This is a genomic window from Bradyrhizobium sp. BTAi1 (assembly GCF_000015165.1).
Classification (GTDB): Bacteria; Pseudomonadota; Alphaproteobacteria; order Rhizobiales; family Xanthobacteraceae; genus Bradyrhizobium; species Bradyrhizobium denitrificans.
Genome location: NC_009485.1, coordinates 3,367,501 through 3,423,956, shown reverse-complemented (window position 1 = coordinate 3,423,956; position 56,456 = coordinate 3,367,501). Strand labels below are relative to the sequence as shown.

Annotated in this window: 52 protein-coding genes (2 of these 52 only partly in view); 18 read left to right on the top strand and 34 right to left on the bottom strand. The window is 65.1% G+C overall.

Annotated elements, in window-relative coordinates:
• Positions 1 to 560, bottom strand: partial view of a transketolase gene (locus BBTA_RS15290; RefSeq protein WP_012043391.1) — the 5' portion only. The gene continues 289 nt to the left of window position 1, outside the view; the window shows 560 of its 849 coding nt (coding positions 1-560); it begins with the start codon at positions 558 to 560; its stop codon lies off the left edge, out of view.
• Positions 561 to 574: 14 nt separating this feature from the next.
• Entirely contained in the window at positions 575 to 1,324 is a 750-nt protein-coding gene (locus tag BBTA_RS15285) for an SDR family NAD(P)-dependent oxidoreductase (RefSeq protein WP_012043390.1), read from the bottom strand.
• Positions 1,325 to 1,431: 107 nt separating this feature from the next.
• Between BBTA_RS15285 and BBTA_RS15280 the strand changes: the two genes are divergently transcribed.
• Together BBTA_RS15280 and dinB are read left to right on the top strand one after the other, a co-directional pair.
• The gene (locus tag BBTA_RS15280) at positions 1,432 to 2,313 is read left to right on the top strand and encodes a LysR substrate-binding domain-containing protein (protein ID WP_012043389.1); all 882 of its coding nucleotides are present in this window, start codon (positions 1,432 to 1,434) and stop codon (positions 2,311 to 2,313) included.
• A 132-nt stretch (positions 2,314 to 2,445) separates the two neighbouring features.
• Positions 2,446 to 3,549, top strand: a complete 1,104-nt coding sequence (dinB, locus tag BBTA_RS15275; RefSeq protein ID WP_041750659.1) for a DNA polymerase IV — start codon at positions 2,446 to 2,448, stop codon at positions 3,547 to 3,549.
• Positions 3,550 to 3,699: 150 nt separating this feature from the next.
• Here dinB and BBTA_RS15270 read toward each other — a convergent pair whose 3' ends face one another.
• A complete protein-coding gene (locus BBTA_RS15270; RefSeq protein WP_012043387.1) occupies positions 3,700 to 4,494 on the bottom strand; it encodes an SDR family oxidoreductase in 795 nt (264 codons plus the stop codon).
• A gap of 123 nt (positions 4,495 to 4,617) precedes the next feature.
• Between BBTA_RS15270 and BBTA_RS15265 the strand changes: the two genes are divergently transcribed.
• A complete protein-coding gene (locus BBTA_RS15265; protein WP_012043386.1) occupies positions 4,618 to 5,586 on the top strand; it encodes a GlxA family transcriptional regulator in 969 nt (322 codons plus the stop codon).
• 175 nt (positions 5,587 to 5,761) lie between these two features.
• On the opposite strand, the gene BBTA_RS15260 is transcribed toward BBTA_RS15265, so the two are convergent.
• Entirely contained in the window at positions 5,762 to 7,999 is a 2,238-nt protein-coding gene (locus BBTA_RS15260) for a molybdopterin cofactor-binding domain-containing protein (protein ID WP_012043385.1), read from the bottom strand.
• A 12-nt stretch (positions 8,000 to 8,011) separates the two neighbouring features.
• Positions 8,012 to 8,461, bottom strand: coding sequence for a (2Fe-2S)-binding protein (locus tag BBTA_RS15255; RefSeq protein ID WP_041750658.1), 450 nt, complete (start codon positions 8,459 to 8,461; stop codon positions 8,012 to 8,014).
• A gap of 248 nt (positions 8,462 to 8,709) precedes the next feature.
• On the opposite strand from BBTA_RS15255, the gene BBTA_RS15250 reads away from it, so the two are divergent.
• Positions 8,710 to 9,267: a MarR family winged helix-turn-helix transcriptional regulator gene (locus BBTA_RS15250; protein WP_244424428.1), complete on the top strand. Its 558-nt coding sequence runs from the start codon at positions 8,710 to 8,712 to the stop codon at positions 9,265 to 9,267.
• 77 nt (positions 9,268 to 9,344) lie between these two features.
• On the opposite strand, the gene BBTA_RS15245 is transcribed toward BBTA_RS15250, so the two are convergent.
• The 7 genes from BBTA_RS15245 to BBTA_RS15215 are packed head-to-tail and all read right to left on the bottom strand — an operon-like array spanning position 9,345 to position 16,725.
• Positions 9,345 to 10,982, bottom strand: coding sequence for an ATP-dependent acyl-CoA ligase (locus BBTA_RS15245; RefSeq protein WP_012043382.1), 1,638 nt, complete (start codon positions 10,980 to 10,982; stop codon positions 9,345 to 9,347).
• A 26-nt stretch (positions 10,983 to 11,008) separates the two neighbouring features.
• Positions 11,009 to 12,163, bottom strand: coding sequence for an ABC transporter substrate-binding protein (locus BBTA_RS15240; protein WP_012043381.1), 1,155 nt, complete (start codon positions 12,161 to 12,163; stop codon positions 11,009 to 11,011).
• Positions 12,164 to 12,222: 59 nt separating this feature from the next.
• Positions 12,223 to 13,005 (bottom strand): cyclase family protein, encoded by a 783-nt coding sequence (locus BBTA_RS15235; protein WP_012043380.1) that lies wholly within the window; start codon positions 13,003 to 13,005, stop codon positions 12,223 to 12,225.
• A 34-nt stretch (positions 13,006 to 13,039) separates the two neighbouring features.
• Positions 13,040 to 14,281 (bottom strand): SDR family NAD(P)-dependent oxidoreductase, encoded by a 1,242-nt coding sequence (locus BBTA_RS15230; protein WP_012043379.1) that lies wholly within the window; start codon positions 14,279 to 14,281, stop codon positions 13,040 to 13,042.
• Complete coding sequence (locus tag BBTA_RS15225) at positions 14,278 to 15,462, bottom strand: thiolase family protein (RefSeq protein ID WP_012043378.1); 1,185 nt, start codon at positions 15,460 to 15,462, stop codon at positions 14,278 to 14,280. The genes BBTA_RS15230 and BBTA_RS15225 overlap by 4 nt, the downstream gene beginning before the upstream one ends.
• A 17-nt stretch (positions 15,463 to 15,479) precedes the next feature.
• Positions 15,480 to 15,908: an organic hydroperoxide resistance protein gene (locus BBTA_RS15220; protein ID WP_085972613.1), complete on the bottom strand. Its 429-nt coding sequence runs from the start codon at positions 15,906 to 15,908 to the stop codon at positions 15,480 to 15,482.
• Entirely contained in the window at positions 15,895 to 16,725 is an 831-nt protein-coding gene (locus BBTA_RS15215) for an aspartate/glutamate racemase family protein (protein ID WP_012043376.1), read from the bottom strand. The genes BBTA_RS15220 and BBTA_RS15215 overlap by 14 nt, the downstream gene beginning before the upstream one ends.
• A gap of 592 nt (positions 16,726 to 17,317) precedes the next feature.
• On the opposite strand from BBTA_RS15215, the gene BBTA_RS15210 reads away from it, so the two are divergent.
• The 4 genes from BBTA_RS15210 to BBTA_RS15195 are packed head-to-tail and all read left to right on the top strand — an operon-like array spanning position 17,318 to position 22,028.
• The gene (locus tag BBTA_RS15210; RefSeq protein WP_041750656.1) at positions 17,318 to 18,466 is read left to right on the top strand and encodes an ABC transporter substrate-binding protein; all 1,149 of its coding nucleotides are present in this window, start codon (positions 17,318 to 17,320) and stop codon (positions 18,464 to 18,466) included.
• Positions 18,467 to 18,508: 42 nt separating this feature from the next.
• Positions 18,509 to 19,552 carry a branched-chain amino acid ABC transporter permease gene (locus BBTA_RS15205; RefSeq protein ID WP_012043374.1) on the top strand — a complete coding sequence of 348 codons (1,044 nt, stop codon included), beginning with the start codon at positions 18,509 to 18,511 and terminating at the stop codon, positions 19,550 to 19,552.
• Positions 19,549 to 21,318, top strand: coding sequence for an ATP-binding cassette domain-containing protein (locus tag BBTA_RS15200; protein WP_012043373.1), 1,770 nt, complete (start codon positions 19,549 to 19,551; stop codon positions 21,316 to 21,318). The genes BBTA_RS15205 and BBTA_RS15200 overlap by 4 nt, the downstream gene beginning before the upstream one ends.
• Positions 21,315 to 22,028, top strand: coding sequence for an ABC transporter ATP-binding protein (locus BBTA_RS15195; protein ID WP_085972612.1), 714 nt, complete (start codon positions 21,315 to 21,317; stop codon positions 22,026 to 22,028). Before BBTA_RS15200 ends, BBTA_RS15195 begins: the two co-directional genes overlap by 4 nt.
• 69 nt (positions 22,029 to 22,097) lie before the next feature.
• Here the strand turns inward: BBTA_RS15195 and BBTA_RS15190 are convergent, their stop codons facing one another.
• Genes BBTA_RS15190 through BBTA_RS15175 form a run of 4 tightly spaced genes read right to left on the bottom strand, consistent with a single transcriptional unit; the run spans position 22,098 to position 25,303 of the window.
• Complete coding sequence (locus tag BBTA_RS15190; protein WP_244424426.1) at positions 22,098 to 22,799, bottom strand: hypothetical protein; 702 nt, start codon at positions 22,797 to 22,799, stop codon at positions 22,098 to 22,100.
• An 11-nt stretch (positions 22,800 to 22,810) separates the two neighbouring features.
• A complete protein-coding gene (locus BBTA_RS15185) occupies positions 22,811 to 23,248 on the bottom strand; it encodes a thioesterase family protein (RefSeq protein WP_012043370.1) in 438 nt (145 codons plus the stop codon).
• Positions 23,248 to 24,156, bottom strand: a complete 909-nt coding sequence (locus BBTA_RS15180) for a fumarylacetoacetate hydrolase family protein (protein WP_012043369.1) — start codon at positions 24,154 to 24,156, stop codon at positions 23,248 to 23,250. Before BBTA_RS15180 ends, BBTA_RS15185 begins: the two co-directional genes overlap by 1 nt.
• Before the next feature lie 40 nt (positions 24,157 to 24,196).
• Entirely contained in the window at positions 24,197 to 25,303 is a 1,107-nt protein-coding gene (locus BBTA_RS15175; RefSeq protein WP_012043368.1) for a cupin domain-containing protein, read from the bottom strand.
• 268 nt (positions 25,304 to 25,571) lie between these two features.
• Between BBTA_RS15175 and BBTA_RS15170 the strand changes: the two genes are divergently transcribed.
• Genes BBTA_RS15170 through BBTA_RS15155 form a run of 4 tightly spaced genes read left to right on the top strand, consistent with a single transcriptional unit; the run spans position 25,572 to position 30,315 of the window.
• The gene (locus tag BBTA_RS15170) at positions 25,572 to 27,731 is read left to right on the top strand and encodes a thiamine pyrophosphate-dependent enzyme (RefSeq protein WP_012043367.1); all 2,160 of its coding nucleotides are present in this window, start codon (positions 25,572 to 25,574) and stop codon (positions 27,729 to 27,731) included.
• The gene (locus BBTA_RS15165; protein WP_012043366.1) at positions 27,728 to 29,287 is read left to right on the top strand and encodes an indolepyruvate oxidoreductase subunit beta family protein; all 1,560 of its coding nucleotides are present in this window, start codon (positions 27,728 to 27,730) and stop codon (positions 29,285 to 29,287) included. Before BBTA_RS15170 ends, BBTA_RS15165 begins: the two co-directional genes overlap by 4 nt.
• An 18-nt stretch (positions 29,288 to 29,305) precedes the next feature.
• On the top strand, positions 29,306 to 29,833 hold the full coding sequence (locus tag BBTA_RS15160; RefSeq protein WP_244424424.1) for a MarR family winged helix-turn-helix transcriptional regulator: 528 nt from the start codon (positions 29,306 to 29,308) through the stop codon (positions 29,831 to 29,833).
• The gene (locus tag BBTA_RS15155) at positions 29,833 to 30,315 is read left to right on the top strand and encodes a MarR family winged helix-turn-helix transcriptional regulator (RefSeq protein ID WP_012043364.1); all 483 of its coding nucleotides are present in this window, start codon (positions 29,833 to 29,835) and stop codon (positions 30,313 to 30,315) included. Before BBTA_RS15160 ends, BBTA_RS15155 begins: the two co-directional genes overlap by 1 nt.
• A 10-nt stretch (positions 30,316 to 30,325) precedes the next feature.
• On the opposite strand, the gene BBTA_RS15150 is transcribed toward BBTA_RS15155, so the two are convergent.
• The 15 genes from BBTA_RS15150 to BBTA_RS15080 all read right to left on the bottom strand — a co-directional run bounded on the left by BBTA_RS15150 (position 30,326) and on the right by BBTA_RS15080 (position 47,277).
• The gene (locus BBTA_RS15150) at positions 30,326 to 31,066 is read right to left on the bottom strand and encodes an SDR family NAD(P)-dependent oxidoreductase (RefSeq protein ID WP_041751446.1); all 741 of its coding nucleotides are present in this window, start codon (positions 31,064 to 31,066) and stop codon (positions 30,326 to 30,328) included.
• 5 nt (positions 31,067 to 31,071) lie between these two features.
• Positions 31,072 to 32,688: an ATP-dependent acyl-CoA ligase gene (locus tag BBTA_RS15145; protein ID WP_012043362.1), complete on the bottom strand. Its 1,617-nt coding sequence runs from the start codon at positions 32,686 to 32,688 to the stop codon at positions 31,072 to 31,074.
• Positions 32,689 to 32,695: 7 nt separating this feature from the next.
• Positions 32,696 to 33,172, bottom strand: coding sequence for an aromatic-ring-hydroxylating dioxygenase subunit beta (locus BBTA_RS15140; protein WP_012043361.1), 477 nt, complete (start codon positions 33,170 to 33,172; stop codon positions 32,696 to 32,698).
• Positions 33,169 to 34,509 carry an aromatic ring-hydroxylating dioxygenase subunit alpha gene (locus tag BBTA_RS15135; protein WP_012043360.1) on the bottom strand — a complete coding sequence of 447 codons (1,341 nt, stop codon included), beginning with the start codon at positions 34,507 to 34,509 and terminating at the stop codon, positions 33,169 to 33,171. Before BBTA_RS15135 ends, BBTA_RS15140 begins: the two co-directional genes overlap by 4 nt.
• A gap of 18 nt (positions 34,510 to 34,527) precedes the next feature.
• On the bottom strand, positions 34,528 to 35,478 hold the full coding sequence (locus tag BBTA_RS15130; RefSeq protein WP_012043359.1) for a PDR/VanB family oxidoreductase: 951 nt from the start codon (positions 35,476 to 35,478) through the stop codon (positions 34,528 to 34,530).
• 304 nt (positions 35,479 to 35,782) lie between these two features.
• Complete coding sequence (locus BBTA_RS15125) at positions 35,783 to 37,291, bottom strand: glycerol-3-phosphate dehydrogenase (protein WP_012043358.1); 1,509 nt, start codon at positions 37,289 to 37,291, stop codon at positions 35,783 to 35,785.
• On the bottom strand, positions 37,288 to 38,037 hold the full coding sequence (locus BBTA_RS15120; protein WP_012043357.1) for a class II aldolase/adducin family protein: 750 nt from the start codon (positions 38,035 to 38,037) through the stop codon (positions 37,288 to 37,290). The genes BBTA_RS15125 and BBTA_RS15120 overlap by 4 nt, the downstream gene beginning before the upstream one ends.
• Positions 38,038 to 38,055: 18 nt before the next feature.
• The gene (locus tag BBTA_RS15115; protein ID WP_041750652.1) at positions 38,056 to 39,105 is read right to left on the bottom strand and encodes a 2-hydroxyacid dehydrogenase; all 1,050 of its coding nucleotides are present in this window, start codon (positions 39,103 to 39,105) and stop codon (positions 38,056 to 38,058) included.
• Positions 39,098 to 40,678, bottom strand: a complete 1,581-nt coding sequence (locus BBTA_RS15110; RefSeq protein WP_012043355.1) for an FGGY-family carbohydrate kinase — start codon at positions 40,676 to 40,678, stop codon at positions 39,098 to 39,100. Before BBTA_RS15110 ends, BBTA_RS15115 begins: the two co-directional genes overlap by 8 nt.
• 2 nt (positions 40,679 to 40,680) lie before the next feature.
• A complete protein-coding gene (locus tag BBTA_RS15105) occupies positions 40,681 to 41,790 on the bottom strand; it encodes an ABC transporter ATP-binding protein (protein ID WP_012043354.1) in 1,110 nt (369 codons plus the stop codon).
• Positions 41,791 to 41,805: 15 nt separating this feature from the next.
• Complete coding sequence (locus tag BBTA_RS15100) at positions 41,806 to 42,909, bottom strand: ABC transporter ATP-binding protein (RefSeq protein ID WP_012043353.1); 1,104 nt, start codon at positions 42,907 to 42,909, stop codon at positions 41,806 to 41,808.
• Positions 42,910 to 42,916: 7 nt separating this feature from the next.
• Complete coding sequence (locus tag BBTA_RS15095) at positions 42,917 to 43,774, bottom strand: carbohydrate ABC transporter permease (RefSeq protein WP_012043352.1); 858 nt, start codon at positions 43,772 to 43,774, stop codon at positions 42,917 to 42,919.
• A gap of 12 nt (positions 43,775 to 43,786) precedes the next feature.
• Positions 43,787 to 44,713 carry a carbohydrate ABC transporter permease gene (locus tag BBTA_RS15090; RefSeq protein ID WP_172236313.1) on the bottom strand — a complete coding sequence of 309 codons (927 nt, stop codon included), beginning with the start codon at positions 44,711 to 44,713 and terminating at the stop codon, positions 43,787 to 43,789.
• A 105-nt stretch (positions 44,714 to 44,818) separates the two neighbouring features.
• Positions 44,819 to 46,258, bottom strand: a complete 1,440-nt coding sequence (locus BBTA_RS15085; protein WP_012043350.1) for an extracellular solute-binding protein — start codon at positions 46,256 to 46,258, stop codon at positions 44,819 to 44,821.
• Between the two features lie 29 nt (positions 46,259 to 46,287).
• A complete protein-coding gene (locus BBTA_RS15080; RefSeq protein WP_041750651.1) occupies positions 46,288 to 47,277 on the bottom strand; it encodes a sugar-binding transcriptional regulator in 990 nt (329 codons plus the stop codon).
• A gap of 179 nt (positions 47,278 to 47,456) precedes the next feature.
• Between BBTA_RS15080 and BBTA_RS15075 the strand changes: the two genes are divergently transcribed.
• From BBTA_RS15075 to BBTA_RS15065, 3 genes are read left to right on the top strand one after another with little or no spacing between them, the layout of a single operon-like run.
• Entirely contained in the window at positions 47,457 to 48,731 is a 1,275-nt protein-coding gene (locus BBTA_RS15075) for an FGGY-family carbohydrate kinase (RefSeq protein ID WP_012043348.1), read from the top strand.
• The gene (locus BBTA_RS15070) at positions 48,728 to 49,594 is read left to right on the top strand and encodes a TIGR01459 family HAD-type hydrolase (protein ID WP_012043347.1); all 867 of its coding nucleotides are present in this window, start codon (positions 48,728 to 48,730) and stop codon (positions 49,592 to 49,594) included. The genes BBTA_RS15075 and BBTA_RS15070 overlap by 4 nt, the downstream gene beginning before the upstream one ends.
• Before the next feature lie 14 nt (positions 49,595 to 49,608).
• Positions 49,609 to 50,634, top strand: coding sequence for a class II aldolase/adducin family protein (locus tag BBTA_RS15065; protein ID WP_012043346.1), 1,026 nt, complete (start codon positions 49,609 to 49,611; stop codon positions 50,632 to 50,634).
• A gap of 25 nt (positions 50,635 to 50,659) precedes the next feature.
• Here BBTA_RS15065 and BBTA_RS15060 read toward each other — a convergent pair whose 3' ends face one another.
• Complete coding sequence (locus BBTA_RS15060; RefSeq protein WP_012043345.1) at positions 50,660 to 52,039, bottom strand: ATP-binding protein; 1,380 nt, start codon at positions 52,037 to 52,039, stop codon at positions 50,660 to 50,662.
• Positions 52,036 to 52,761: a response regulator gene (locus BBTA_RS15055; RefSeq protein WP_012043344.1), complete on the bottom strand. Its 726-nt coding sequence runs from the start codon at positions 52,759 to 52,761 to the stop codon at positions 52,036 to 52,038. Before BBTA_RS15055 ends, BBTA_RS15060 begins: the two co-directional genes overlap by 4 nt.
• Before the next feature lie 164 nt (positions 52,762 to 52,925).
• On the opposite strand from BBTA_RS15055, the gene BBTA_RS15050 reads away from it, so the two are divergent.
• Together BBTA_RS15050 and BBTA_RS15045 are read left to right on the top strand one after the other, a co-directional pair.
• Positions 52,926 to 53,228 carry a hypothetical protein gene (locus BBTA_RS15050; protein WP_049795362.1) on the top strand — a complete coding sequence of 101 codons (303 nt, stop codon included), beginning with the start codon at positions 52,926 to 52,928 and terminating at the stop codon, positions 53,226 to 53,228.
• A 116-nt stretch (positions 53,229 to 53,344) separates the two neighbouring features.
• Entirely contained in the window at positions 53,345 to 54,232 is an 888-nt protein-coding gene (locus tag BBTA_RS15045) for a PHB depolymerase family esterase (protein WP_168167894.1), read from the top strand.
• Positions 54,233 to 54,266: 34 nt separating this feature from the next.
• On the opposite strand, the gene BBTA_RS15040 is transcribed toward BBTA_RS15045, so the two are convergent.
• The gene (locus BBTA_RS15040) at positions 54,267 to 54,665 is read right to left on the bottom strand and encodes a DOPA 4,5-dioxygenase family protein (protein ID WP_012043341.1); all 399 of its coding nucleotides are present in this window, start codon (positions 54,663 to 54,665) and stop codon (positions 54,267 to 54,269) included.
• Between the two features lie 220 nt (positions 54,666 to 54,885).
• Here BBTA_RS15040 and BBTA_RS15035 point away from each other — a divergent pair, with 220 nt between their 5' ends.
• A protein-coding gene (locus BBTA_RS15035) for a toll/interleukin-1 receptor domain-containing protein (protein WP_012043340.1) crosses the window boundary here: on the top strand, positions 54,886 to 56,456 show its 5' portion. 505 nt of this gene lie beyond the right edge of the window; the window shows 1,571 of its 2,076 coding nt (coding positions 1-1,571); it begins with the start codon at positions 54,886 to 54,888; its stop codon lies beyond the right edge, outside the window.

Below are 56,456 nucleotides of genomic sequence, written 5' to 3'. Positions count from 1 at the left end.
TGCTGATTGTTGACGTCGACGATCGCAATCAGGTTGTCGAGCTTGTAGTGGCTGGCGGACGAGATCGCCTCCCACACCGAGCCTTCGTCGAGCTCACCGTCGGAAAACAGGGTGTAGACGCGTGAGGTCGAGTTTTTGCGCTTCAGGCCGAGCCCCATGCCGACGGCGATGCTGAGCCCAAGACCCAGCGAGCCACCTGACATCTCCATGCCGGGCGTGTAGGACGCCATGCCGGACATCGGCAGCCGGCTGTCGTCGCTGCCATAGGTTTCGAGCTCGGCCTCGGGAACGATGCCGGCCTCGATCAGCGCGGCGTAGAGCGCGATCGCGTAATGGCCGTTGGACAGCAGGAAACGGTCCCGCTCCTCCCAATTGGGATCTTCGGGCCGATAGCGCATTGCGTGGAAATAGGCCGTTGCCAGCACGTCGGAGATGTCGAGCGCCTGCGCGATATAACCCTGCCCCTGCACCTCGCCCATGCGCAGCGCATGGCGGCGGATATTGTGGGCGCGCTGCGCCAAAGTCGGCGCGTTGACGAGCCGATGAGTTGCGGTATCCATTGTCTCAGACCTTGCTAGTGAATCAGCATGCCGCCATTGACGTCGATGACCGCGCCGGTGACGTAGGCGGACAGGTCAGACGCCAGGAAGGTGTAGATGCCGGCGACATCGTCGGCGGTGCCGAGGCGGTTCAGCGGAATGCCCTCGAGAATCTTGGCCTTCATGTCGTCGGTCAGCTTGCCGGCGGTGATGTCGGTGCCGATCAGGCCCGGCGTCACGCAATTGACGCGGATGCCGTCTGGGCCGAATTCGCGCGCCATGGCCTTGGCGAGGCCGAGCACGCCGGCCTTCGCCGCGGAGTAATGCGGGCCGCCGAAAATGCCGCCGCCGCGCTGCGCCGAGACCGACGACATGCAGGCGATCGAGCCCTGCTTGCGGCCGCGCATATGCGGGATCACCGCCTGCGACAGGAACAGCACGCCCTTGAGGTTGACGTCCTGGATACGCTCCCAGTCGTCCGGCGTGATGTCGAGCAGCTTGACCGGCTGGGTGATGCCGGCATTGTTGATGAGAATGTCGATGACGCCGAACTTGGCGATGACTTGTGCGACGGCGTCATTGCAGGAGCTCTTGTCGGCGACATTGCAGCCGAGCCCGAGATGCGCAGCGCCGAGCGTCGCGGCTGCATCGGCCGCCGCCGCGGCGTCGATGTCGAGAATGGCGACGCGCGCGCCTTCGGCAGCGAACCTCCGCGCGGTCGCGAGCCCGATGCCGCGCCTGGACGCTGCGCCCGAGATGATCGCCGTCTTGCCGCTGAGCAGCATCCTTGGTCCTCCCAAAGTGTCGTTGTGTTGGGCTGACCATGGCGGGCCGGACCGGCGGCGACAAACGCGCAGTTGTCATGGATAGATGAATCTGGTTCACTTATAGAATGCTGTCCAACGTCCCGATCTCGTCAATCAAGGCCTTCGAGGCCGCTGCGCGGACTGGTTCTTTTCGCGATGCAGCGAATGAACTTCATCTGACCCCGAGTGCGGTCAGCCACGCCATCCGCAAGCTGGAGGCGACCTTGCGCACGGTCTTGTTCGAACGCACGGCCCGCTCGGTGCGGCTGACGCCGGCTGGCGAGAACCTGATGCGCCATGCCGGTGCCGCGTTCGATCAGTTGCGCCGCGGCCTCGAAGAGGTCGCCGCGCGCGGTCCGCAATTGGTCCGCGTCCATTCAGCGCCGAGCTTCGCGGCGCAATGGCTGACGCCGCGTTTGGCGCGGTTTCTCGCCGCCCACCCCAAGCTCGAGGTGCGGCTGGCCGCCAATACCGACTATGCCCGGTTCAAGACCGACGATTTCGACATCGACATCGTCTATGGCCAGCCGCATGCCGAAGGCGTCGAGATCGTTCCTCTGGCGGAGGAGACGGTCACGCCGCTTTGCGCCCCGGCGCTGGCAGCAACGATCAAGCAGCCCGCCGATCTGCTGGAACGCACGCTGATCCGCTCCGACGTCAAGCAGGTTCAATGGCATCAGTGGTTCGCGGCCAACGGTCTCGAGTCCCCAGCTTTGCACGGCATGCGCTTCGACCGCAGCTTTCTCGCCCTTGCGACCGCCGCTGAAGGCCTCGGCGTCGCGCTCGAATCCACCTTGCTGGCCGAGCGCGAGCTGGCGTCGGGGCGACTCGTCGCGCCGCTGGCCGGCCGCGCGACCGACATCCGCTACATCGGGCATCGTCTGGTCGTGCCGCGCAGCGACTACCAACGCAGTGCCGTGCGCGCTTTCGCCGACTGGATCATATCCGAGCTGCATCGAGAGCGCTGAGAAGCTCGCAGGGGTGCCCCGCCTGCCTTCTGCTCATTTGGGACGGCCTGCTCCCAGAAGGCGTCGGCGCAAGCTGCAAGTTGCAAGCTGGAGTCCAGCAGACTCGCATGCCAGGATTTTGTACAATGCGGCATGCCAACGTCAGCCCCAGAACAGGATGCCCCTCCAGCGGTGATCCGCAAGATCATCCATATCGACATGGATGCGTTCTATGCGTCCGTCGAGCAGCGGGACAATCCAGAGCTTCGCGGCAAGCCGGTGGCGGTCGGCGGTTCACGCGAGCGAGGCGTGGTGGCTGCCGCAAGCTATGAAGCCCGGAAGTTTGGCGTCCGCTCGGCGATGCCGTCGGTGACCGCAAAGCGCCAATGTCCAGACCTGATTTTTGTGAAGCCCCGCTTCGAGGTCTACAAGGCCATCAGCCTGCAGGTCCGCGCGATTTTCGCCGAGCACACGCCGCTCATCGAGCCTTTGTCGCTTGACGAAGCCTATCTCGACGTCACCGAGAACCTGCAAGGCATTCCGCTGGCGCGGGACATCGCCTTACGGATCCGGGAGACGATCAAGACCGAGACCGGTCTCAATGCCTCGGCCGGCATTTCCTACAACAAGTTCCTGGCGAAGCTCGCCTCGGATCACCGCAAGCCCAACGGTCAATACGTCATCTCTCCGGAGATGGGACCTGCTTTCGTGGAGACCTTGCCAGTCGGGAAATTCCACGGCATCGGCCCGGCCACAGCGGCAAAACTCACCGCGCTCGGAATCCGGACCGGACTCGACATCCGCCGCCAGTCACTCGCTTTCCTGCAGCAGCATTTCGGCAAATCCGGCGCGTATTATTATTGGATCTCGCGGGGAATAGATGAGCGTCCGGTCCGGGCCGACCGCATCCGGAAATCGGTCGGCGCGGAGACCACGTTCGTCACCGACCTGACGGAGCTGGAGCCCATGACGGCGGAGTTGCGCCCGCTGATCGACAAGGTCTGGCGCCATTGCGAAAGCACCGGCAAAAGCGGGCGAACAGTAACGTTGAAGGTGAAATTCTCCGACTTCGAGATCATCACCCGCAGCCGGTCACTGTTGTCGCCGGTGACCGGTCGCACGGATCTGGAGCGATTGGCGGTCGGGCTGCTTCAGGCCGAGATGCCGCTGCCAAAGCCGGTGCGGCTGTTGGGGGTCGCACTCTCGTCGCTGCAGCATCTGGACGACGCAGAACCTCAACTGGATTTCGGGCTGTGAGCGGCTACGGCGTCGAAAGAGCCGCCTGTTTGCTAATGACGAGTCTGGTTTGGCCAAATCCAGCAGTCACCAAAACTCCCGCAGATTGAACGGCCGCGGGAGCTTCGGTCCGAACGGCGCGGCGAAAACTGCCGCGCCGGATCGATCGCATCAGCTGCGATAGCGCTCGGCAACCACGGCGCTCGACAAATGCGGCAGCATGGTCTGCCGCGCGGCCTCCCACGCCTCGAACTCGGCGCCATCCGCAAGCGAGGGCACCGTGGCGAACTCACCGCGATCCAGGCCACGCAGCGCGGCATCGACCAGATCGGCCGCCGACATCACCCATTCCTTCGGCAGATTGCTGGCCGGCAGACCGGCGATGTCCCAGAACTCGGTGCCCGTTGCGCCGGGCAGCACCACCTGCACATGCACGCCGGTGCCGGCGAGTTCCTTGCGCAGCGACTGGCTGAAGGCAAGCACGAAGGATTTGGTGCCGCCATAGACGCCATTCAGAATCTCGGGACCGATTGCCACGATCGACGCGATGTTGACGATGGTGCCCTGCTTGCGCGCAACGAATTGCGGGACCGCCGCGTAAGTGAGCCGCAGCGGCGCGGTGACGTTGATGGCGACCATCTTCTCCATCTCTTCAACTGAGGCGCTGGCGAGCGGCGCCGCACTGCCAAACCCGGCATTGTTGATGAGATGCGTGATGGAGGCGTCGGTCTTCAGGACGTTCTCGACCTGGCTCAGGCCGGCGCGGTCGGTGAGATCGGCGACGAGCGTCCGCACCTTCACGCCGTGCTGAGTGGTCAGCTTGTCGGCGAGCGCGGCGAGCCGATCCTTGTTCCTGGCGACAAGGATCAGGTCGTGGCCGCGCGCGGCGAAGCGCGCAGCGTAGATGGCGCCGATCCCGGACGACGCTCCGGTGATTAGGACGGTCCCTTTGGTCTGGTTGGTCATGGCCGACTTCCCTCGCTAGCGTCCCGCCGAAGCGGCTGGAACAGATGGACCAGACCTACCCCTGGATTTTATCGTCTCAAATGTCATATAAACGGCAAATCAGGACATAACAACGGTATCATCATGCGCCACATCGGCTTCATCATGGAAGATGGCTTTCAGATCATGGCGATGGCCGCCTCAAGTGCGTTCGAATTTGCCAACATCCAGAGCGGCGAGAAGCTCTATCGCGTCAGCGTCATGTCCGAGAAGGGTGGCCCGATCCGGTCGACCTTGGGCGTGCGGATCGACACCGAACCGCTGGGAGACTTTCCCGATACGCTGATGGTGGTGGGTGAATTGCGGCCGCGGCCGTCGAGCCCGGGCTTGCGCGCCTATATCGCCGAGGCTGGTCAGAAGTGCCGCCGCGTCGCAGGCGTCTGCACCGGAGCCTTCCTGCTCGCCGAAGCCGGGCTGCTCGATGGCCGCAGCGCGACGACGCATTGGGCATATGCCAGCGACCTTCAGCAGCGCTATCCCGCCGTCAGGGTCGATGACGATCGCATCTTTGTCTCCGACGGCAATGTCTGGACGTCGGCGGGCATGACCGCGGCCATCGACCTGGCGCTGGCGCTGATCGAGGAGGATCACGGCGCCGAATTGTCGCGCGCCGTCGCGCGTCGGCTCGTGGTCTATCACCGCCGGCCGGGCGGCCAGTCGCAATTTTCGGCGCTGCTGGATCTGGAGCCGCGCTCCGATCGCGTGCGGCGCGCGCTCACTTACGCAAAGGAAAATCTGCGTAATGCCTTGAACGTCGAGGAGTTGGCCGAGGCCGCAAGCCTGAGCCCGCGCCAGTTCAGCCGCATCTTCCGCGACGAGACAGGACAGTCGCCGGCCAAGGCGGTTGAGCGTCTCAGGCTCGAAGCTGCCAAAGCGATGCTGGAAGAAGGACGGCATTCCCTGGACGTCGTGGCACGCGACACCGGCTTTGCCGATCGCGACCGGATGCGCCGCGCCTTTCTGCGCTTTTTCGGCCAGCCACCACAAAGCTTGCGTCGGAGCCTGCGGTTGATCGAGGGCGAGCCTCAGGAGACGGCAGACAACATGTCCTGAATGGGCGCTTCTGCGCGCTATAGCAGTCGGCACCGGATGCCAAGCTCTTGCTCTATCCCGAGGCCGGCTGCGCTTTCCTGTTTAAGAAATCGACGACGTCGCCGAAATGGACAGGTTACTGACGCGCTGATTGCAGAGCATCCCGGCACGCCTGTGCCGGGATGCAAATCGCGTCTCAGACTCCGAGCTTTGCCTTGGCGAGCGGCAGGCTGCGCACATGCCGCCCGGTCAGTGCGGCGACCGCGTTGACGACTGCGGGCGCAATTCCGGGCAGGCCGGGCTCACCGACACCGCCCATCGGGGCGCCGCTCTCGACGATCTCGACATGCACCGACGGCATCGCGCTGCGCGACAGGATCGGATAGTCGTCGAAATTATGCTGCTGGCGCCGACCGTCCTTGTAGACGAGCTCCTCGAACAGCGCCGCAGACAGGCCGAGCGCCGCCGCCGATTCCACTTGCGACGTGATGATCGCAGGATTGACGATGCTGCCGGGATCGAACGCGATCCAGAGATTGTGGACACGCACCTCGCCTTTCTGCAGCGAGACCTCCGCGATGGTCGCGGTCTCCGAGCCGAACGGCGACGCCAGCGCCACGCCGCGGGCGCGCTTGCCGCCCTCCGCCTCGTAAGGTCCGCGCTTCCAGCCGCCGGACATCCTGGCGACGGTTTCCAACAGTTTCAGATGGCGCGGCTTGTTCTCTAGCAGCGCGAGGCGCAGCTGATACGGATCCTTGCCGCCAGCATCGGCGATCTCGTCCAGGAAGCCTTCATAGAAGTAGTCGTTCATGGAGTGGCCGACCGAGCGCCAGAAGGCGATCGTCACGGGATGGGCGAACTTCACATATTCCATGCTCCGATTGGCAATCGCGTAGGGCTTCTCGACGAGGCCCTCGACAGCGGAGCTGTCGACCTTGCCGCCGGCGGTGACGCCGAACCAGCGTCCTATCGGCCCCTCGCCCACGGTGCGCACCTTGATCGCAATGGGGATGCCGTCCTTGTCGAGCGCCGCCTTGAAGCGGCTGAAGCTCAGCGGACGCAACGCGTCCATCTTGAACTCCTCCTCTCGCGACCACAACACCTTCACCGGACGCTTGGTGGCCTTGGCCAGCAGGATTGCCTGCTGGAACGGATTGGACGAGCCGTAAGCGAAGTGGCGGCCGAAAAAGCCGCCGAGCATCGGTGAGTGCAGGATCACCCTGTCCGGGGCAACATCCCCGACTTTCGCAGCGATGCTCTGGAACAGCTCCGGCATCTGATTGGGCACAAACAGCTCGAGCGTCCCATCGGCATTGAAGCGCGCCATCGACGATGGCGGCTCGAGCTGGCCGTGCGCCAGATAAGGCGCGTCATATTCGGCTTCAACGATCTTCGCTGCATTGGCAAAGGCTGCCGCGACGTCGCCATCCTTCTCGGCGGACAGGCCGCTCGCGTCCGACGCTTTCAGCGCGGCCAGAATGCCCGTCGACGAATAGTCGGCGGCCACGGCGTCGAACCCCGTCGCCGGCGCCTTGGACCACGTCACCTCCAGCGTCTCGACCGCCTTGCGCGCGCGATACCAGCTGTCGGCGGTAACCGCGACGGCGCCCGGCAGTCTGTGCACGGCGTGGACGCCCGGCATCGCGGCCACCGCAGACTCGTTGCTGACGCGTTCCGGCTCGGTCCCGAGCACCGGCGCATGCTGGATCGCCGCGTACAGCATGCCGTCGAGCTTCTGATCGATCGCATAGACCGCCTTGCCGGTCGATTTGGCGCGGACATCGAGCCGCGCCATCGGCTGGCGGATATAGCGGAAGGTCGCGGGATCGCGCAGCGCCACGTTCTCGGCCGGCGTCAACGCAAGCGCCTGTTCGGCGAGCTCGCCATAAGTCACGCGGCGGTTTGATCCGGCATGGACGACGTAACCGTCGTCGGTGGTCAACGTATCCGCCGTCACGCTCAGCTTTGCGGCCGCAGCGCGGATCAGCATGTCGCGTGCGCTGGCGCCGAGCCTGCGCATCACCTCGTAGCTCGACCGCGTCGAGAAGCTGCCGCCGGTCAGGCGCAGGCCGTTGAGAATGGCGTAATCCGGACCAGGCGGCGCGCATTCGACCTCGAAACGGCTCGGATGTACATCGAGCTCTTCACCGACGATCTGGGCGAGCCCGGTGTTGATGCCCTGCCCGCCTTCGACGAATGGGCTGAGCAGCTTGACCGTGTTGTCCTGGCCGATGACGAGGAACGCCGGCACGCGGGTGCCCGGCTTCACAGCCGCGGCGGCCTGTGCGCGCGCACCGAACGCCGGCAGCAACGTCCCAAGGACGAAGGCGCCTGCGCCGAGCCCGAGCAGACGGCGGCGCGACAGGTTGGTCACACCCCGATCAGGGATCAGCGGCATCACCGCGGACAGGTCGATCTTGAGGAGAGCGTTCATGGTCGTGTCTCCTCAGGCATGAGCTACGCGACGGATCGCTGCGGCAACGCGATTATAAGTGCCGCAGCGGCACAGATTGGTCATGGCATCGGCGATGTCGGCCTCGGACGGATGCGGGGTCTGCTTCAACAGCGCGGTCGCCGCCATCACCTGCCCCGACTGGCAATAGCCGCATTGCGGCACCTGATCCGTGACCCACGCCTCGACCACCTTGCGACCGACAGCATCCTGATCGATCGCCTCGATGGTCCGGATGTCGGCTGAGCCGATGCTATCGAGTGGAACTTGGCAGGACCGTGTCGCCTGCCCGTCGATCATCACCGTACAGGCGCCGCATTGCGCAATGCCGCAGCCATATTTGGTGCCGGTAAGCCCCAAAGTATCCCTGAGCACCCAAAGCAACGGGGTGTCGGCCTCGGCCGCAATCTCGTAGTCGCGGCCGTTCACGTGAATTCTGGTCATGGCGATTGCACCTCGGTTTGAGCCGACAGGCTACAGGCGATCGGACGGTTGGCGGATGACAAAAATCCGGCAGTTCCGGACATCATGGCGCAATTGGGCGGCCAGATCGGAGCCGTTCGCGCGAGAGGCTGACCGCACTTCTGGTATTTCGAAATCTGCCGGCCACGCCGTCCGGGTCGAAGCGACCGCTTCCGTGCTGACCTCAATGGGCCGAGCCTTGAATTTACTTTTGGTACGAAGTAATTCAGATGGACACGAGCGAGGACTGTGACGACGTGAAACGGGCCGACAGGAAAGTCGATTTGGCACTTAAGGAGGCCCCGCCTGTTGCGTCCAGGACCGGCACCGATCAGGAGGCCGAGCACAGGGCACAGACACGGCTATGGTTGCGGCTGCTCGCCTGCACGACGCTGATCGAGGGAGAGTTGAGGCGTCGATTCCGCGAGGAATTCGATTTCACCATGCCGCGCTTCGACGTGCTGGCTCAGCTCGATCGCGAACCCAGCGGGCTCGTTCTGGGCGAATTGCCCAAGCGCTTGATGGTCTCTGCCGGCAACCTCACCCCGATCGTCGACCGTCTGGTCGAGGATGGCTACATCACCCGCACGCCTTCGAACCTGGATCGGCGCGTCCAGATCATATGCATGACGGTCGAGGGCCGCAAAGCATTCAGGCGCATGGCGAAGCGGCACGGTGCATGGCTCGCCGAGCTGCTGGCGCAATTTCCGCCGGAACGGCTCGACGGGCTGACCTTGGAGCTTGATGATCTGAAGGGAGCCGTCAAGCAAGCGACACGAAAGCCTTAGGTCGCCGCCGTGATCAGTTGGCGCGGCTGAGCTCGACGAAAAGCGCAAAGACTGTCGAGCAGCAGCGGGCAAGACAATCACTGCCGCCGAACACGAATCCCGGCCGCGTCGCGATCCCACGTGTCAGCGGTCACACCAGCCTCGCGCAACACGCCCTTCTTGATCTTGCCATTCTCCGTCAGCGGCATCTGCGCAACGATGCGCACATAGCGGGGCACCGCGAAATAGGCGATCATCGCCTCGCAATGCCTGATGACATCGACAGGCTCCAAGCTCTGTCCGGGCTCGAGCAGAATTGCGACGGCGACCTCATCCTCCCCCAGCTCCGATGGCAACGGGTAGACGGCGCAGGCCGCTACGGCAGGATGCGCCTGGATCGCCTGCTCGACCTCCCAGGACGATACGTTCTCCCCGCGCCGGCGGATCGAGTCCTTCATCCGATCGATGAAGCGAAAATGTCCGCTCGGCTCACGGACCACGCGGTCGCCGGAATGAAACCACAGGTTCCGCCATGCTTCGACGGTCTTCTCGGCCATGCCGTAATATCCGCTGGCAAAGGCGAATGGCTCCTTGGCGCGCAGAACGAGTTCGCCAGCCTCGCCGTCAGGCAGCTCCGTATCGTCCTCATCGACAATCCGGGCTTCGATCCCGTCCGCAAGATAGCCCATCGTCCCCGGACGATCGGATGGAATCGTTCCCGCAAATACGAAGTTCGTTTCCGTGGAGCCGTAGCCGTCGAGCAGGGGAACGCCGAACCGTTCGAAGAAGGATCGATGCACCTGCGCCGGCACACCGCCGCCAAGCGCGACGCGCAGGCCGTGCGTGGACTCCTCCTCCCGCTTCGGCTGCGCCAGCAGCATCGAGGCCATGGCGCCGAGCAGATAGCCCACGGTTGCCTGGTGCCGTCGCGCCGCCGCCCAATAACCCGAGGCGGAGAATTTCGGCTCCAGGACGTAGGTACATCCGTTCAGCATCGCCTGATAGAACGCATTCAACGCATTGGTGTGGAAGAGCGGCAGCGTCGTGAACAGCACATCGCCCTCGCGGAGGCCGAGCGCCCGCGCCGAATAGATACCCCACCAGAACATCTGGGCCTGCGGGCAGCAAACGCCCTTCGAAGGCCCGGTCGTGCCGGACGTGTAGAGGATGGCCACCGTGTCGGCCGGGCGTATCGCGCCAGCGCATGCACAGGCGCCGAGCGGCGGCAGCGGGACAGCTGACAGCGCGGTCTCCACGGCCGATCCGATGATCCAGATCGACGGCGGCAGTTGAACATCGGGCTCGATCGTCTCGATCGCCGCGAGATACGGAGCTTCGACGACCAGCAGCGCGGGGCGCGAGTTGCGAAGCACATGGGACAGTTGCAGACCTCGCAGCGCCGTATTGATCGGCACGACGATCGCACCAAGCCAGGCGCAGCCGAGATAGACCCGAAGAAACTCCGGCCGGTTCGAGCACATCAACGCGACGCGATCGCCCGGCTTGAGTCCGGCCTCGATCAGCGTCTGTGCCGATGCGGCGGCAATCTGGACCGTGTCCGCATAGGTCCAGCGCTCCTCCCCAGACACGAACAACACCCGCTCGCCGTAGTGTTCCGCCTGCCGTTGCAGAATCGCCGGAAGCACCCTTTCGGACGGCGAGAATCGCGCGACCGCGCGCGCCCAGCTCGGCAAGGCGTCACGCTCCGCGACGGGATCACATACGTCTGTCCGCACCTGCTACTCCGCTCAAGCGCCGACCATCATGGCAGCAATTTGTAGTGACCGTCTTCGATCTGGACCATGATGCGCGCTCGCGCATCGACACCATGCCGATCGGCCGGCGTGAAGGTGTAGACGCCCTGGGTCCCGACGACATCCTTGGTGGTGAACAGCGCTTCGCGGAGAGCGGAGCGGAATTCCGGCGATCCAGGCTTCGCACCCGTCGCCAACGCGCGCTTCGCAGCGTCGACGAACACCAGCCAGCCGTCGAACGAATAGGACGAAAATGAATCGGTCGGCGCTTCGCCATTGGCCTTGGCGAAGGCCGCGCGGAAGGCCAAGGCCACCTCTCGAATGGGATTGCCTGCCGCAAGCTGCTCGGCCGCCGTGACCGGTCCGGTCGGACAGATGATGCCGTTCGCCGCCTTGCCGGCCAGCCGCAGAAAATCGGCGCTGATCAGTCCGTGATTGCCGTAGAGCGGCCCCTTGTAGCCGCGCTCGGACAAGCCAATGACCGGCAGCGCGCCGGGGGTTCCCGTCCCGCCCAGCATGATGGCATCCGGCCGTGCCGCGAGCGCGCGCAACAGCTGCGCTGTGACGGACGAGTCGGAGCGCGCGTAGCGCTCATTGGCGACGACCTTGATGTCGGCCGCCTTCGCGCTGGCGGACAATGACTCGTACATGAGGTCGCCGAACGCGTCGGAGAAGCCGATGAAAGCGACGCTCTTCAGCCCGCGCGCCTTCATATGATCAACGATGCCTTGCACCAGCAATGGCGTCGGCTGCGGCGTCTGAACGACCCACGGCCCGCCGTCGCCGGACGGCACCGGGGCGATCGGAGACACCGCGATCATGGGCACCTTCATCTCGATCGCGGCCGTCGCCATCGCCAGCGTCTGCGGGGCTCCCGAGGTCCCGATCAGGATGTCGACCTTGTCCTGCTCGGCAAGCTTGCGGGCATTGCGCGTGGAGGCCGTCGGGTCGGACCCGTCGTCGAGCTGAATGACGCGGACCTTCTCACCGCCGATCTCTCCGACATAGGCCTGGCCGGCAGCGATCCCCTTGGCGTTCGGAATCCCGATCGATGACACCGGCCCGCTGAGGCCGGTGACGAAGCCGACAAGGATGTCCGCCTGCGCGGCCTGTGAAAGGCCGAGCAGCACAGCAAAAGAAGTCAACCAGCTCTTGATTAGCATGCGGCACCTGTTCCGGCGGTTTGCAATATTGTCATCACATCTAGAACTCACAGCCGGCTTCAGCTCGACGACACCAGCGCGATCACGCGCAACGGACTGCCTGACCCGTTCTGAATCTTCAGCGGCGACGCGATGATGACAGCTCCCTTGGCAGGAAGCTGATCGAGATTGCAGAGGCACTGCAGACCATAGCGGCCCGCGCCATGCAGGAAATGATGGGCCGGATACGGCGGATCGAAATGGCCCGCCTGGCCGGCATCCGTGCCGATGGTTTCGGTGCCGAAGCCGATGATGCCGCGCTGCTCAACCAGCCACTTCATCACCGCCGGGTTCGGGCCCGGCGTGTGCGCCCCGTCATCGCGCAGATTTGCATAGTCACGCCAGCCCTTCTTCGACCAGTCCGTCCGCAGCAGCACCCAGTTGCGCTCGGGAATGCGACCATGCTGGGCTTCCCAGGCCTCGACCACGGGGATCGTCAGGAGGAAATCGGGATCCTGCTTTGCTTGAGCCGAGCAGTCGATGACGCAGGCTGGAGCCAGCATGTCCTTCGGGGGCATCGTATCGACCGCGTTGTTCGGCAGGTCCTTGCCGGTGAACCAATGGATCGGCGCGTCGAAATGAGTTCCGGTGTGCTCGCAGAACGACACGTTGTTCCAATACCAGGCCGGGCCGCGGGCATCGTAACGCGACAGCTCCTGAATCCGAACCGGCGCCGCCGGGCTGAATTCCGGTGGCAGCACGATGACCGGAAAATCCGGACTGAGCGTAAATGTCAAATCGACGACGCGGACCGCGCCGGAAGAGATCGCGCCTGCTAGCTCCAGGAGGTTCGAGCTCTGCATGGTCATGGTTCCCGGCTTGGTTGGGCTTGCGAGATCATCGGTCGAGCTCACGCTCGAGCGCCTTCGGATTGGCGGCGAGCCGCTGCCGGATTTCTTCTGCAACGTCTCCGACATAGACGTCCTCGAGGCCGCTCTTGAGCGCGGCCACGATCGCCTGCGCAATGGCGCGGGGCGCGACCTTCGGCGGCGGCACCATCTGGAACCACTCGGTATCGACAGGGCCCGTGAACAGGTTCGTCAGCTTGACGCCGCCGGGACGCAACTCTGCACGCAGGCAATGGGACAGCGACAGGCAGGCGGCTTGTGAGGCCGAATAGGCGCCGTAAGCAGGCCAGTTGGCCAAGGCATAGACCGACAAGACGTTGACCCAGGCGGCACTGCTGTTGACGCCATCCGCGCCCCGCATCCGCATCGCGGGCCCGAATCCCTGCGCCAGATTCAGGAAGCCGAGATAGGCGTGGTCGATCTCCTCGCGGGCAATGGCGGTGCCCTTGCGGTCGAGCACGCCGCCGGGCCTGATATATTCGGTCGTGTTGATGAGGATGTCGACCTTGCCGCCGATATCCGCGGCGAGATCGGCGACCGACTTCTCATCGGAGGCGTCCAGCGCGACGATCTCGATTCCATCCAGCTTGCGGAGGTGTTGTTCGCCAGCAAACGGGCGCCACGGCTCGGCAACGCCGACAAACACCGTCTTCGCGCCGGCGGCCTGCAATGCGGTGACCGTCTCCAATCCGATGGCACTGCGACCGTTGGTCACGAGCACGCGCCGGAATTTGGGATCAGCCGTCATTTCCCGCCACTGCCGGTCATCGTCCATGTTGGGAGTCTCCTCCTCCGGCCGGGCAAAGGCGACCGCCTGACCGCTCTTGTCGAGCTGAAACGACATGCGAACGGGCGCCCCTTCGCTACAATCGGCGTGCAGATGCGCGACGATCGTCGGTCCGCAATCCATCTTGACCAGACCGATCCGCCAGGGCGCCCGCTCACGGAAATAGACATCGCTCGGAACGCGAGCCGTCGTCTCCGCCAGCAAGGTGCCGCGCCGCGGCGCATCGACGAAAGGCAGATCTGCCGACAGGCACGACGGACAGGCGTCGCGCGCCGGATAGGCAAAGGTGTTGCAGGCGGCGCACCGTTGCAGCATGAAGCGCCCCTCGGCGGCCGCTCGCGTGAAGCCATGCGACTTTCGGCTGCGCGCCCGCGGCGGCGACGCCGGCAGCCGCGTCCGCAGCAACGGGTTCTTGCGCCGGGGAGGATCGATCGGGTTGATCATCGCGCAGGTCCCGCCAGGATCACGGCCCCCGAGGCGAGACCGCGATCATAATTGATCATTCCGAAGCCAGACGCGAGAGCGAGCCGCGCCGCTTTCACCTGGGTCGGCCCTGCCGTTCCCAGCACCTGCCGAAGCCCTTCGACGAGTCCGAGATAGGCGCCGGCCGCACCGGCCTGCCCGACCGAGAGCTGGCCGCCGGACGTATTATGCGGGAAGTCGCCATCGATCGTGAGATCGTGCTCGCGCACGAAGGCCGCCCCTTCGCCCTTCTTGCAGAAGCCGAGATCCTCGAATTGCATCATGGTGATGACCGGGTAATCGTCATAGGTCTGGACGACATCGAGATCGTCCGGCGTGACCCCGGCCATGGCGTAGAGTTCGCCAATATCTTTGGCCCAGCCGCCGCGTAGCTGCATGGGATCATCCGCAAATGCGTTGTGCCGCTCGATCGTCGAAAGCACGCGGGCGGCCGGCAATCCGAGCGATGCCGCCGTGTCGTCCCGCATCACCAGAAACGCCTCGGCGCCGGCGCACGGCATGACGCAGTCGAACAGGTGAATCGGATCCGAAATCGGGCGGGCGGCGAGATATTGCTCGATCGACAGCGGCGTCTTCATCAGGGCATTCGGATTGCGGAGCGCGTTGGCGCGCTGCGCAACCGCGATCCTGCCGACATCCTCGCGCGTCACACCGTAGGTGCGCATGTAATTGCGCGCAATCAACGCAAAGCTCGCATTGGCGCCGCCTGCTCCGTAGGGATAGACGGCGTCTTGATTGAAGCGGGAGAAATTCTCGAGTGTCTGCCGGAACGAATCGACATGATTGGCATCACCGGCCACGCAGGCCACGATATCAGCGTCACGCGCCTGGACCGCCCGCGCCGCCTTCCGCACCGCCGCGATGGCACTCGCGCCGCCGAGCGGGATCGTATCAAGCCACCGCACGCACAGACCGAAATGCTGGGTCAGACCAACGCCGCTGTCGTTCCCCAGCGTGAAGCTGGAGACACACAGGCCGTCGATATCCGAACTCTTGATCCCGGCCTGCGCCACGAGCGCGCTCAAGGCGCGGCCGATCCACCATTGCGCGCTTTCGATCGAATAGCGCATGTAAGGAATCGTGACCGGAACGGCCATGACGACCCCATCGTAGGATGCGCGCTGAGTCTTCTCCACTGTCATCCGCCCGGATTAGCGCTTCAGACCACCGTCAGCTTCACGTCGATATTGCCACGCGTCGCATTCGAATAGGGGCAGCGCTCATGCGCACCAGCAACGATCTCCTCGGCCAGAGACTTCTCGATGCCCGGCAGGCTGACCTTGAGCTCGACCGCAAGCGCATAGCCGACCGGGATCGGGCCCATCCCAACCTTCGCGGTGACCGACGGCTCGGCGGACGGCGTCATCTTCCTGGTACGAGCCACGAGCTTGACCGCGCCGAGAAAACACGCCGCATAGCCGGCGGCAAAGAGCTGCTCCGGATTGGTTCCCTCACCGCCGGGCCCACCCAGCGCTTTCGGCAAGGACAGCGACACCGACAGCAAGCCATCCGCGCTCGCAGCCTTCCCGTCGCGGCCACCCGTCGCCGTGACCTCGGTCTCGTAGAGGATCTTTTCAGGCTGCACCATTCTTGGTCTCCACCGCGGGACTCGGCTCCCGGCACAATTGCGTGTTGCAAGCGAGCAGCGCGCGAAAATCCTCGCGGGCGAGCGCACTGGCCCGGCTGAAGCTGGGGCCGCGACTCGGCTCGGTCCCGTTGAGCCGCCTGAGCTGCACCCACATCTCGGCATTCTTCAAGGCGACCGCCGCGCAATTGACCACCGGCGCGTGATCGATCTTCAAACCGTGTTCACGGCCGATCAACAGCCCCGGCAGCACGCCGGCGGGAATCACCACGTCGGCGCCGCGCTCCAGCAGCGGACGCGCACACGCCACGAAGTCCCTGATCATCCGCGCCTGCGCCTCCTGGTCGCCGGCAAACGCGGCGGCAAAATCCTCGGGCTTGCAACCAAGCCCGACAACATGGGCAATGCGACCACCGAGACCGTAACGTTCGGCCTGCTCATAATGCCAGACCTCGAAGACGGGATCGAGCGTCACCAGGCCAAGCCGCCTGCCGAGCTGCGAGGCGGCAAGCAGGGTCGCCTCCCCTGTCCCGATCACCGGAATGTCGAGCGCGGAGCGAAGCTCATAAAGCCCGGGATCCTGAAAGTGTCCCATGACGAAAGCGTCGAACCCGCCCTGTTCGGCTGCGATGCCGTTGTCGATGGCCTGAATCGCACAGCGCAACTCCGCGAGGCGACCGAATTCGCGATCAGGCGGCGAGATTCCTTCGACGTGAACGCTCGTGCCAGGCGCTGCGATCGCGTTGAGGTACTCCGACAGCCGCGCCATGTAGGGCGCATTCACGCTCGCATCAACGAAGCTCTGCCAGAAGATGCGCATCGCCCTTCTCCCCGGACGTCGGAAGATCCATCCTCGACTGCCGCCGTAGAAGTTTCAATCATAAACTAATTGGTGCGTCAATGCGCTCAGCGCGATACGCGGGCAGCTGGACGAGAGCCGGCCAGACTGCACATTGCTCGGCGGGCGATGGCGCGGCAATCGGCGCAGCCTGACGAAAATGTATGCAATAACATTTTTTTCTTACGAAACGCCGGCGCGTGTTGACGGCTTCGCCAATAATACTTTAGGCTTTAACTAATCCATCGGCGCAGCCGCTGGGCCCAGACACCGATGTTGCAGGGCACCGATTTTGAGACTCTCGATCGCCTGGACAGTCACAGAGCCGCCGGCAGCATCGTCGCTCTCGCGTCGCGGCTGCAGCGCTCCTCAGGCGATGCCCGAAAGCGCTTCCGAGTCTCTCGCATGGCAACGCGGCTTCGACAGCAGCCGATGCCATGACCGCTGACGCCCGCCAAGCAGCCCTTCATCGGTGCGCCCGGCCTGCGGCGCTGCAGCATCGTCTCCGATCATTGTGTCAGCTCCCGGCGGGGAGCAAGCTTCCCAAACCGGTCAACCCAGGAGGAGAACGCAAATGCGAAGGACTGTGAGCATACTCGCGCTTGTCGCCGGCGTCTTTGCGGCAACAGCTGCTCAGGCCGACATCACCATTGGTTTCGTCACATCGCTGAGCGGCCCCGGCGCCTCGATCGGCATTCCGTATGGCCGCGGCATCGCGGCGGCGTATGAATACAAGAAGGTGATCAATGGCGAGACCATTCGTCTGATCCAGCTGGACGATGGATCCGACCCATCCGCCGCAACCCGCAATGCGCGCAAGCTCGTGGAAGAGGAGAAGGTCGACCTCCTGATCGGCACGGCCACGGCTCCCTCGACCATCGCGATGGCCGCCGTCGCCAGCGAATTGAAGGTGCCGATGATCGCGGTGTCGCCGATCGGCAAGCTGCCGGAATCGCCGGAGCAATGGGTCGTCTCGGTCCCACAACCCGCATCCTTGCTGGTCAAGATCGTCGCCGACCGCATGAAGCGCGATGGCATGAAGAACATCGGCTATATCGGCTTCTCCGACGCCTGGGGCGATCTCGTCTATAACGGCGCAAAGGCGGCCGAAGCCACCGATGACATCAAGGTGCAGACCAACGAGCGTTATGCTCGGACGGACACGTCGGTGACGGCGCAAACGCTGAAGGTGCTCGCGGCCCGGCCGGATGCCGTCCTCGACGGCGGCTCGGGCACGCAGGGTGCGCTGCCTCTCCTGAGCTTGGCCGAGCGGGGTTTCAAGGGCAAGACGTATGGCACGGTCGCCCTGGTCAATCCGGATTTCGTCCATGTCGGCGGCAAAGCCGCCGAAGGGATCCAGGTGTCGGCCGGCCCGGTGATCGTGGCCGAGCAGCTCCCGGACGATCATTTCGCCAAGAAGCTCGCGTTGGATTTCCGCGCGGTCTACCAGAAGACCCATAATATTCCGACGACGGACGGCTTCTCCGCCTATTCGTTCGACGCCTGGCTCATCTTCGCCAACGCCGCCGAACAGGCACTCAAAACCACAAAGCCCGGCACCAGCGCATTCCGCGGCGCCCTGCGCGACGCCATTCTCAGCACCCGGGAACTGCCCGGCGTCCACGCCATCTACAATTTCAAGCCGGGAGCGGTCACGGGCGTGGACGAACGATCTCTCGTCATCGTTCGCCTGACCGATGGCGCGTGGAAGTATGCGCCATAATTCGACGACTGACCACCACTCGGAACGGGGAAGCGCGCCGTCATGACGAGCGATATCGCCGCCATTCTTGCGATCGACGGCATCGCCACCGGCGCAGTCTATGCGCTGGTGGCGATCGGAACCGTGCTGATCTTCACGGTCACCCGCGTCATCTTCATTCCGTTCGGCGATATTGCCGCGTTCACCGCGCTGACGCTGGCTGCTCTCGATGCGAAGCGGTTTCCCGGCACCGGAACGCTCGTTCTGGTGCTGGCCTGCCTCGCAACCCTCGTGGAAATCATTTCGCTGCTGCGCACGAACGAGCCGCGGCTCGTGCCGCGCGCGCTGCTGCTTTATCTCGCTCTGCCATGCGCGATCGTCGGCGCAGCCTGGATCGTGACCCGCATGGATCCGCCACTGGCGGTCCGGCTCGTGCTCGCGCTGATGCTGATCACCCCGATCGCTCCCCTTCTCGACCGGATCGTGTTTCGTCCGATCGCCGACGGCACGGTGCTGTTGTTGCTGACGGTCTCGGTCGCATTGCATTTTGCACTGGTCGGTCTTGGCCTGCTGTTTTTCGGACCTGAGGGCGTGCGCACCGAACCGCTGACCTCGCTGTCGACCGAGATTGCCGGCATTCTCATCTCCGGTCAGACCATGCTGATCGTGATCGCGGCGCTCGTCTTCAGCGGTCTGCTTTATCTGTTCTTCGACTTCACATTGGTTGGCAAATCGCTGCGCGCCACCGCCGTGAACCGGACCGGCTCGCGCCTGATGGGAATCCGGCCGGCACGCGCCGGGACCATCGCCTACCTCCTCGGCTCGCTGATGGCCGGCGTGTCGGGCATCCTGATCGCGCCGGTGAACACCGTGTTCTACGATTCCGGCTTCCTGATCGGCCTCAAGGCTTTCGTCGGCGCGATCGTGGGCGGCCTGACCAGCTATCCCGGAGCGGCGATAGGCGCTGTCGGCGTCGGCATTCTCGAAAGCTTCGCATCCTTCGAGAGCAGCGCGCTGAAGGATGTCATCGTGTTCTCGCTCCTGATCCCGATTCTGATCTGGCGATCCCTATCCTCCCTGCATTCCGAGGAGGAGATCGAAGAATGACCCGTCTTCACGTCCAGCTGGCGGCAATGGTGGCGATGCTGTGCCTTGCTGCCGCGCCCTTCCTCCTGCCCCCGTTCACGATCACGCTGATGAACTATATCGGCGTGTATTCGCTGGTCGCGATCGGCCTCGCGCTTCTCACCGGCGTCGGCGGCATCGTCTCGTTCGGACAGGCGGCTTTCGTCGGGATCGCGGCCTATGCCACCGCCTGGGTGTCGGCCCTCAACGGACAATCCCCCTGGGTCGGCCTCCTCCTGGCGTTGACGCTGACCTGCAGCATCGCGACCCTGCTCGGGCTCGCCACCCTTCGGCTGCAGGGGCATTTCCTTTCGCTCAGCACGGTGGCATGGGGGCTCGCGATCGGCTTCCTGTTCGGCAATGTGGAAGGGCTCGGACGCTTCAACGGCATCGCATCGATTCCGCCGATCAGCTTCGGGTCCTATGCCCTGGTCTCCAGCGCGCAGGTCTATTTCCTGATCTGGGGCATCGTCGCAGCCGTTCTCTGGATCGGATATAATCTGCTGGACTCGCGCCTCGGCCGCGCGATGCGCGCGTTGCGGGGCGGCAATACGCTGGTCGAGAGCCTCGGCATCAGTGCGTTCCGGATCAAGCTGCTGATCTTCGTCATCGCGGCGTTTCTGGCGGCCCTGTCCGGCTGGCTCTACGCCCATATGAGCCGTTTCATCAGTCCCGGCCCATTCGATGCCGGCATGGGCATCGAATACCTCATGATGTCGATGGTCGGCGGCGCAGGAAGTCTGCTTGGGGGCGTCGTCGGCGCCGCGATCGTGACGCTGCTCAAGAACAGCGTCCAGGACTATCTGCCATTGATCGCCAAGGGGGCATCCGGCCAGCTTGAGATCGTCGCCTTCTCCGCGCTGTTCATCCTGTTCCTGCAATGGGCCCGGCAGGGAATCGTGCCATTCGTCGGGCGCTATCTGCCGAAGCTGCGTCGCGACCGGCCGCAACCCGCCCCTGCCCTGCCGCGCCGTGCACAGCCTGCGCCTGGAGAGCTGCTGCTCAAAGTGGACGGTGCCGAGCGACGTTTCGGCGGCCTTGTCGCCGTGAACAATGTGAGCTTCGACGTGCGCTCCGGGGAGATCCTGGCCGTGATCGGGCCGAACGGCGCCGGCAAGAGCACCATGTTCAACTGTCTGACGGGCGCGCTCCGCGTCAACAAGGGCGACATCGTCTTTGCTGGACGCTCGATCACCCGTGAGGCGCAATCGCGGATCGCCAAGGCGGGCATCGCCAGAACGTTTCAGCACGTCAAGCTCAGGCCGCGGATGAGCCTGCTCGAAAACGTGATGCTCGGCACCTATGCTCGGACCCGCACCGGCCTGCTCGCGAGCGCCTTGCGCCTCAACCGGCGCGAGGAGGCCAGTGCGCAGTTCGAAGCGCTGCGTCAGTTGGAGCGCGTCGGGCTCGGCGACAAGCCGTTCGACATCGCCGGCAACCTGCCGCTCGGCAACCAACGCATCCTGGAGATCGCGCGGGCCCTCGCCGCGGACCCGGCGCTGCTGGTGCTCGACGAACCGGCTGCCGGACTTCGCCGCCAGGAGAAGCTGCGGCTGGCCGAACTGCTCAGGTCGTTGCGGAATGACCACCTGACCATCCTGATCGTCGAGCACGATATGGAGTTCGTGATGTCCTTGGTCGATCGCATCGTCGTGCTCGATTTCGGATCCAAGCTCTGCGAAGGCGACCCCGCCGCGATCCGGAACGACGAGCGGGTTCAAGAAGCCTATCTCGGAGGCGTCGCGTGAGCCCGATGTTCGCTATGACGGATGTGACCGTCTGTTACGACCATGTCGAAGCGGTCCGCAACGTGTCGCTGTCGGTCGAAGAAGGACAGATTGTCACGGTGATCGGCCCGAACGGGGCCGGCAAGACCACGCTGCTGATGGCGGCAATCGGGCTGCTCGCGTCGCGCGGCCGGATCAGTTTTCAGGGCAGCGAGATCGGCAGGATGTCGGTCGAAAACCGCGTCGAGCGGCGGCTGTGTCTCGTTCCGGAAAAGCGCGAGCTGTTCTCCGACATGACGGTCGCGGACAATCTCCTGCTCGGCTCCTACAGCCTGCGCGATCGCTCGGGTGTCCGCCAGGCGCTCGACGAGGTGTATGATCGCTTCCCCCGGCTTCGGGAGCGGCAACGCCAGACTGCCGGAACACTCTCCGGCGGTGAACGCCAGATGCTGGCGCTGGGACGCGCATTGATGGCCAAGCCGAAGCTGCTCATGCTGGACGAGCCCAGCCTTGGTCTTGCTCCGCTGATCGTGCGCGAAATCTTCCGCACCATCGCGTCCTTGCGCGATCTCGGCGTGTCCATCCTGCTGGTCGAGCAGAACGCTCGCGCGGCACTCGAGACGGCCGATTACGGCTATGTGCTCGAGACCGGCGAGATCGTCCAGTCGGGCCCGGCCAAGGACCTGATCCACGATCCCCGGCTGATCACAGCCTATCTCGGCGGCCATTGACGCGATGGTGTGACGGGCTGGCCGCGGCGCGTGGACAAATCGTCCAAGCGGGCAGCAACGCTCGCCACGCTATGGATGTGCCGTGCCGGGACGGACCGTCGTGGTCAGCATCGGAAAATGCTTGTTGCCGCCCGCAAATGGCGGGAAGCGGAGAAAGTCCTCCCGCATCCGCTTGATCACATCGGAACTCAGCGCCCGCGCCAGCGCGTCCGGACTGTCGAACACCAGTTTGTTGCGCTGCATGTGCTCGACGCGTCGTGAGGGCAGCCGGTCGATCCAATCGACCCGCGTATAGATCTCGATCTGGCGGACATCCGGAAACGTCCGCATGATCGCGGGATGGTGCTCGATATAGTGCAGATTCCAGGCGTTCATGTCGTCGGCTGGCCCCGGATAATGAACGAGATAGCTGCACGGTCTCACCGTGCCGTCCGGATGCGTGGCGACATCGACAGGGAAACGTCGCGTCACCATCACCTGATGCGTGACGTCCAATCCAGCAAGGCTCGACAGCCCCCTGCCCGTTGCCAGGCCAGAGAGAATGCCGCCCCTGTTCAGGGCAGCCTCACAGGTCGGCAAGTCCGGAAAGCGCAGTTGCAGTGCAAATGCCGGTCCGGCACCGTCGGCGCGATAGGGATGATCGACGGACTGCTCGAGTGGCGTAAACAGCAGCCCTTCCGTCATATCCGGGATCGACGCGACTGCCTCGATCGCGGCCGCGAGATCCCCGGCACTGATCCGCCGCTCGCCGGCCATGTCAGCAAAGGTCATGAAACATGAGATCATGCGATGGATCGTGCTCCGTCGGCCGTGATCTCCAGGCCTTTCACAAGCGCCGCACGAACGTCGTCCGGCCATGGAATGGCACGGCGATCAACCAAGGATGTTGCAGCCAGGATCTGATTTGCGGTCCATCGGGCGCCATCCGATCCCGATATGACGTGGCCCAGTTGAAGCGATGCCCGGCCGACGCGCTTGATGCGGAGCTCGAAGGTCAGCCGGTCGCCGAACAGCGACGGGACCGAGAAATCGCAGTCGAGATGCACCGTGGGGGTCCCGATCTTGCGGACCGTGATCAGCTCCTGCCAGGGAAAGCCGATCGTCGCCCAGAACTCCTCGACAACTCCATTGAGCATGTCGAGATAGGACGGGAAGTAGGCAATCCCTGAAGGATCGCAGTCGCCGAATCTCAGCTCGCGCTCAAATGAGAACCGGCTCATCAGATCGCCACCACCGGGTGCCTGATGACGCCGATCCTGTCAATGCCGGCCTCGACCACGTCGCCCGGCCACAACCATTCCTGCGGTGTCATTCCGGCGCCGACGCCATCGGGCGTTCCGGTCGCGATGATGTCGCCCGGCTCCAGCGTCATTCCCGAAGAAATGTCCGTGATCAGCGTTGGAATGTCGAAGATCATGTATTTGGTGTTCGAATCCTGCTTCGTTTGCCCGTTCTTCGTGAGCCAGAGACGCAGATCGTGCGGATCGGGTATCTCATCGGCGGTCACGATGCACGGGCCGAAGGGCGCGTAGGTGTCCATGCCCTTCGAGAAAATCCACTGGCCGGCGCGACGATTATCGCGCGCGGAGATGTCGATCATCACCGAATAGCCGAAGACATGCTTCATCGCATTTGCGACCGCAATGCGCGTTGCGGTCTTGCCAATGATCACCGCGAGCTCCACCTCCCAGTCGAGCTGCTGCGTCATCTTCGCATTGTGCTGGATGGCCGCCCCCGGCCCGATCACCGCGGTCGGCGGCTTGGAGAAGACCACCGGCTGCTTCGGCAGATCCTTGTCCGTGTCCAGGCTCTTGGCGGACTCCGCAACATGGGCGCGGTAGTTGAGGCCGATGCCGAAAATGTTCTTTCGCGGACGGGGAATGGGAGCCAGCAATTTGACGTCCTCGACCGGGACGGCAGAACCGCTCGGCAGAGATCCGCTTCCGCTGTCCAGGCATTGCCCGAGCGCGGGAAGAAGCGTGACGCTATTGTCGATGAACGACAGCATGTCGTTCGGCCACGAGAGATGGTGCGAGGCACCGAGGCGCTCGACATCGACGACCAGTCCATTGACGAGAGCACCCAGACGGGCGCCGCTGGAGCCCAGGGTGTAAGTAACAAGGCGCATGACGTGACGATCCGGCTTTTCTGGTGGAACTGTTGAAGGCTCAGGACGCTGAGGGCTGATGGCCTGAATTGTCGCCGTAGGCCTCTTCCCGATAGAACCCAAGCCCCTCGATGACCGGGAGGTCGTTGAAGCTGAACAGGCAGGCGTCGTCACTGTCCGACGCATTGCCATGCTCGTGCCAGGCCCAGGACGGGACACAGAAGACATCGCGCTCCTGCCAATCCAGCCGTTTGCCGGCGACGATCGAATACCCCCGTCCCTTGGCGACCTGATAGATGAAGCTGCCGGTGTGCCGATGCGACTTGGTCTTTTCACCGGGCCGGAGCAGTTGCATGCTGGCGCCGATCGTCTGCATCACGTGCCCGCCGGTGATCGGATTGACGTAGTTCATCAGAATTCCGTCAAAGGGCGACCCGTCGGTCGCGGCGGCATACTTCCGCAAGGAGTCGTAGGTCGGCTCCCATTCATATTTGAACATCGGCGAATAGCCCTTCGACCACCGCGAATCGGCCGGACGAAGGCCGGGATTGCCCCAGGTCTTGGTCATATCGTCCACGGGATAGCCGGACTCCTCCTGCTGAATCTTTGGATGCACCGCGAAGAAGTTGGCCTCCAGCGCGTTGACCAGCGGAATGTCGAGACCATCCTGCCATATGCAGACGGAGCCGCCGGCCTCGACCCCATGCTCGTGCCAGGTCCCATTCGGTGTGAGCACAAAGTCGCGCGCGCCGAGCGTCATCTTGTGGCCGTCGACGATGGTGTAGGCGCCCGTCCCCTCCATGATGAAGCGCAAGGCGGAGGCGGAGTGCGCATGCGCGGAAGCGACCTCCCCGGGATGCATCACCTGCAGGCCGGAATAGAGCCAGCCGACCGCGGCCGACACGTCCCGGCGCCCCGGATTGTTGAGATAGATCACGCGGCGTCCCGCCTTCTCCGGGGAGACCAACTCCACCGACCGGAGCACATGCTCGCGCAGATCCTGGTAGCGCCAGAGTACGGGAACGGACGCAGATTGCGGCTGCCATGGCTCGATCTTGTTGGCGACCGTCCAGAGCGCTCCCGCCTCGTATTTCTCCAGATCCTTGTAGTAGGCCTGTAGCTCGGGCGTATCCTCGACATTGGCCCGACCGATGACGTTCTCGCGCATTCTTCCCTCCATGTGTGCGTCACGGCGTGTCTGGCGGCGGCCTCGTCCACCAATGCGGCCTTGGCAGCGGTCGCGCTTGCGTCGAGACAGGCGGGGTGAGGCCTGGACCGCGGCAGCCCTGAAACCAGAGTGTTTCAGCATCCGGACCGCGCCGTCACCGGCCTGTGGTAACGTCCCGGAGCGATGCTCCGGAAGGATCGGCAACGCTTAACCGCGTTGACTTATTTCATATGTAAAATTATGATATCGCATATTTCTGGAGGGTGCAATGGCGGAACGTTCTTTTGCGCGCGAGGTCGAGGATCTCCGGCTTGGGCACGGCGACACCTTTCGCGGCGAAGGCATCCTCGCAATCACCAAGGCGCTGCTGCAGTCGGGAGTAGCCTATGTCGGCGGCTACCAGGGATCGCCGATCTCGCATCTGATGGACGTGCTCGCCGACGCCAAGGATGTCCTCGATGAGCTTGGCGTCGTCTTCCAGAGTTCGGCGAACGAAGCGGCGGCGGCGGCGATGCTCTCGGCGTCGGTCATGTATCCCCTGCGCGGCGCGGTGGCGTGGAAATCGACCGTGGGGACCAATGTCGCCTCCGACGCGCTGGCCAACCTCGCGTCGGGCGGCGTCACCGGCGGCACGATGATCATCGTCGGCGAGGATTACGGCGAAGGCTCCTCGATCATGCAGGAGCGCACGCATGCCTTCGCGATGAAGTCGCAGATGTGGCTGCTCGACCCGCGCCCCGATCATGAATGCATCGTCAATCTGATCGAGAAGGGCTTCGAGCTCTCGGAATATTCGAACACACCCGTCATGCTCGAGGTTCGTGTTCGCGCCTGCCACATGCACGGAAGCTTCGTCTGCAAGGACAATCTCAAGCCGCGCCACACCATCAAGGACGCCCTCAACAATCCCAAGCGCGACGTCAACCGCATCGTGCTGCCGCCGGCGGCCTACGAGCATGAGCAGGAGAAGATCAAGACCCGGATGCCGGCAGCGATCCGGTTCGTTCACGAGAACAGGTTGAATGAACAGTTCGGACCGAAGCAGGGCAAAGTCGGCATCATCATGCAGGGCGGGATGTACAACAACGTCATCCGCGCGCTGCAATATCTCGGCCTCTCCGACGCTTACGGCAACACCCAGGTTCCGCTCTATGTCATGAACGTCACCTATCCGGTGATCGACAGCGAGGTCGCGGAGTTCTGCCTGGACAAGGAGGCCGTGCTGATCGTCGAGGAAGGTCAGCCGGAATATCTCGAACAGGCGATCAACACCGTGCTCCGGCGCAAAGACATTCAGGCGCGCATTCATGGCAAGGACGTGTTGCCCATGGGGGGCGACTATACTGCGCAGGTCCTGCTTGGCGGCGTCCGCGACTTTCTGGAGAGGTGCGAGCCAAGACTGCTCGGCAATCGGCCGCCCGCTCCCGATGCCACGCCCGTGCTCAACCATCCTGCCGTGGAGAGGCTGAAACAGGTCGTACCGGCCCGTCCTCCCGGACTTTGCACCGGTTGTCCGGAGCGGCCGATCTTCGCTGCCATGAAGCTCGTCGAGGAGGAGCTCGGCCAGCACCATGTCTCGGCCGACATCGGCTGCCATCTGTTCTCGATTCTTCCGCCCTTCAACATCGGCGCAACGACCATGGGCTTCGGCCTCGGTCCCGCCTCGACCTCGGCCTTCAACGTGAAGGCTGACAAGCGCGCGATCGCGGTGATGGGCGATGGCGGCTTCTGGCACAATGGACTGACCAGCGGCATCGGCAATGCCGTGTTCAACAAGCACGACGGCGTGTTCGTCATCGTCGACAACTACTACACGTCGGCCACCGGCGGCCAGGACATCCTGTCCTCGCGCGCCACCAATACGCGGCGCAAGACCAACAATTCGATCGTGCAGGCCGTCAAGGGCATTGGCGGCCAATGGGTCCGGCAGATCGATCGCACCTATGACGTCGGCCGGATGCGCGACACCCTCAAGGAGGCGCTGACCACGCAGGCAGAAGGCCCGAAGGTCATCGTGGCGTCCTCCGAATGCATGCTGAACAAGCAGCGTCGCGTACGGCCGCAGATCAACAAGGCCATCAAGGACGGTGTGCGCACCGTGAAGGAGCGGTTCGGCGTCGATGAAGACGTCTGCACCGGCGACCATGCCTGTATCCGGCTCTCCGGCTGTCCGTCGCTGTCCGTGAAGCAGCTCGACGATCCGCTGCGGGATGATCCCGTCGCCGCCATCGACAATTCCTGCGTCGGCTGCGGCAATTGCGGCGAGGTCGCGGAGGCGGCCGTGCTGTGCCCGTCCTTCTACCGCGCCGATGTCATCCATAATCCGACGCGCTGGGACAGGTTCAAATCCAAGCTGAGCATGGCCGTGATCGGCTGGCTGCAGCAGCGGCGAGATCGCAAGCGCCCCGTGCTCGAGGCGCTGGCATGAGAGACGAATCCACCCGCCTGGCGCTTCCCGCGGCTGGCGATGCCACCGAACGGCCGATCTCGATTGCCATCGTGGCGATGGGTGGCCAGGGCGGCGGCGTGCTCACCGACTGGATCGTTCAGCTCGCCGAGGACCAGGGCTGGGTCGCGCAATCGACATCGGTTCCCGGCGTCGCCCAACGCACCGGCGCGACCATCTATTACATCGAAGCGATGCCGCCGCTCGATGGCCGCAAGCCTGTGCTCGCGCTCACGCCGACTCCCGGCGACGTCGACGTCGTCATGGCGGCCGAATTCATGGAGGCCGGCCGCTCGATCCTGCGCGGCCTCGTGACCCCGGACCGGACCACGCTGATCGCGTCGGATCACCGCTCATTCGCGATCGCCGAGAAGATCGCGCCGGGAAATGGCATCGCCGACCAGGGCGCGGTGACCGGCGCGATCGGCATCGCGGCCAAGACCGAGATCGTCTTCGACATGAATGCGCTGGCGATCGCCCATGGCAGCGTCATTTCGGCGGCGATGTTCGGCGCCCTCGCCGCGGCCGGCGTTCTGCCGTTCAATGTGGAGAGCTTTCGCGCAGTGATCCGCGCCGGCAGCAAGGGCGCGAATGCTAGCCTGCGGACCTTCGATTCCGCCCTCGCCCAGGTTCAGACGGGATCCTTCGCGGCCGCGGCACCAAAACCGGCGGAGGCCACCCGCCCGGCTCACGCTCCGATGGAGCCGGGTCTCGCCGCCCTTGTCACGCGCCTCAAGCAGCAATTCCCGGCCCCTGTGCAGGCCATGGCGCTGGCCGGACTGAAGAAGGTCATCGACTTCCAGGATCTCGCTTACGGCAGCGAATATCTGGATCTGCTCGACAGGTTGCTGGCGGCCGACCGCCAATGCTGCGGCGGCGACAAGGCGTTCGCCTTCACCGAGGCCGCGGCGAAATACCTCGCCAACGCCATGGCCTATGATGACGTCATCCGGGTCGCCGATCTGAAAACACGGGCGGGCCGCCGCGCACGGATCGCGAATGAACTCGAATTGTCGCAGGATTCCGTGCTGCAGACGACCGAATTCATGCATCCCCGGATGGAGGAGGTGATCGGCATGCTGCCAGCGCGCCTCGGCCGCTGGCTCGGCGGCAAGCCGCGTCTGGTCGGCTGGCTCGACCGCCGCGTCAGCAAAGGGCGCCGGGTCCGGACCTATTCCCTCCCCTGGTTCCTGGCCCTCTATGCCGTCGGCGGGTTCCGCGGCCTGCGCCGCGCCACCCTGCGTCACGCTGTCGAGACGGCGCACCGGGACGAATGGCTCGCGGCCGCCACAGCGGCCGTCCGGAGCAATTACCAGCTGGGCGTCGAAATCCTGCAATGCCGCCGTCTGGTGAAGGGCTATTCCGATACGCACGGAAGAGGTCTTTCGAAGTTCGACCGCACGCTTGCAGCGATCAAGCTGATCGAGCGGCGCGAGGATGCCGCCGACTGGGCACGGCGGCTGCGGGAAGCCGCGCTGAAGGACAGCGCGGGCACCGAGCTCGACGGCGTGATCCGGACCATCAAGTCTTTCGCCTGATCGCGCCGGCTGCGCATCTTGCCGTTCACTGCCCCTACTCGACGGGACGCCATGTCTGCAGCACGCGAGAAGGCCACCACGCCCGCCACCGGACAGACCGAGACCCGGTTCTGGCTGCAACTTCTGTCGCTTCACGGCGAGCTGTTTGCCGCCCTGAACGCGGCGATGATCGCGGAACTGGGCTTGTCCTTGGCGAAGTTCGATGCGCTCGCTCAGCTCGCCCGCTATCCTGACGGTCTGACGCTCGGGCGGTTGACGCAGAACCTGAAAGTGTCGGGCGGCAATGTGTCAGGGCTGGTGCAACGTCTGGCGGCGGACGAGCTCATCAGCAGGGAGATGTCGAACGAGGATCGGCGTTCGTTCATTGTTCGCTTGACGCCCAAGGGCGAAGCGGTGTTCAGGAAGGCGGCTGGCGTGCACAACAGGCATCTGCGACAGCGCCTCGAAGATGTCCCGACTCACGAACTGGAGGCCGCGCTTTCGATCCTACGGTCGATCTCCTCCAAAGTCCGCTCCGAGCAGAAAAATCAGAATCGCAGGACCTAATGGCCAAGGACTCCAGGAATCGGTGGAAATCGGGACCACCCCGGACGCGAGACCAGCTGCAGAGCTACATTCCCTATCTCCTCAACCGGCTCGCCAATCGCTGGAACCTCGATCAGAACCGTGATCTCAGCGAGCACGGCATCAACAACGTCGTATTCCGAACCTTGTCGGTGCTGTTCATCTACAAGACCCTCACCGTCAATGAGGTCGCCGTTCTCGCCGTGACCGAACAGTCGACCGCGAGCCGCATGGTCGAATCCATGGTGACGTCGGGCCTCGTGAAGCGGGAGATTGCCGAGGAGGATCAGCGCCGGCGGGTCGTGGGCCTCACTCCGGACGGCGAAGCCTTGCTGCGAAAGGTCTGGCCGATCATGGAACGAAACTATGATCGGCTGACCGCGGGCATCGACCCCGACGAGATCGAGATCTGCGCGCGCGTGCTCGCCAAGATGGTCACCAACATCCGGCAGAACGACATCTGACCTGCCGAGGTCAGGGACCGAGGCCGACCAGGCTGGCGCCGCCGCAGACATACAGCACTTGTCCGGTCACGAAGTCGGAACGCTCGTCGAGGAAGAATTCGATGGCATGGGCCACGTCCTCGCGCGCGCCGAGCCGTCCCACGGGGATGTTGCGCGCCATCCGCTCCTGCTGCTCCGATCCCTTGGGAATGACGCCCCAGAAATTATCCGTCAGGATCGGGCCTGGGGCGACGACGTTCACCGTAATGCCCCCGGACGCGAGTTCGAGCGCCCAGGTCCGCGCCATCCCATGCACTCCGGCCTTGGTCGCGGAATAGGCCGAGCGCGTCACCGCGCCCATCGCCGCCCGCGAGCTCACGAAGACAATTCGTCCGAACCGACGCGCGCGCATTCCGTCCAGCGCCGCCTGTGTCAGAAGCATCGGCGCTCCCAGATGCAACTGCGCAAGCGTCAGAATATCTTCCGGCTTGGCATCGGGCAGAAGATTGGGAAGGATCACGCCGGCATTGTGCACGAGACAATCAACGGCATGGGCCTGACAGATCTCCTGCGCGATCGCGCGCGTGGCGTCGATGCTGGTCAGGTCGGCGCGATAGGCCGCGAGCAAGTCATGCGTCCAGTCCGGCTTGTCCAGGCCGACCGAGACCACGCGCTGCCCCCTCGCGACGAGCCTCTTTGCCAATTCCTCGCCGATCCCGGAATTTCCACCGGTGATGAGCGTGGTCCGGCTTGGACCGGAGGTCTGCTGCATGGTCATCACACCTGCCGCCGCTTGAGATCACGCAGATCGAAGAACGCACCATCCTGCATCAGTCTGGCGACGTGATCCTTCAGTCCGCCGCGCTGGATCTTCTCGGTTGCCGTCAACGGCAAACGGTCCACGAAGCAGATCCAGCCCGGAGCCTTGTAATAGGCCATCTGCGCGAGACTCCAGCGGACGATCTCCTCGGCCAGTTTGCGGTCCGCACCGCCCTGCTCCGCAATGATGACCGCCGCGACCTCGTCGCCACGAACCTTGTCAGGTGTCGCTGCCACCGCGGCCTGCCGGACTGCAGGATGGCGGTTGAGGACCGACTCGACCTCGACCGCGGCAATATTCTCGCCCGATCGGCGGATGACGTTCTTCTTGCGATCGACGAAATGCAGATCGCCATCGTCGTCGCGGGAGACGATATCACCGGTATGAAACCATCCGCCCTGCCACGCTTCCGCGGTGGCTTCCGGGTTCTTCAGATATTCCCGGAAGAAGCCGTAGCGCGGATCCGGGCCCGCCCGCCGCACCAGCAATTCGCCCGGCGATCCCGCCGGCGTCTCTTTGCCGCTGTCATCGACGATGCGGATCTCGATGTCAGCGGACGGCCGCCCGAAGCAGCTGGTGCCGACCTTGCGCGGCTCGACATTGGCGGCGATGACGCCGCCGCTTCCCGTCTCGGTCATCGCCCAGGCTTCCAGCAGCGGGAAGCCGAAACGCTCCTCGAACGGCGCATGCAGGAGCTTGTCCACGCCGGCCCCGAAGCCGAAGCGCACCGAATGCGCGCGATCCTCCGCCGATGCCGGCGCGCTCATCAACATCGACGGCATGACGCCCAGATAGTGCAGGCAGGTCGCGCGGCTTTCCTTGACCGAGTCCCACCAGGAGCGCGGATGGAAGCGATCCAGCATCGTGAGACAGCCGCCGACCGACAACATCGCCATCAGCGATACGGCCATGGCGTTCATGTGAAACAGCGGCAACGGCGTGATCATCCGCTCGCGACCAGTCCTGAGATCGATCAACCCGCCGACGTCCCGATACCAGTCTCCGCTGTAGAGGTAGTAGGTATTGGTGAGCACGCAGCCCTTCGGCTGACCTGTCGTCCCCGACGTATACAGCAATGCGCATTCGGAAGATGCATCGCCGGCCCGAGACGGATGCGGGCCGCCAAACGGCGCGGGGATGTCGTCCTCGACCGTCACCACCGGGATTGGACGGCCGGCATTGCGCGCAGCCGCCTCCACCTCCTCGCGCCGTTCGGCGAGGACGAAGGCCGCATTCATGTCTGAATGCGCGATGATGTATTCGAGCTCGCTGAGCCGGAGATCCGGGTTGATCGGGACGACCGAGACCCCGAGCGCGTTGAGCGCGAACCACAGCTCGACGAAGACCGGTCTGTTCTGAAGCAGCAGCCCGACCCGATGGCCCTCGCCATAGCCCCGTTCTGCGAACGCAGCCTGCCTCGCGTCCACCCGCGCGAGCATGGTGGCATAGCTGATCTCGCCGGGCGCGATGCCGTAATTCGCGGCGGTCTCCGTCAGCACGTTGAGAAATGCCGATGGACCGAACCGCAGCGCGGTGTCGCGAAAGCGGGCGTAGACGGAAGGAGAAGTCGTCAAGAGGCCCTCACATGAAGAGCTGGATGTTGCCGAACGGAGCGTCGAAATTGACGAGATCGATCCGCTTCAGCTTGATTTTCAGGTGACCATCGCTCTCGATCAGGTCGTGCGACGCCCATCCCGAATAGCGTTCAAGCACATCCCCACGGGTCTCGGTATAGATGAAAGACGTCCGCGCCTTGAACAGTCCATTGGCCGGATCGCAGGCAGTGATCGTCGGCGCCTGCAGCAGATGATGGCAGCGACTCTTCGGCTTCTGGCTGAAGGTTCGCTCACCCGCCAATCGCTCCACACGCACCTTCAGCAGCAGCAGATCCTCATACATCAAGGACGGCTGCAGCACGGGATCCTGCTGCTGCCATTCCAGCGGCATCCAATAGCGCCCACTGGCGTGGAACAGAGCGAGCCACGCGTCCCACTGCATCGTGTCGAGAAGCTCGGCCTCGCGATAGATGAAATCGGTGATGCTCTTCTCGGTGATCATTCGGCGGCCTCGACGCGCTTGTCCATGTTCATGGTCATAAACTTGGCCCAGGCATGAAACTGGTTGCGCATCTGGCGCTCCGAGGTGCCATTGATGACGGCGGTGACGTCATCCGCTTCGCCGGGCTCGTGCAGCCGCTGCAGATTGACCCACTGGTTGCCATTCGATGTCAGGCCCTCCTGAGCCCGCTCATACATTTCGAGATCATCATGCCCGACGATCGAGGTCGGTGCATTGATGAAGCGGTTGTACATCAGCGCGCGCTCGTAGAGCTTGTCGGGAGCGCCGACAAGACGGTACACCCAGCTCTCGACCAGGGTCTTGTCGACCGCGATCGGGATGAAGTTGCGCAAGATCTGCACGGCCCCCTTCACCATGATGTTCGGGAAGTAGATCGTGTTGTGCCTGACTTCGCCCAGAATCTCATGGGCGCGCTTGTCGCCATAGGTCGCGACCATCTGCTCGACATAACCCTCGACATCCGAGTAGTTCGAGTGGATGGAATTCGCGACGCCGGTATGGCCGTGGCCGTTCGGCCAGATCCTGATGCCGCTCTGCTCGTAGAACTCGTAAGGGCTCATGAACGGAGCATAGAGCTGCACCGCCATCGGCGTCTCCGTCGAGTCGCCCTGCTCGCGCTTCCAGACCTTGACCGCGGTACCGGCTGAACTCTCATGCGCAACCATCGGATGACACGTATCGGTCTGGTTCTCGACCAGCATCTTCCAATTGCAGTTATGCATGTAGCGGATCGGCGCGGCCAAGACCGCGAGCTTTCCTTCCGGAGAGCGATCAACCATGTTGTCGATGGTCGAGAGGCTTTCGCCGAAATAGTCCTCGAAGGACAGGCCTGCATCGCTCAGACGGACAAAGATGAAGTCGCGATAGACCACGACGTTCTTGACCTTCGCCAATCCTTCGCTGGCTTGCGTGTCGGGAAAGCCGGTGCCCTCATATCCCTTCTTCAAAGGGATGGCGAGCAGCGAACCGTCGGTCTTGAACGACCAGGCGTGGTAGGGACAGCGGAAGAATTTTCCAGTGTTGCCGCACGGCTCCGAGGCGATCTTGACGCCCTTATGCGGACACCGGTTGTAGAAGACATGGATGGCGCCATCGCTATGGCGGCTGGCCATCAGCGGCTGGCGGCCGACATTGGCGGTGATGAAATCTCCTGGTTTCGAAAGCTGGCTGGCATGCCCGATATAGATCCAGCTGTTCGGAAACAGGTGCTCCATCTCGAGATCGAAGATCTCGGGATCGACATAGACGTCGCGATGAACCTCGGCCTTGCGGACCAGCGCCATGATGGCGCCGGCATCATTCCCGTATTTTCCCATGGCGAGCCTCGACTCTCTTCAAAGATCCAACACCAGCCGGTCTGATTTCGCGCGCGACACACAGATCTGCATCAACTTGTTGGAGCGCTTCTCCTCATCGCTGAGAATGACGTCGCGATGATCAGGAACGCCCGCGATCACGCCGCACTGGCAGATGCCACAATCGCCGCGCTGGCAATCATAGAGCACGTCGAGCCCGGCCGCCTCCAGCGCTTGAATGATCGTCTGATCTGCCGCGACCGTGACGACCTGCCCCGTCGATCTCAGCTCGACCTCGAACGGCCGGTCTGGCGAACTGGGCGTCTCCGCCCGAAACAGCTCGAAATGAATGCGATCCGGCGGGACGCCTTTCGTCAGCGCCGCGGCCTTCACCGCCTCGATCATGCCTGCCGGGCCGCAGACATAGACGTGAGACCCGAGCGCAGCCGCGGCCAGGGCGGCCGCGATGTCCAAGCGCGACTCGTCGCTGTCATAGTGGATCGAAAGGCTGCGACCACAGATCGCCTGCAGCTGTGGCAAGAAAGCGAGCCCTCCCGGCGCCCGCCCCGCATAGTGCAGCCGGAACGGATGTCCTCGCGCGCTCAACTCGGCAGCCATCGAGAGAATGGGAGTGATGCCAATACCGCCAGCGAACAGCAGCGCCGGCGCGGCGCCAGCATGCAAAGGAAAGTTGTTGACCGGCGCGGACGCCTTCACGACATCGCCCGCTCTCAACGCGTGCATGTAGTGCGAGCCGCCGGTCGACGCGGCCTCGCGCAACACGCCGAGCGCCAGCGCGCCAGCCGGCAATTCCGGCAGGGCCAGCAGAGAATACGGCCGGTCTCCGCCGTTCGGGAGGGCGACGCGAATATGTGCCCCGGCCTGCCAGTCCGGGACGGCTCCGCCCTCCACGCCGAACACAAGGCTCCGAACGTGCGGTGTCTCCGCAGCGATCGACAGCACCTTGAGCGTCAGCGGATGCGTCTCCATTCCGGCATCTCACATTATATGAATTTGCATATTTTTAGAGGTGTAATAATTGACTGTCAATCGTCGGGACCGATTGTCGACAGCCCGCTCTGCACGGTTCTCCTGGGCAATCTCGACTGCACCGCAAGAGCGATCTGCCGCCGCTTGAAGCGTAGCGGCTGGCGTGACGGCCCTCCAGGTAAAAATAGCAGCAGAACGATCCGTTGAATGCCGTCGCATTGGGCCGGTCGCCGGCCCCAGGTCACACCGGCGTCGGTTCACCCCGCGCAGACTCCTTCAACAGGTCAGCGGTGCTCCCACCGCCTCAGAACTGAAGCTCGAACGCCTCGCGCTCGCTGCGGGTCAGATGCAGCCCGTGCTTGGTACGCCGGTCCAGGACATCGGCCGCGGTCACGGCCCACTCGCGTTCGCGCAGATAGAAAAGTTCGCGTTCATAGAATGTGCCGCCGAAATGACGGCCGAGATCGTTCGGGCTGCGGGCGGTGCCGAGCAGATCCCGCGCGCTGCTGCCATAGAGCCGCGCATAATGCGCCACCAGCTCGCGCGGCAGTCCCTGATAGTCGCGAGCGAGATCGATGAGGAACTGTTCGAACGGTCCGCCGAGATCGCCGCCGGGAAGACAGGCGCCCGCCGTCCACGCCGGCGCCAGTTGCGGAAACCACGGCGCGAGCCGCTCCAGCGCCTGCTCCGCGAGGCGGCGGAAGGTCGTGATCTTGCCGCCGAAGATCGACAGCAGCGGCGGCTGATCGGCCGCCCCATGCACCTCGAACACGTAGTCGCGCGTGACCGCGGACGGGTTGTCGGCGTTGTCGTCATAGAGCGGCCGCACGCCGGAGAACGCATGAACGATGTCGCCCTTGCCCGGCGCGGCGCGGAAATAGCGGTCGAGCACGGCCAGGAGATAATCGACCTCGCCGTCATCGACCGCGACGTCCTCGGCGCGACCATTGTGCACGATGTCGGTGGTGCCGATCAACGCGAGGTCGCTCTCATAGGGATTGACGAAGATCACGCGGCGGTCGGTGTTCTGCAACAGATAGGCCTGCGATCCGCTCCAGAACTTCGGCACCACGAGATGACTGCCTTTGACCAGCCGCACGTGATGCGCCGAGTTCAATCCCGCGACGCCTTGCACCACATCCTGCACCCAGGGGCCGGCGGCGTTCACCAGGGCCCGTGCGCGAACGATCTGCAATTCGCCGTTGGCCGCTCGCATCTCCAGATGCCAGGCGCCGTTCTCCCGCCTTGCGCTGACGGCGCGGGTCCGCGGCAGGATGGTGGCGCCCTTGCGCGCGGCATCGACGAGATTGAGGATCACCAGCCTGGCATCGTCGACCCAGCAATCCGAATATTCGAAACCGCGCCGGAACTCCTCCCGCAGCGGCGCCCCCTCCGGCTCATGCGCGAGATCGACCGCGCGGCTCGGCGGCAGTTGTTTGCGGCCGCCGAGATGATCGTAGAGGAATAGGCCGGTGCGCACCAGCCAGGCGGGCCGCTGCTCCGGCGAATGCGGCAGCACGAAGCGCATCGGCCAGATGATGTGCGGCGCCGAGGCCAGCAGCACTTCGCGCTCGATCAGCGCCTCGCGCACCAGGCGGAACTCGTAATATTCGAGATAGCGCAGCCCGCCATGGATCAGCTTGCCCGAACGCGAGGACGTGCCCTCGGCGAAATCGTCCTTCTCGCACAACAGCACTTTGAGACCGCGGCCCGCGGCATCGCGCGCGATTCCCGCGCCATTGATGCCGCCGCCGATCACGGCGACATCGACGTCGCCATGATCCCGGCCGATGCGTGAAACCGTCGCATTCATCGCTTGCTGCTGCGCTTCTTCTCGGGCTTGCGGCGCTCGGCGGCCGCGCGCGCCTTCGTTGCCGACTTCGCGGGCTTGGTCGGCTTCGCCTTGAGCTCCTGCAGGCCGTAGGTCGAGAATCCGCGCGCCGTCTCGGCGATCTCCGCCTCGCCCAGGATGTGCGGCTGGCCGAGCGCCAGCGAGAGATAATACTGCTTGGCGATGGTCTCGAGCTCGACCGCGAGCCACATCGCCTTGTCGAGATTGGCACCGACCGCGATCATGCCGTGATTGGCGAGCAGGCAGCCATTACGCCCTTCCAGCGCCTCCAACGCGAGTTCGGACAATTCAGCCGTGCCGAAACGCGCATAGCCGGCGCAGCGTATATCCATACCGCCGAACGCCGCCATCATGTAGTGGCAGGCCGGGATCGACTTGCGGGCGATGGCGAGCACGGTGGCATAGGTCGAATGGGTGTGCACGACGCTGCCGACATCGGGGCGGCCGCGCATGATGTCCAGATGGAAGCGCCATTCGGTCGAAGGCTTCAGCGGCCCATCCCAGGACCCGTACTCACCTTCGAGCGGCATCGAGGCGATCATCTCGGGCTTCATCGAATCATAGGGCGTCGCCGACGGCGTGATCAGCATCCTGTCCTTGTAGCGGGCCGAGATGTTGCCCGACGTGCCCTGGTTCAAACCCGACGCATTCATCCATCGGCACTTGGCGATGATGTTCTCGCGGATCTGTCGTTCCTCGCGGTTCATGTCGAAAGCCTTTCGTCGTCAGCAGGGATTGAGCGGTGGCTCGCCGGCGAGATAGCGGCGAACCTCTTCGGCCGCCTGGTCGGCGGCAAAGGTGACGGTGCGCACGGAGGCGCCGGCGATGTGCGGCGTCAGCGTGACGTTCGGCAGCTGCAACAGCGGCCAATCCGGCGGCACCGGCTCGACCGCGAACGTGTCGAGCATGGCGCCGGCGAGCCGCTGCGAGCTGAGCGCCTCGTAGAGCGCCTGATAGTCGACCAGCGGGCCGCGGGCCGTGTTGATCAGGATCGCGCCCGGCTTGATCCGCGCCATCGCCTCGCGATCGATGAAGCCGGTGGTCTCGGCGGTGACGCGGGCATGCAGGCTGATGACATCGGCGCGCGCCAGGAGATCGGCGAGCGCCACATGCTCGACGCCGTCATTGCGATCCTGCGCGCTGAGCTGGACGTAGGGATCCGTGACCAGGATCTTGCAGCCGAACGGCTTCAACAGCTTCACCACGCGGGTACCGATCGCACCGTAACCGACGATGCCCACCGTCATTTCACCGAGCTCGCGTCCGGTGCGGTCGGCGCGGTAGAGATCCCCGCGCCACTCGCCGCCGCGCATCGATTCATGGCCGCTGCGGATCAGCCGGGTCTCGGCGAGCATCGCACCGATGGTGAATTCAGCGACCGCGCTGGCATTGCGGCCGGGCGTGTTGACGACGAGCACGCCGTGATCGCGCGCCGCCTGCATGTCGACATTGACCGGACCGCCGCGCGACACCGCAACGAACTTCAGGCTCGGCAGCCGCTGCAGCATCGCGCGCGAAATCGGTGCCAGATGCGTGACCAGCAGCGGTGCCGTGCCGATGAAGTCGGCCAGTTCGTCCGGATCGCCCATGAACTCCTTCAGGCCGTCGAGCTTGGATCCGGCATAGCCGTGCTCCATCGGCTCGTCCGGCCAGGGCTGTTCGAGCATGCGGATATCGACGCCGCCGCACAGAGCGGTGATGCGCTCGGCGAACACCGAGGGCAGCATGAAACGATCGCCGATAATGGCGATGGAAGGAGACGCGGCGCTAGACATGATTTGCACCTGCGCGCTGTGCGGCGAGCTGCTTCCAGACCGGACGTGCCGCCAGGCGGGCCTCGACATAGGTCGGGAACATCTGCTCGTAGCGCGCCGCAAGCGCAGCGTCCGGCGCCTGCGCCACATCCAAATACGGTCTCACCCAGTCCTCCGCGCAGTCCATCATATTGCTGTAAATGTTGGTGGCCACCGCTGCGATCATCGCCGCGCCCGAGGCTCCCGCCTCCTCGCGACGGCAGACCCGAACCGTGCTGCCGAGCGCAGCACCGAGGATGGTGCCTAGCGCCCGGCTTCGGGCTGCCCCGCCGGTCAGACGGATCTCCGCCGGCAACGATCCCATCGCCGCATAGCAGTCGCGGGCGGCGAAGGCCAACCCCTCCATCACGGCGCGCATCAGGTCCCAATAGCCGTGTCGGGTACGCAGCCCGATCAGCTGCGCGGCAGCCTCGTGCGACACGAATGGTCCGCGCTCGCCGGCATCGGAGATGAAAGGATGATAGAGCAACTCGCCGGCCCTCGCGTCGAGCACGCGCTCGTCGAGCCGCCTGATCAGATCGTTGCGCGAGCGCGCGATTCCCTCCATGGCGAGCACGCCGCGCGCGACATCGAGCAGCCAGTCGATGTTCAAGGTCGCGGCCATGGTCGACTGCATCTGCGCATAATGGCCCGGCACCGGGAATGGCATCGTATAGCCGGTCGCCTCCGGATTCAGCCTGACCGCATCCGCGCCGTTCACCAGCCGCATATGCATGCCGGTCGAGCCGATGATGGTGCAGCCGACATCGGGGCTGGGGTCATAGAGGCCGCCGCCGAGCGCGTTGCAGATGACGTCGACATAGCCGAGCGCCACCGGCACGCCTTCCGGTAACTCCGTCTCCACGGCGGCCGTGGCCGCCAAGGGGTGCGTCGCCGCCGCACCATCGACCACGGCCGGAAACAGCCGCGCGGCCGCGGAGATGCCGATAAGGCTTGCAGCTTCGTCGTCGAAGCAGCGCGTGCGGAAGTCGCCGCAGGAGAACGTCGCTTCCGAGGGATCGGTGGCGCGTTGTCCGGTGAGCTTGAAGTAGAGCCAGTCCTTGCAGTGGAACACCGTGCTGGCGCGCGCCAGCATCTGCGCATCATGCGCCTGGAGCCAGGCGAGTTGCGGCCCCTGCTGACACGCACTGAGACCGGATCCGGTGCGGCGATAGAGCGCGGCGTTGCGCTCGCTTGCGCGGAAGGATTCGACGAAAGCTCCGGCCCGCGAATCCAGCCACAGCAATGCGGGCGCCACCGGGCGGCCATCGGCATCGATCAGCCAGGTGCCATCGCCCTGCCCCGTCACGGCGATCGCCGAGACGCGCCGGGCGAGGTCCGGGACCGCCTGCGCCAGGCCACGCAGCGCCGCCACCGTGTCGGCCCAGGTCCGCTGCAGATCCTGCTCGACCCGGCCGCCCGGCGCCGTCGTGTAACTGTTGGGAATGGCGAAGTCGCCGATCTGACGACCATCGCGCGTGAAGGCGACCGCCTTGACCACCGAGGTCCCGGCGTCGATGCCGATGATCACGTCGCGGGTCGTAGCGGACGCCATGATCAGCGCGCCTCCGCATGACGGATGCAGAGACCGTCGGTCCCGAACAGATGCAGATTCTTGGCGTCCAGAGCGCAAGGCACGACGTCGCCCGGCCGGGCCGCGACCCTGCTCGACGTGACGGCCACCAGCAGATGGCCGGCGCACTCACCGGCGACATGCGACTGGTCGCCCAGCCATTGATTGGACACGACGCGCAGGCGCGCCTCGCCGCTGCCGATCGCGATCCGCTGCGGGCGAATGCCGACCTTGATGCGGTCGGCCTGCGCCAGCGCCTGCTGCGCGGCAGGTGCCAGGGTCTGGCTCGGAATATCGAAGGCCATGCCGGACCCGGCCGTCAGACGGAAGCCGGCCTCGGCGCGCCTCACCGTCGTCTCCAGCAGATTCATCGGGGGCTCGCCGATGAAGCTCGCGACGAACAGATTGGCCGGGCGGTTCTTCAGCTCCCGCTCGTTGGCGAATTGCTGCAACACGCCGTCCTCCATGACCGCGATGCGATCGGCCAGCGCGCTGGCCTCGGTCTGGTCATGGGTGACGAAGATCGCAGTCATGCCGCGCTCGGCGAGCAGCCCCTTGATGCGGCCGCGCAGCACGGCGCGCAGCTGCGGCTCCAATTGCCCCATCGGCTCGTCGAGCAGATAGAGATCGGCGTCGCGCACGAGCGCGCGCGCCAGCGACACACGCTGCTGCTGGCCGCCCGAGAGCGCCCGCGGATGGCTGTCCAGGATGTCCTCGATCTCGACGAGGCGCGCGATATTGTCGACGCGTTGCGCGATCTCGCTGCGCGACAATTGCTGCGCCTTGAGCGCGAAGGCGATGTTCTCGCGCACCGTCAGCGGCGGATACAGCGAATAGCCTTCGAACGCCATCGCCACCCGGCGTTTCGCCGGCGGCAGCTCATGGATCGGCCGCTGCGCCAGCGCAATCGATCCGGAGCTAACGCTTTCGAAGCCGGCGATCATGCGCAGCGTCGAGGTCTTGCCACAGCCCGACGAGCCCAGCAGCGCAACGATCTCGCCCGACCTGATATCCATGTCGAGTGCGCGCACCGCATGGACCGGCGGCTTGCCCCGGGTATGATAGACCTTGTCGACGTTGCGGATCTCGAGCATTCCCATGATTGATCCTCAGGCTGCCTGCCGCCGCGGCGGCAGGCCGATGCGCTCTCCGCTGGCATGATCGAACAACAGCGCCGCCTCGGGTGCGAACTGCACGAACACCTCCTCGTCGGCGCCCGCCTCCAGCGCCTCGGGCGCCATCGCCGCCAGCCATTCGGAGCCGTCGGCAAAGCGCAGCAGCAGCACGGCGCGCTCATGCATCGGCGTGATCGCCACCACCCGCGCCGGGATCGCGCCACCGCTATTCTGACGCGTCACCACGACATCGTCAGGACGGACACCGAGCCAACACCGTTGCCGCGTGCTGGTCTCCCGCTCGTTGCGATCGAGCATGATCTCGGTTCCGGCGATGGCGGCCGTCAGCCGCCCCTGATCGGCCACCGGCGACACCTCGGACAGATTGATGCTGGGATCGCCAAACAGCCGCGCCACCGCGACAGATGCGGGCCGGGCATAGATCTCCTCCGGCCGCGCCACCTGCACCAGCCGGCCGTTGATCAGCACCGCGATGCGATCGGCGATTGCCATCGCCTCGCGGTAATCCTGCGTCACATAGAGCGCCGCCGCTGAGCTGCGGCGCAGCAGGCTCGGCAGTTCCAGTCGCATCTCATAGCGCAGCTTGGCATCGACATTGCGCAAGGGATCATCGAGCAGCAGCACCTCGGGATTGCCGATCAGCGCGCGGGCCAGCGCGGTGCGCTGCTTCTGGCCGTTGGACAATTCGCGCGGCCGGTGGCCGAGCACGTGCTCGATCTTCAACAGCCGGCTCATTGCCGTCACCTTGGCGGCGATGTCGGACGCGCCGGTCGCACGCAGGCCGCTGGCGATGTTGTCGCGCGCGCTCATATGCGGAAACAGCGCAAAATTCTGGAACGCCATGCCGATGCCACGCTGCTCGGGCGGCGCATCGACGATGGAGCGGCCGCCCACCAGGATGTCGCCGTCGTCAGGCTCGAACATTCCCGCGATCATGCGCAGCAGCACGGTCTTGCCGCTGCCGGACGGGCCGAACACCGCGACGATCTCGCCGGGCTCGACGGTCAGCGACACGCCCTTGGCACAGCTGACGGCGCCAAAGCACTTGTCGACGGCTTTGAGTTCGAGACGCGCCATGATGACCTCAACCCTTGACCGCACCGAGTGAGAGACCTTCGACCAGATAACGCTGTGCGTAGAGCGCTAGCAGCAGGGTCGGCGTGACCGACAGCACGATCGCGGCAGCAATCTGGCCGTACTGAATGCCCGAGGCGGTGACGAAAGCGAGCGCACCGACCGTCACCGGCTGCTTGTCGGCCGACGCCAGGATCAGCGCAAACACGAAATTGTTCCAGCAGAAGATGAACGACAGCAATCCCGCCGCGGCGATCCCCGGTCCTGCCAGGGGGACCGCGATGCGGGTGAAGGCCTCGCGCCAGGAATGACCGGCCAGCCGATAGGCATGCTCGATGTCGGGGCTGATATCCTCGAAATAGCCGCGCACGATCCACAGGATCAGCGGCAGCGCGATCAGCTGATAGACCCAGACGATGCCGAAGTAAGTGTCATTGAGGCCGAGCTGCTGATAATACAGCGACAGCGGCAGCAGCACCAAAAGCGGCGGCGCGAAGCGGAACGACAGCAGCGTGAAGGCGATGGTCTCGCCGAGCCGGAACTTGAAGCGCGCGAACGCGTAAGCGGCGGGCACGCCGAGCAGCAGCGCAAGGATTACCGATGCGCTCGACAGCAGGAAGCTGTTCATCAGGTTGCGCATGAACGAGATCTGCAGATTGCCGGCGGCTGTGCGCAGCTGGCCGGAGATCAGCGCCTCGTAATTGGCGAGCGTCGGCTCGAACAGGATGCGCGGCGGAATGCGCAGGATCTGCTCATTGGTCTGGAACGACATCAGGAGGATCCAGACGATCGGAAACATGAAAAACACGAGCACCATCGCGAGCGCGATGCCACGGAAGATACGACCAGCCAGACTGGAGTGATCCACGACGTCTCTCCCTTACGCGTGGCCATGGGCGCGCGCGCGCAGCCGCAGCCAGTTCTTGATGAAGATGTTCGACAGGATGTTGGTGATCAGCCACAGGATCATCAACAGCGCCGCCGAGCGCCCGACATTGGTGTATTGGAAGAATTCGAGATAGGCCTGGACCTGGAACACCATCAGCCGGTCGCCGGGGCCGCCTTGCGTCATCGCATAGACGATGTCGAATTGCTGGATCGAGTCGAGCAGCCGGAACAGCGACGCGGTGATGATGTAGGGCGCGAGCATCGGCAGCGTGATGCGGAAGAACACGAAGCTCGCCGGCACGCCGTCCAGCGCCGCCGCTTCGAACGGCTGCCGCGGCAGCGAGCGCAGGCCGGCCAGCAGCAGGATCATGATGAACGGCGTGTAGACCCAGACGTCGACCAGAACGACCGTGAACAGCGCGGTCGACGGGTCGGACGCCCATTTGAAATCATGCACGCCGAGCAGGCCGACCAGATAGGACAGGATGCCAAAGCTCGGATTGGTCATCAGCTTCCACATCAAGGCGGCGATGGCCGGCGCCGTCATCAGCGGCAGCAGCAGCATGATCGAGACGGCATTGTGAAAGCGCGTCGGCCGACGCAGCAAAAGCGCGATGCCAAGGCCGAGCAGCAACTCGGCGACAACCGTCACGGCGGTATAGACCAGCGAGATGCGCAGCGTATTCCAGAACGCCGGATCGGACAGGAAGTCGATGTAATTGTCGACGCCGATGAAGCCGCGCAGATACGGCAGATTGAGCCGGTAGCGCTGCAGCGAGTAGATCGCGGCGGTCACGAACGGCACCAGAATGGCGATACAGACCAGCAGCGCCGGCAGGCTCAACAGATAGGGCAGCAGGCGCCCGCGCCGTCGTTTGGGGCGGCGTGGCACCGCATCGGTCTGCACAAGTTCGGCCATGCTCATGACAGGTGTGATCACATCGTCGCAGGAAGATGGGCCGGTCCGGGCACTTGTGGGGAGCGCCCGGACCAGCAGGTGGTCATGGAAGGAACGGCAGCGGCCTCAACCGAGGCCGGCCTGCTTCAGCTGGCGGTTGATGCTCTCGGCGAGCTTGTCGAGACCTTCATCGACACTGACCTCCTTGGCCACCATCTTCTGCAGCGAGGCCGCCCACTCCGTGGTGAGATCGAAGAACAGCGGCTGCGCCGTGAAGTAGATCTTGGCCCCCGGTGCCGAGAGGTCATGCTGCTCGAGATAGCCCGGATAGGATTTGGCGATGCGGTCGCGGAATTCGCTGTCCTTCCACACCGAGGTGCGGACGGGATTGACGAAGTCCATCTTGCGGGCGCCGAACAGGCCGTGCTCGGTCGAAGCCGCCCACTGCATGAACAGCCAGGCCGCATCCTTCTGCTTGGAGAAGCTCGACATCGCCAGCGACCAGATCCAGACGTTGGGCGTCGGCGCCTTGGCGGCCGGATTGGCCGCGAACGGCGCATAGCCGAGATTGCCGCGCTCCTTGTTCTCGCCGCCGTTCATGAAGTAGCCGAGGATGTCGGCATCGAAGATCATGCCGGAGGCGCCGGCGCCGAGATCGGTGCCGACCTGGTACCAGGTGTAGGTCGACCAATTCTTCGGGCCCGATCCCTGGATCATCTTGACCCATTTGTCGTGGAACTCCTTCGAGGCCTTGGTGTTCATCGCGGCCTTGAGCTTGCCGCCCTCCATCACGAAGTCCTTCTGCCCGAAATTGGCATAGGCGGACAGGAAGCCCGGATGGATGGTGGCCCAGGACCGCGAGCCGCGCACGCCGACGCCATAGGGCCCACCGGCATCCTTGGTGATCTTGGCAGCGACCTCGAGCATCTCATCGAGATTGCCCGGCGGCTTCACGCCGACCTTGTTGAAGATGTTGCGGTTATACGTGACGTTATTGAGCTCGTAGCCCCACGGGATGCACCATTGCTTGGCCTTGCCCGAGCCAAGCTCGGAGCCGGCGACACCGTCCCACGCGGTCGACGAGCGCAGGCCGGGCAGCACATCATCCCAGGCGAACGCCGGATTGGTCTTGGCGGGATCCTTGATGTAGGTGTTGAGGTCCTCGATCCAGCCGGCCGGACCATAGGTCCAGGTCATGTAGGCGCCGGTCATGAAGGCGTCGTACTGATCGGACTTCGACGACAGCGCCGCCGTGACCTTGTCGAAATAGACATCCTCCGGGAAGATGTCGTAGGTGATGTTCATGCCTGTGAGGCTCTTGAAAGCCTCGATATTTCCGATCATCGCATCGACATAAGGATGCTTGTTCAGGAGCAGCTTGACGGTCTTGCCGCTCTGCGCCTTCCAATTGAAGTCCGCCGCCAGGGCCTTCGACATCGTGGAGGCAAAGGCAGCATTGGCTGCGGCGCCGGCGATGCCGAGCTTGGCGGCGCCGTCGAGCAGGTCACGCCGGCTGATGCGCTTGCCGGCATAGGATGCAAACAGGTTCTTCTCGCGATCGTACATGATACCCTCCCATCGTTTGGTTGTTAGCGTTACCTACCCTTCCGACTCTTCTTCTTGGATTGGCCGGATGTTTTCTCCGGCTTGTCGGTAGCGAGTGCCTGAGCGGTCGTCTCGTCGATGATCAGACCGTTCAGAAAGCCGCTGCGCAGCACGGCGCGCAGAGCTGTGATTTTCGCCTCGCCGCCGCCAATGGCGACGATGCGGTGTTTCCTGAGATCTTCCGCCGACATCGAGGTGGCGCGCGCCGACAGATCGAGATCGAGCAACTCGCCCTCGGCGTTGAAGAAATGCCCGAGCAGATCGGCGCAGGCGCCGGCACGCTTCAACTCCACGACCTCGTCGGGCTTGATCATGCCGCTCGACACCAGGAAGCCGTCGGCGTGAATCTGGCCGATGCCGACGAACAGCAATGACGCGCGTCGCGCCAGCGCGAACACGTCGGCGATGCCGAACTGCTGCATCAGCACGGCACGGTCCGCCACCGAATTGGCGAACACCGGCACCGGCAACAGATAGGCCTCGGCCCCGGTGCGCTCCGCCAGACGATGGATGACATCGAACGGATTGGCGGCGAATTTTCGCGTCAGGCCTCCCAGCAGCGACACGAACTGAACGTCGCGAGCCGGCGTCTGCGGCAGTTGCGCCACCACGGCGGCAAGCGTGCGGCCGTGACCGACGCCGATGATCTTGTCGTCGCCACGCTCCAGCACCTGACGCAGGAAGCTCGCGCCCTCCAAGGCAAGCGCCTTCAGCGGCAGATCTCCCTCGCCGAGATCAGGTGCGACGCGGCAGAAGGCCAGCCCGTAACGTTCGGCGAGCGCGTTTTCAAGCGCCACGCATTCGGCGACCGGCCCCTCGACGAAGACGCGGATCATGCCTTCGCGGCTGGCCCGCGCAATCAGACGATGCGCCTTGGTGCTCTGGATGTTGAGACGATCGGCGACTTCGGACTGCGTCAGCCCGGCGGCGAAATAGAGCCACGCCGCGCGGGTGGCGAGCGAAGCCTCGCCATCCACCATCGGAACTCTATCGGAAGCTGTCGTCACGCCGGAATGCCTACTTGCAAATTTCTTCACACCTTGCAAAAAATTGCAGACGTCGATCCGGCCGTCAATCCCCCAAACGTGCTGCAGCGCAACGGAAGCTGACGCGCCGGCCAACGAAAAAAACGTAATCGCGCAAACCGTGATGAGGTCGCATGACGGAGCTATTTGTCGGCATCGATGTGGGCACCAGCGGCGTGCGCGCCTGCGCTGTCGATGCGCGCGGCGACATTGAGGGCGCGGCAGCGATGGCGCTCGCCGCGCCCCGCCAAAGCGGCAATGCGCTGGATCAGGACCCTGAGCTGTGGTGGCAGGCTGCGACCGCCGCGATCAGCAAGCTCGGCGAGATCATCGATCTCGGCGCGGTCGCCCGCATCGCGATCGACGGCACCTCCGGCACGCTGCTGCTGATCGATGCGGACGGACGCCCCCGCTCGCCCGGATTGATGTACAATGATGCGCGCGCGACCCACGAAGCCAAACGCATTGCCGCTGTCGCACCGCCCGAGAGCGGCGCGCATGGCGCGAGCAGCGCGCTCGCCAAGCTCCTGCATCTTATGGCCTCGACCAGCGGCGCGCGTCACGCCGTGCATCAGGCCGATTGGATCGCGGGGAGATTGGCCGGCCGCCACGGCGTCAGCGACGAGAACAACGCGCTCAAGCTCGGCTACGATCCGGTCCGGCGCTGTTGGCCGCAATGGCTCGACCAGCTCGGCATTCCGCCCGACCTGCTGCCGACCATTCTGGTGCCGGGCACGCCCTTTGCCGAGATCGATCCGGCGGTCGCGCGCCGGCTCGGCCTGTCCTCTTCAGCGCGGATCGTCGCCGGCACCACCGACGGCGTCGCCGCGTTCATCGCCACGGGCGCCGAGACGCCAGGCGACGCCGTGACCTCGTTGGGCACCACGCTCGTCGTCAAGCTGGTGGCGACGCAGCCGATCTTCGCCGCCGATCAGGGCGTCTACTCGCACCGGCTGGGCGACAAATGGCTCGCGGGCGGCGCGTCGAATTCCGGCGGTGCCGCGCTGCTGGCGCATTTCTCCACCGAGGACATGGACCGCATGACGCCGCTGCTGCGCCCGGACGATCCGACCGGACTCGACTACTATCCCCTGCCCAAACCAGGCGAGCGCTTCCCGATCGCCGATCCCGCGCTGGCGCCACGGATCGCGCCGCGGCCGGCGGAGGACCATCGCTTCTTCCAGGCGCTGCTCGAAGGCATCGCAGGGGTCGAAGCGCTGGCCTATCGTCGCCTCGAAGCGCTCGGCGCGCCGACGCTGCGGCGCGTGATCAGCATCGGCGGCGGCGCCAGGAATGCGGCCTGGGCGACGATCCGCGCGCGCATCATCGGCGTGCCCGTCAGCATCGCCACGCACACCGAAGCGAGCTACGGCACGGCTCTGCTGGCGCTGCAGGGGCCACCGCGATGATGGCGGCCTGCGAGATCAGCGGCCTGTCCGCCATCGCCGACCGGTTCGATCACGTCCTGCTCGACCAATGGGGCACGCTGCATGACGGACGGACGGTGTTTCCGGTCGCACTCGATTGCCTCGCCCGGCTGAGGGAGGCCGGCAAACGCGTTCTCGTGCTGTCGAACTCCGGCAAGCGCGCCAGCCAGAATGCCGAGCGGCTCGCCAGGCTCGGCGTGCCGCGCTCCGCCTATGACGGCATTCTCACCTCGGGCGAGGTGACCTGGAACGGCTTACGCGAGCGGAACCGCGCGCCGTTCACCGATTGCGGTCGCGCCTGTTTCCTGATCACCCGCGGCGGCGACCGTTCGCTGACCGAAGGGCTGGATCTCGTGATCGTCAGCGACCTGCGCGAGGCCGACTTCATCCTGCTCGGCGGCCTCGACGACGAGGTCACTGAGCCCGACCTGTGGCGCGACCAATTCACGCACGCAGCGGCGCGGCGCGTCCCGATGATCTGCGCCAATCCCGACCTGATGATGTTTGGCGCAACTGGCCTGGTGCCCGCGCCCGGCACGCTGGCGCGCGCCTATGAATGGCTGGGCGGCAGGGTGTCGTTCGTCGGCAAACCGCATGGACCCATCTTTGCGGCGGCGCTGGCGCAACTCGGCGATCCGGATCCGCATCGCGTACTGATGATCGGTGACTCGCTCGACCATGACGTCGCCGGCGGTCGCGCCCAGGGCCTGCAGACATTGCTGCTCAGCGACGGCGTACATCGCACCACGCTGGCCGGCGCGCCGGATCTCGCCGCCGCGACCCGCCGGCTGGCCGGCGCGCCGCAGCGGATGCCGACCTGGACCATGCAGCATCTTGTTTGGTGAGAGGAGACCGATCGATGCGCGAGCCCGGTGATTTGATGGCGTTACGCGAGATGTCGGCACGCGTCGGCCGCGACATGTCGATGGTGCAAGGCGCCGGCGGCAATTCTTCGCTCAAGGACGGCGATCTGCTCTGGGTGAAGGCGTCGGGGACATGGCTGTCCGACGCCGCCGAGAAGGACATTTTCGTGCCGGTGCTGCTGCCGGCCGCGCTTGAAGCGCTCGCGCGTGACGACGAGCGCATTCCGCTGGCCGCGCCCGGCAACTTACGCGCCTCGATCGAGACGTCGCTGCATGCGCTGATGCCGCACCGGGTGGTGCTGCACGTACACTCCGTCAACACGATCGCCTGGGCGGTGCGGCGCGACGCAAGCGACGCCTTCGCCACGCGGCTCGCAGGGCTGGCCTGGCGACATCTCGATTATCATCATCCCGGCCTGCCGCTGGCGCGCGCCGTCGGCGAGATCGTGACGCAGGACCGCATCGACGTTCTCGTGCTCGGCAATCATGGCCTGGTGGTCGGCGCCGAGAGCTGCGACGGCGCCTTGGCACTGGCGCGCGACGTCGAAGCGCGGCTGGCGCTCCCTGTCCGCGCGGCGCCCGCCCCCGACGAAGCCGCGCTGCGGCGGCTCTGCGCCGGCACGGATTATCGCCTGCCGCTGGATGCGGGCTGCCATTGCATCGCGACCGATCCGTTCAATCGGGCGGTTGCCAGCGGCGGCTCGCTTTATCCGGATCACGTGGTGTTTCTCGGCCCGGGGCTGCCGACGGTAGACGGCGCCGATGCCCTCGCTGCGCTGCTCACACGCGCGGAGGCGAACCGCCTGCCGGCGCCGGTCGCCGCGCTCGCGCCGGGCCTCGGCGCGATCATTCGTCGCGATGCCAGCCCGGGCGCCGAGGCCATGCTGAGCTGCCTCGCCCTCGTCACCAGCCGCCTGCCGCGCGACGCGGATATCGTTTATCTCGCGGCGGAACACGAGCAGGCGTTGCTGAACTGGGACGCCGAACGCTATCGCCAGCAATTGACCGCCAGCCGTCTGTAACAACGCTGCGCATGAGGCCCTTGGGTCATGCGTGAGACTGGCCGTCGGCACTGTCCTGAAACAATGGCAGTCGGACGATGATGCGCGCGCCGCGCGGCGCATCGGCGATCTCGATGCTGCCGCCATGCGCCTCTACCAGGGTTCGCACCACCGCGAGCCCCAGACCCGCGCCGCCCGTGCTGCGATTGCGCGACATGTCCATGCGCGTGAACGGCTCGAGCATGGCATTGCGCTTGTCGGGCGGAATGCCGGGGCCCTCGTCATCGACGATCAGAACGGCGTGCGCCGCCTCGGTCCGCAGCACGACATCGGCGACCCGCCCATATTTCAGAGCATTGTCGATGAGGTTGGCGATGATCCGGCGCAGCGCCAGGCGGTCGCCGAGCAGCAAGAGCTCGCCGGACTCCCCTGCCCGATCGAGCCGCACCGGCGCGTGCTGGTTGCGGCGATCGTCGATTTCGGCGCGCACCACCTCGTCGAAGGCGATGAGCTCCTGTGGCAGTTCGCCGGCGCCGGCGCGGCTCGCCACCAGCGCATCGTCGAGCAGCCGGATCATGTCGGAGATATCGACCACGGCGCGCTGCCGCTCGGCGTCGTCCGGAATCTGGTCGACGCGCAGCCGCAAACGGGTCGCGAAGGTACGGACGTCATGCGCGATGCCGCCGATCAGCGCCATGCGCGCCTGGATCAGCTCGGCGAGCCGGTCCTGCAGCCGGCCGAACGCCGTCACGACGGCCCGAACCTCCGGCGCGTTGCGACGGATGTCGGGCAATGGCACCCGCGCTCCGGCCGGATCGACCCGGTCGACCGCGGCGGCGAGGCGCACCAGTGGCCGCGTCTCGCGCTGCATGATCACGAGCGCCAACAGCGCCACCACGGTGCCGAACAGGCCGGCGCCGAAGCCGATCGGCAGGCCCTGCTGCGTCACCACCAGCGAGGCGCGGGAGTCGACCTGCAGGATCTCGCCGTCATTCAGGGCGATGCGAAACTCCATTGCGTTGTGCGGCGCGCGCGCCAGTCGCGGCCACCAGCGACCGTCCGGCTCCGACACCGGGCCGATCGCCCATCGCCGCGACCCGAGCGCATCGGCATAGGCGTCGCGCAATCCTGGTTTCAGTGTGAGCTGTGCCGGATCGGACTGTGGCAACCGCGCCGCTGCCGCTTCATCGATGAGCCGGACTTCAAAGCGGTCGGACGATGTGGCGGCGATGATCCGCCCGCGCTCCCGGGGCGGCGTGCTCTCCATCAGCTCGACGAGCGCGGCCAGCCGCGCCGGCGGCGGCGCTGCGCCTTCGAGGTCTGCGGTCCGGCTGCGGTAGAAACGTGCCAGCGTGCCGATCCAGATCACCAGCAGACCGATGATCACGATCAAACCGATGCGCATGGCGAGCGACAGGCGCATCATCCGGCGACGGGCCTCACGATGGCCGTGAACAGATAGCCACCATTGCGGACCGTGGTGATCAGGCTGGTCCCGGGGCTTGCCGCCTCAAGCTTGCGTCGCAACCGCGAGATCAGCATGTCCACGGTACGGTCGAACGGCTCGGCGGAGCGGCCGCGGGTGAAATCAAGGATCTGGTCGCGGCTGAGCACGCGGCGGGGCCGCTGCACGAAGCAGGCGAGCAGGTCGAACTCCGCAGAGGTCAGCTGTATCGGCGCATCGCCGCCGCTCACGGTCTCGATGCTGCGCGCATCGACGTCGAGCACGAACCGGTCGAAGGCGAAGCGCCGGCTCGCCTCACGCCGCGGACTTGCCTGCGCCCGCCGTAGCAGCGCGCGGACGCGGGCGAGCAGCTCGCGCGGTCCGAACGGTTTCACCATGTAGTCATCGGCGCCGAGCTCCAGCCCGACCACCCGATCGATCTCGTCGCTTTTCGCCGACAGCATCAGGATCGGAATGTCGTCGCTCTGACGCAGGCGGCGGCAGATCGACAGCCCGTCCTCGCCCGGCAGCATCAGGTCGAGAATGATCAGATCGGGCCGCAGCCGCCGCAGCACGGCGTCCATGGCCGCGGCATTCTCGGCGACCTCGATCTCGAAGCCTTCCCGACGCATGAAATCGCGCACGAGCCGGCTGATCTCCGGATCGTCCTCCACCATCAGAAGCGTGGCCGAGGGGATGCTCATCCCCCTGATGGATGCGCAAAATTCGCCGTTTGGCAATAAGCCGGCGCCTGCTGTTACATTCCGTTACGCGATGACATCAGCCGTGCATCACGCCACGACATTCGCGCGGCACCTTCTGTTGCGCAGGACACGAATGCCTGCAGCATCGACCTCGGGAGAGTGACGTGAAGAGACTGATCGCGACCTTATTGTTTGTCGCCGCCGCTGCGGCAGCGACCGCCAGCGACGCCAGCGCCTGGACACGCAGCGGTGCGGTCACGGGCCTGCGGGGCACCACCAGCTTCGGCGGTTCCGGCAGTTGCTCCGGCGGCACCTGCGCCTGGCAGGGCGGCGGCACCGGCCCGGCCGGCAACAGCTGGTCGCGCTCGGGATCGGCCAGCTGCAGCGCTGGCAGTTGTACGCGGCAGGGCCAGGGCACCGGCCCGCGCGGCCATTCCTACAGCTACAGCCGTACCGTCAGCCGCTGAGCCGGCCGCGACCTGAGCTCGGTGACGACGGCGGGGTGGACTGATCGCCCGTTTCTGGCGTGGTGTGCCCGCCGTCGCGTCACGCCGGTGACAATCGTTCCGCAGGAGACATGCCGATGAGACCGCACGGCCTGTTGATGTTTGCTGTCATCGCCATGTTGGCGTCGGCCCCGGCCCTTGCCGTCGACCGCGACATGGTCATCGACACTGCCGATGGCCCGCGTCATGCGCTGGTGATACCGGCCCCCAGCGGGCCGCGCCCCACCGTGATCGTGCTGCATGGCGCGCTCGGCTCCGGGGCCGGCACCGCGCGCACGGCCGGCTTTGCCGAAGCCGCCGCGCGCCGGAACTTTACCGCCGTGTTTCCTGATGGCCTGGATCGGCAGTGGAATGACGGCCGCATGGATGGGCACAACGGGCCCGATGATATCGGCTTCATCCGCGCGCTGGTTCGCCGTCTCGTGGCGGACGGCGTCGCCGATCCCCACCGCGTGTATCTGGCCGGCATCTCCAATGGCGGCATGATGAGCTTCGCGCTGGCCTGCAAGGCGCCGGAGCTGTTCGCCGGCATCGGCACGATCATCGCCAACATGCCGGCCGGCGTCGAACCCTGCACCGCCAGGCCGATGCCGGTGGTGATGATCAACGGCACGGCGGATCCGATGGTGCCCTATCGCGGCGGCGAGGTCGGCCTGCGCGGCGGCCGCGGCCTGGTGTGGAGCGCGGAGACGACGGCGGCGTTCTTCGCCCGGCGCGACGGCTGCGACGCCCAGCGCATGGTCGCGTTGCCGCATCGCGATGATACGAACGGCACGTCGGTCACGCAGATCAGCTGGCAAAACTGCAAGGTGACCGGCGGCGTATCGCTCTATCGCGTCGAAGGCGGCGGTCATGCCCTGCCCGGCCGACGCGCGCTGGCGCCACGCCTGCTCGGCCCCAGCAATTTCGACATCGACAGTGCAGAGACCATTCTGACGGCATTCGATCGCGACGGAGCCTTGTAATTCGCTCCGGGCGCAGCAACTCCGCGTCGAGCGGTCAGGCCGGCAGGGTCGGAGTCGTGTTCGGCGCGAGCGGCAGCTCGGCCTCGCTGGTCTCCGGCAGTTTCTCCCCGCGAATGCCGAGCTGCGCGCCGATCCACAGCGCATGCGCGGTGTGATCGGCAAGCGGCTGCGTCGTGTTCGGGTGCACCAGCACGCTCAGGCGTCCATGGTTGAGCATCAGCCAGGGCACCAGGGTTGCAAACAGCTCGACGGCGAAGGCGACCTGATACATCGCGCGCTCATGAGGGCCGACCAGCGCGTCGTGCCAGCGGCCGAGCGTGACGGCGAAGCGTTCGCCGATCCAGTTGCGCAGCTGCTCGGCGTCCGCGCGGGTCTCCTGATCGTAATAGATGTGGGCATGGAAGCTGGCGATGCTCTTCAGATCGTGCGGCATAGGCTCTCCTCTGTCCTCCGGATATTCCGCCGCGCCTGTCACCATCGCGGCGTTCTGTCTCGCCGCATCTGCGTGCTGGCCGAGATCCCCAAGCATATCACGGCGCCGGCTCCCGGACATGCAGAGTGGTACCCCGATGCAGATCACCCCGCGAAGGTGACTTGTCCGGACCGGGATCACGTGATCATCTGGTTGCGCTCGCTTCGAGGTTGCGATCGCCATGACCGTATCCCCGCCCCATGATGAGCAGATGCGGCCGGAGCGCGTGATCACGCGGCTGGTCGATCGCGTGTTCGGCTACGACTTCTTCCTGTCATACAGCCGGTCCGACGGAATGCATCTGCCGCAGCGGCTGAAGGAGCGGCTCGAGCATGCCGGCTTCCGCGTCTTTCTCGACCAGACCGAATATGTGGCCGGCGCCGATCTCAGACGCGAGACCCGGCGGCAAGTGCTCAAGAGCCGCAAGATCGTCGTGATCGGGCGTCCCGGTGCCTTCAGGTCGGAATGGGTCAGGCGCGAGGTTGCGGTGGCACTGGCGAGCGATGTCGGCCCGGTGATCCTCGATCTCAACGGCGCGCTGGCGACTGCGCCCGCGGACGCGCCGCTGGCCGCGATGGTGCGTGAGCGCGACTGGCTGAGCCTGCCGGAAACATTGCCGGATGCGGACGGCGAGCCGAGCGATCACATCGTCGCTGAGCTGGTGCGCAGCTTCAACCACACGCGCCAGGAGACGCGCCGGCAGCGCGTGTTCCTGACGGCCGCGCTTGTCCTGTTCGTGATGGCCGCGGTCGCGAGCTGGCAGGCGTGGCAGGCCATTCAGGCCCGGGACATCGCCGAAGCCGAGCAGCGCCGTGCCGAGCGCGCGCTGGATCAGGTCCAGAGCACGGCCAATCGAAGCGTCCAGGCGCTGGCGCTGCGGATCCGGACAACGCGCGAGACCTCGGCGGCCACGCCGCAGATCCAGCCCTGCACGCTCGCCAATCTGCCGGCCTATGACGCGCTCGCCGCGACTGCCCTGAAGGTTGGCGAGGGCGAGGCGGCGCTGAAGCTGCTGGGGAATTGTCTCAGCATGGCCGAAGCGAACATCACCACGGCCGCCGATGGCGCGGCGTGGCAGACAGGCGCGGCGATGCTGCACCAGCGGATCGGGGAGCTCTCGGATGCCGCGGACAAAGAGCGTCATTTTCGCGCGTCCTTGACGCTGTGGCGCGGGCTGGCCGATCGGTCGGCGCCCGCGCGCGAGCCGTTGGCCGCGGCGCTGAACCGGCTCGGAGATGTTCAGCTGACGAGCCGACGTGCCGACGCGGCGCTCCCGCTCTATCGCGAAGCGCTGTCGCATCTCGAGGCGCTCGCCGACTCGCAACCGGCGCGGGGCGAGCGGCGGCAACTGGTGTCAGCGACCTATCAGCGCATCGCCGATGCGCTGCTGCAGCTCGGCAATCCCGGCGAAGCCCTGGGCTGGGCCGACAAGGATCTGCAGACCTATGGCGATCTCGCCGGGATTGAGCAGACGGCCCCGGACCGGCAACGCGACGTCGCGTCCAGCCTCGACCGGCGGGCCCAGGCGCTCGATCTGCTGGGGCGGCACGACGAGGCGCTGGCCGTGTTCCAACGCGGCGTCGCTCTGCTCGACCGGGCCATGGCCGCCGCAGGCGCCGAGCCGAGCTGGCAGCGCGATGCCGCGGCGATGCGCGAGATGATGGGCAAACTGCTGGGGCGGATGGGCGAATCGGATCGCGCCATCGACCAGTTCTGGCAGGCGCTGCAGCTTCGCGAGCGGCTCGCGACCTC

What these genes read in the sequence shown, in the direction of transcription:
- BBTA_RS15240 (WP_012043381.1), bottom strand. Translation starts at nt 12,163, where the DNA reads ATGCTAATCAAGAGCTGGTTGACTTCTTTTGCTGTGCTGCTCGGCCTT.
- BBTA_RS15260 (WP_012043385.1), bottom strand. Translation starts at nt 7,999, where the DNA reads ATGAACGCTCTCCTCAAGATCGACCTGTCCGCGGTGATGCCGCTGATC.
- BBTA_RS15230 (WP_012043379.1), bottom strand. Translation starts at nt 14,281, where the DNA reads ATGATCAACCCGATCGATCCTCCCCGGCGCAAGAACCCGTTGCTGCGG.
- dinB (WP_041750659.1), top strand. Translation starts at nt 2,446, where the DNA reads ATGCCAACGTCAGCCCCAGAACAGGATGCCCCTCCAGCGGTGATCCGC.
- BBTA_RS15080 (WP_041750651.1), bottom strand. Translation starts at nt 47,277, where the DNA reads ATGGTGGATGGCGAGGCTTCGCTCGCCACCCGCGCGGCGTGGCTCTAT.
- BBTA_RS15255 (WP_041750658.1), bottom strand. Translation starts at nt 8,461, where the DNA reads ATGACCAGAATTCACGTGAACGGCCGCGACTACGAGATTGCGGCCGAG.
- BBTA_RS15180 (WP_012043369.1), bottom strand. Translation starts at nt 24,156, where the DNA reads ATGCGCCTTGTTACTTACACCCTGGGCTCCAGCGGCGCCCGTCTGGGT.
- BBTA_RS15150 (WP_041751446.1), bottom strand. Translation starts at nt 31,066, where the DNA reads ATGCAGCAGACCTCCGGTCCAAGCCGGACCACGCTCATCACCGGTGGA.
- BBTA_RS15270 (WP_012043387.1), bottom strand. Translation starts at nt 4,494, where the DNA reads ATGACCAACCAGACCAAAGGGACCGTCCTAATCACCGGAGCGTCGTCC.
- BBTA_RS15100 (WP_012043353.1), bottom strand. Translation starts at nt 42,909, where the DNA reads ATGGCGCGTCTCGAACTCAAAGCCGTCGACAAGTGCTTTGGCGCCGTC.
- BBTA_RS15200 (WP_012043373.1), top strand. Translation starts at nt 19,549, where the DNA reads ATGACCCGTCTTCACGTCCAGCTGGCGGCAATGGTGGCGATGCTGTGC.
- BBTA_RS15120 (WP_012043357.1), bottom strand. Translation starts at nt 38,037, where the DNA reads ATGAACCGCGAGGAACGACAGATCCGCGAGAACATCATCGCCAAGTGC.
- BBTA_RS15140 (WP_012043361.1), bottom strand. Translation starts at nt 33,172, where the DNA reads ATGATCACCGAGAAGAGCATCACCGATTTCATCTATCGCGAGGCCGAG.
- BBTA_RS15175 (WP_012043368.1), bottom strand. Translation starts at nt 25,303, where the DNA reads ATGCGCGAGAACGTCATCGGTCGGGCCAATGTCGAGGATACGCCCGAG.
- BBTA_RS15040 (WP_012043341.1), bottom strand. Translation starts at nt 54,665, where the DNA reads ATGCCGCACGATCTGAAGAGCATCGCCAGCTTCCATGCCCACATCTAT.
- BBTA_RS15075 (WP_012043348.1), top strand. Translation starts at nt 47,457, where the DNA reads ATGACGGAGCTATTTGTCGGCATCGATGTGGGCACCAGCGGCGTGCGC.
- BBTA_RS15110 (WP_012043355.1), bottom strand. Translation starts at nt 40,678, where the DNA reads ATGGCGTCCGCTACGACCCGCGACGTGATCATCGGCATCGACGCCGGG.
- BBTA_RS15285 (WP_012043390.1), bottom strand. Translation starts at nt 1,324, where the DNA reads ATGCTGCTCAGCGGCAAGACGGCGATCATCTCGGGCGCAGCGTCCAGG.
- BBTA_RS15155 (WP_012043364.1), top strand. Translation starts at nt 29,833, where the DNA reads ATGGCCAAGGACTCCAGGAATCGGTGGAAATCGGGACCACCCCGGACG.
- BBTA_RS15090 (WP_172236313.1), bottom strand. Translation starts at nt 44,713, where the DNA reads ATGGCCGAACTTGTGCAGACCGATGCGGTGCCACGCCGCCCCAAACGA.
- BBTA_RS15265 (WP_012043386.1), top strand. Translation starts at nt 4,618, where the DNA reads ATGCGCCACATCGGCTTCATCATGGAAGATGGCTTTCAGATCATGGCG.
- BBTA_RS15220 (WP_085972613.1), bottom strand. Translation starts at nt 15,908, where the DNA reads ATGGTGCAGCCTGAAAAGATCCTCTACGAGACCGAGGTCACGGCGACG.
- BBTA_RS15250 (WP_244424428.1), top strand. Translation starts at nt 8,710, where the DNA reads ATGGACACGAGCGAGGACTGTGACGACGTGAAACGGGCCGACAGGAAA.
- BBTA_RS15170 (WP_012043367.1), top strand. Translation starts at nt 25,572, where the DNA reads ATGGCGGAACGTTCTTTTGCGCGCGAGGTCGAGGATCTCCGGCTTGGG.
- BBTA_RS15280 (WP_012043389.1), top strand. Translation starts at nt 1,432, where the DNA reads ATGCTGTCCAACGTCCCGATCTCGTCAATCAAGGCCTTCGAGGCCGCT.
- BBTA_RS15045 (WP_168167894.1), top strand. Translation starts at nt 53,345, where the DNA reads ATGAGACCGCACGGCCTGTTGATGTTTGCTGTCATCGCCATGTTGGCG.
- BBTA_RS15070 (WP_012043347.1), top strand. Translation starts at nt 48,728, where the DNA reads ATGATGGCGGCCTGCGAGATCAGCGGCCTGTCCGCCATCGCCGACCGG.
- BBTA_RS15135 (WP_012043360.1), bottom strand. Translation starts at nt 34,509, where the DNA reads ATGGGAAAATACGGGAATGATGCCGGCGCCATCATGGCGCTGGTCCGC.
- BBTA_RS15085 (WP_012043350.1), bottom strand. Translation starts at nt 46,258, where the DNA reads ATGTACGATCGCGAGAAGAACCTGTTTGCATCCTATGCCGGCAAGCGC.
- BBTA_RS15235 (WP_012043380.1), bottom strand. Translation starts at nt 13,005, where the DNA reads ATGCAGAGCTCGAACCTCCTGGAGCTAGCAGGCGCGATCTCTTCCGGC.
- BBTA_RS15185 (WP_012043370.1), bottom strand. Translation starts at nt 23,248, where the DNA reads ATGAGCCGGTTCTCATTTGAGCGCGAGCTGAGATTCGGCGACTGCGAT.
- BBTA_RS15115 (WP_041750652.1), bottom strand. Translation starts at nt 39,105, where the DNA reads ATGTCTAGCGCCGCGTCTCCTTCCATCGCCATTATCGGCGATCGTTTC.
- BBTA_RS15125 (WP_012043358.1), bottom strand. Translation starts at nt 37,291, where the DNA reads ATGAATGCGACGGTTTCACGCATCGGCCGGGATCATGGCGACGTCGAT.
- BBTA_RS15210 (WP_041750656.1), top strand. Translation starts at nt 17,318, where the DNA reads ATGCGAAGGACTGTGAGCATACTCGCGCTTGTCGCCGGCGTCTTTGCG.
- BBTA_RS15130 (WP_012043359.1), bottom strand. Translation starts at nt 35,478, where the DNA reads ATGGAGACGCATCCGCTGACGCTCAAGGTGCTGTCGATCGCTGCGGAG.
- BBTA_RS15060 (WP_012043345.1), bottom strand. Translation starts at nt 52,039, where the DNA reads ATGATGCGCCTGTCGCTCGCCATGCGCATCGGTTTGATCGTGATCATC.
- BBTA_RS15215 (WP_012043376.1), bottom strand. Translation starts at nt 16,725, where the DNA reads ATGCGCATCTTCTGGCAGAGCTTCGTTGATGCGAGCGTGAATGCGCCC.
- BBTA_RS15225 (WP_012043378.1), bottom strand. Translation starts at nt 15,462, where the DNA reads ATGACAGTGGAGAAGACTCAGCGCGCATCCTACGATGGGGTCGTCATG.
- BBTA_RS15165 (WP_012043366.1), top strand. Translation starts at nt 27,728, where the DNA reads ATGAGAGACGAATCCACCCGCCTGGCGCTTCCCGCGGCTGGCGATGCC.
- BBTA_RS15205 (WP_012043374.1), top strand. Translation starts at nt 18,509, where the DNA reads ATGACGAGCGATATCGCCGCCATTCTTGCGATCGACGGCATCGCCACC.
- BBTA_RS15105 (WP_012043354.1), bottom strand. Translation starts at nt 41,790, where the DNA reads ATGCTCGAGATCCGCAACGTCGACAAGGTCTATCATACCCGGGGCAAG.
- BBTA_RS15065 (WP_012043346.1), top strand. Translation starts at nt 49,609, where the DNA reads ATGCGCGAGCCCGGTGATTTGATGGCGTTACGCGAGATGTCGGCACGC.
- BBTA_RS15190 (WP_244424426.1), bottom strand. Translation starts at nt 22,799, where the DNA reads ATGACCTTTGCTGACATGGCCGGCGAGCGGCGGATCAGTGCCGGGGAT.
- BBTA_RS15055 (WP_012043344.1), bottom strand. Translation starts at nt 52,761, where the DNA reads ATGAGCATCCCCTCGGCCACGCTTCTGATGGTGGAGGACGATCCGGAG.